The organism is Fimbriimonadia bacterium, assembly GCA_039961735.1.
In the GTDB taxonomy this organism is placed as follows: Bacteria; Armatimonadota; Fimbriimonadia; order Fimbriimonadales; family JABRVX01; genus JABRVX01.
The window spans coordinates 1-57671 of record JABRVX010000040.1 but is presented as its reverse complement, the minus strand read 5'-3'; the positions used below and the strand labels follow the sequence as shown (position 1 = coordinate 57671).

43 protein-coding genes and 2 tRNA genes (1 of these 45 running past the window's edge) are annotated in these 57671 nt (G+C 62.7%); 18 read left to right on the top strand and 27 right to left on the bottom strand.

Going from position 1 to position 57671, the window contains the following annotated elements; genetic code table 11:
• Window positions 1–2284, bottom strand: the 5' portion of a protein-coding gene (locus HRF45_09860) for a leucine--tRNA ligase (GenBank protein MEP0766827.1). 320 nt of this gene lie to the left of the window's left edge; only the first 2284 of its 2604 coding nucleotides appear in the window; its start codon is at window positions 2282–2284; the stop codon falls past the left edge of the window.
• Window positions 2285–2411: 127 nt separating this feature from the next.
• Between HRF45_09860 and HRF45_09855 the strand changes: the two genes are divergently transcribed.
• On the top strand, window positions 2412–4901 hold the full coding sequence (locus HRF45_09855) for a DPP IV N-terminal domain-containing protein (GenBank protein MEP0766826.1): 2490 nt from the start codon (window positions 2412–2414) through the stop codon (window positions 4899–4901).
• A gap of 1 nt (window position 4902) precedes the next feature.
• Window positions 4903–5385, top strand: coding sequence for a methylated-DNA--[protein]-cysteine S-methyltransferase (locus tag HRF45_09850; protein MEP0766825.1), 483 nt, complete (start codon window positions 4903–4905; stop codon window positions 5383–5385).
• 159 nt (window positions 5386–5544) lie between these two features.
• Here HRF45_09850 and HRF45_09845 read toward each other — a convergent pair whose 3' ends face one another.
• The 3 genes from HRF45_09845 to HRF45_09835 form a co-directional block, all read right to left on the bottom strand.
• On the bottom strand, window positions 5545–8016 hold the full coding sequence (locus HRF45_09845; GenBank protein MEP0766824.1) for a glycoside hydrolase family 95 protein: 2472 nt from the start codon (window positions 8014–8016) through the stop codon (window positions 5545–5547).
• Window positions 8017–8201: 185 nt separating this feature from the next.
• Window positions 8202–8276: transfer RNA gene (locus tag HRF45_09840), tRNA-Val, on the bottom strand.
• 17 nt (window positions 8277–8293) lie between these two features.
• Window positions 8294–8378, bottom strand: a tRNA-Leu gene (locus HRF45_09835).
• A 419-nt stretch (window positions 8379–8797) separates the two neighbouring features.
• On the opposite strand from HRF45_09835, the gene HRF45_09830 reads away from it, so the two are divergent.
• Both HRF45_09830 and HRF45_09825 read left to right on the top strand, forming a co-directional pair.
• Window positions 8798–9247 (top strand): hypothetical protein, encoded by a 450-nt coding sequence (locus HRF45_09830; GenBank protein ID MEP0766823.1) that lies wholly within the window; start codon window positions 8798–8800, stop codon window positions 9245–9247.
• Window positions 9248–9406: 159 nt separating this feature from the next.
• Window positions 9407–10819, top strand: coding sequence for a sialate O-acetylesterase (locus HRF45_09825; GenBank protein MEP0766822.1), 1413 nt, complete (start codon window positions 9407–9409; stop codon window positions 10817–10819).
• A gap of 84 nt (window positions 10820–10903) precedes the next feature.
• Here the strand turns inward: HRF45_09825 and HRF45_09820 are convergent, their stop codons facing one another.
• The 4 genes from HRF45_09820 to HRF45_09805 are packed head-to-tail and all read right to left on the bottom strand — an operon-like array spanning window position 10904 to window position 13779.
• On the bottom strand, window positions 10904–11722 hold the full coding sequence (locus HRF45_09820) for a metallophosphoesterase (GenBank protein MEP0766821.1): 819 nt from the start codon (window positions 11720–11722) through the stop codon (window positions 10904–10906).
• On the bottom strand, window positions 11719–12438 hold the full coding sequence (locus tag HRF45_09815) for a class I SAM-dependent methyltransferase (protein MEP0766820.1): 720 nt from the start codon (window positions 12436–12438) through the stop codon (window positions 11719–11721). The genes HRF45_09820 and HRF45_09815 overlap by 4 nt, the downstream gene beginning before the upstream one ends.
• On the bottom strand, window positions 12428–13177 hold the full coding sequence (locus HRF45_09810) for a glycosyltransferase family 2 protein (protein MEP0766819.1): 750 nt from the start codon (window positions 13175–13177) through the stop codon (window positions 12428–12430). The genes HRF45_09815 and HRF45_09810 overlap by 11 nt, the downstream gene beginning before the upstream one ends.
• Before the next feature lie 47 nt (window positions 13178–13224).
• Entirely contained in the window at window positions 13225–13779 is a 555-nt protein-coding gene (locus HRF45_09805) for a DUF4339 domain-containing protein (GenBank protein MEP0766818.1), read from the bottom strand.
• 152 nt (window positions 13780–13931) lie between these two features.
• On the opposite strand from HRF45_09805, the gene HRF45_09800 reads away from it, so the two are divergent.
• Both HRF45_09800 and HRF45_09795 read left to right on the top strand, forming a co-directional pair.
• Window positions 13932–15383, top strand: a complete 1452-nt coding sequence (locus HRF45_09800; protein ID MEP0766817.1) for a DUF4367 domain-containing protein — start codon at window positions 13932–13934, stop codon at window positions 15381–15383.
• A gap of 305 nt (window positions 15384–15688) precedes the next feature.
• A complete protein-coding gene (locus tag HRF45_09795) occupies window positions 15689–15895 on the top strand; it encodes a hypothetical protein (protein ID MEP0766816.1) in 207 nt (68 codons plus the stop codon).
• A 66-nt stretch (window positions 15896–15961) separates the two neighbouring features.
• Here the strand turns inward: HRF45_09795 and HRF45_09790 are convergent, their stop codons facing one another.
• The 4 genes from HRF45_09790 to HRF45_09775 form a co-directional block, all read right to left on the bottom strand.
• Window positions 15962–16405, bottom strand: a complete 444-nt coding sequence (locus HRF45_09790; GenBank protein MEP0766815.1) for a response regulator — start codon at window positions 16403–16405, stop codon at window positions 15962–15964.
• Window positions 16398–18146: a GAF domain-containing protein gene (locus tag HRF45_09785; protein ID MEP0766814.1), complete on the bottom strand. Its 1749-nt coding sequence runs from the start codon at window positions 18144–18146 to the stop codon at window positions 16398–16400. Before HRF45_09785 ends, HRF45_09790 begins: the two co-directional genes overlap by 8 nt.
• A 105-nt stretch (window positions 18147–18251) precedes the next feature.
• Complete coding sequence (locus tag HRF45_09780) at window positions 18252–19313, bottom strand: hypothetical protein (protein ID MEP0766813.1); 1062 nt, start codon at window positions 19311–19313, stop codon at window positions 18252–18254.
• A gap of 530 nt (window positions 19314–19843) precedes the next feature.
• Window positions 19844–20110, bottom strand: coding sequence for a hypothetical protein (locus HRF45_09775; protein MEP0766812.1), 267 nt, complete (start codon window positions 20108–20110; stop codon window positions 19844–19846).
• 314 nt (window positions 20111–20424) lie between these two features.
• Between HRF45_09775 and HRF45_09770 the strand changes: the two genes are divergently transcribed.
• From HRF45_09770 to HRF45_09760, 3 genes are read left to right on the top strand one after another with little or no spacing between them, the layout of a single operon-like run.
• Window positions 20425–21456, top strand: a complete 1032-nt coding sequence (locus tag HRF45_09770; GenBank protein MEP0766811.1) for an ABC transporter permease — start codon at window positions 20425–20427, stop codon at window positions 21454–21456.
• Between the two features lie 9 nt (window positions 21457–21465).
• Complete coding sequence (locus tag HRF45_09765) at window positions 21466–22491, top strand: substrate-binding domain-containing protein (GenBank protein ID MEP0766810.1); 1026 nt, start codon at window positions 21466–21468, stop codon at window positions 22489–22491.
• On the top strand, window positions 22484–23998 hold the full coding sequence (locus tag HRF45_09760) for a sugar ABC transporter ATP-binding protein (protein MEP0766809.1): 1515 nt from the start codon (window positions 22484–22486) through the stop codon (window positions 23996–23998). The genes HRF45_09765 and HRF45_09760 overlap by 8 nt, the downstream gene beginning before the upstream one ends.
• A 4-nt stretch (window positions 23999–24002) precedes the next feature.
• Here HRF45_09760 and HRF45_09755 read toward each other — a convergent pair whose 3' ends face one another.
• Entirely contained in the window at window positions 24003–25685 is a 1683-nt protein-coding gene (locus tag HRF45_09755) for a hypothetical protein (protein MEP0766808.1), read from the bottom strand.
• Window positions 25686–25731: 46 nt separating this feature from the next.
• Between HRF45_09755 and HRF45_09750 the strand changes: the two genes are divergently transcribed.
• Complete coding sequence (locus HRF45_09750; protein MEP0766807.1) at window positions 25732–27522, top strand: TIGR03960 family B12-binding radical SAM protein; 1791 nt, start codon at window positions 25732–25734, stop codon at window positions 27520–27522.
• A 13-nt stretch (window positions 27523–27535) separates the two neighbouring features.
• Here HRF45_09750 and carA read toward each other — a convergent pair whose 3' ends face one another.
• The 4 genes from carA to pyrR are packed head-to-tail and all read right to left on the bottom strand — an operon-like array spanning window position 27536 to window position 31406.
• Window positions 27536–28639 carry a glutamine-hydrolyzing carbamoyl-phosphate synthase small subunit gene (gene carA / locus HRF45_09745; GenBank protein MEP0766806.1) on the bottom strand — a complete coding sequence of 368 codons (1104 nt, stop codon included), beginning with the start codon at window positions 28637–28639 and terminating at the stop codon, window positions 27536–27538.
• 3 nt (window positions 28640–28642) lie between these two features.
• Window positions 28643–29959 carry a dihydroorotase gene (locus HRF45_09740; protein ID MEP0766805.1) on the bottom strand — a complete coding sequence of 439 codons (1317 nt, stop codon included), beginning with the start codon at window positions 29957–29959 and terminating at the stop codon, window positions 28643–28645.
• Window positions 29956–30867: an aspartate carbamoyltransferase catalytic subunit gene (locus tag HRF45_09735; GenBank protein ID MEP0766804.1), complete on the bottom strand. Its 912-nt coding sequence runs from the start codon at window positions 30865–30867 to the stop codon at window positions 29956–29958. The genes HRF45_09740 and HRF45_09735 overlap by 4 nt, the downstream gene beginning before the upstream one ends.
• Window positions 30864–31406 (bottom strand): bifunctional pyr operon transcriptional regulator/uracil phosphoribosyltransferase PyrR, encoded by a 543-nt coding sequence (gene pyrR, locus HRF45_09730; GenBank protein MEP0766803.1) that lies wholly within the window; start codon window positions 31404–31406, stop codon window positions 30864–30866. The genes HRF45_09735 and pyrR overlap by 4 nt, the downstream gene beginning before the upstream one ends.
• A 142-nt stretch (window positions 31407–31548) precedes the next feature.
• Here pyrR and HRF45_09725 point away from each other — a divergent pair, with 142 nt between their 5' ends.
• Window positions 31549–32484 carry an aldo/keto reductase gene (locus HRF45_09725; GenBank protein MEP0766802.1) on the top strand — a complete coding sequence of 312 codons (936 nt, stop codon included), beginning with the start codon at window positions 31549–31551 and terminating at the stop codon, window positions 32482–32484.
• Here the strand turns inward: HRF45_09725 and HRF45_09720 are convergent, their stop codons facing one another.
• The 3 genes from HRF45_09720 to HRF45_09710 all read right to left on the bottom strand — a co-directional run bounded on the left by HRF45_09720 (window position 32485) and on the right by HRF45_09710 (window position 39313).
• Window positions 32485–34362, bottom strand: coding sequence for an alginate lyase family protein (locus tag HRF45_09720; GenBank protein MEP0766801.1), 1878 nt, complete (start codon window positions 34360–34362; stop codon window positions 32485–32487). It lies immediately after the preceding gene.
• The gene (locus tag HRF45_09715) at window positions 34359–36629 is read right to left on the bottom strand and encodes a glycosyltransferase family 4 protein (protein MEP0766800.1); all 2271 of its coding nucleotides are present in this window, start codon (window positions 36627–36629) and stop codon (window positions 34359–34361) included. Before HRF45_09715 ends, HRF45_09720 begins: the two co-directional genes overlap by 4 nt.
• A 578-nt stretch (window positions 36630–37207) precedes the next feature.
• Window positions 37208–39313, bottom strand: coding sequence for a S8 family serine peptidase (locus tag HRF45_09710; protein ID MEP0766799.1), 2106 nt, complete (start codon window positions 39311–39313; stop codon window positions 37208–37210).
• Between the two features lie 200 nt (window positions 39314–39513).
• On the opposite strand from HRF45_09710, the gene HRF45_09705 reads away from it, so the two are divergent.
• From HRF45_09705 to HRF45_09685, 5 genes are all read left to right on the top strand, one after another.
• A complete protein-coding gene (locus tag HRF45_09705) occupies window positions 39514–41358 on the top strand; it encodes a hypothetical protein (GenBank protein ID MEP0766798.1) in 1845 nt (614 codons plus the stop codon).
• Entirely contained in the window at window positions 41355–42482 is a 1128-nt protein-coding gene (locus HRF45_09700) for an SLBB domain-containing protein (protein ID MEP0766797.1), read from the top strand. The genes HRF45_09705 and HRF45_09700 overlap by 4 nt, the downstream gene beginning before the upstream one ends.
• A complete protein-coding gene (locus HRF45_09695) occupies window positions 42479–43723 on the top strand; it encodes a glycosyltransferase family 4 protein (protein ID MEP0766796.1) in 1245 nt (414 codons plus the stop codon). The genes HRF45_09700 and HRF45_09695 overlap by 4 nt, the downstream gene beginning before the upstream one ends.
• A complete protein-coding gene (locus HRF45_09690) occupies window positions 43720–45078 on the top strand; it encodes a polysaccharide biosynthesis C-terminal domain-containing protein (protein MEP0766795.1) in 1359 nt (452 codons plus the stop codon). The genes HRF45_09695 and HRF45_09690 overlap by 4 nt, the downstream gene beginning before the upstream one ends.
• Window positions 45079–45288: 210 nt before the next feature.
• Window positions 45289–46716, top strand: a complete 1428-nt coding sequence (locus tag HRF45_09685; GenBank protein MEP0766794.1) for an O-antigen ligase family protein — start codon at window positions 45289–45291, stop codon at window positions 46714–46716.
• On the opposite strand, the gene HRF45_09680 is transcribed toward HRF45_09685, so the two are convergent.
• The gene (locus tag HRF45_09680) at window positions 46688–47389 is read right to left on the bottom strand and encodes a metal-dependent hydrolase (protein ID MEP0766793.1); all 702 of its coding nucleotides are present in this window, start codon (window positions 47387–47389) and stop codon (window positions 46688–46690) included. The genes HRF45_09685 and HRF45_09680 overlap by 29 nt on opposite strands.
• 67 nt (window positions 47390–47456) lie before the next feature.
• Entirely contained in the window at window positions 47457–48209 is a 753-nt protein-coding gene (locus HRF45_09675) for a GGDEF domain-containing protein (GenBank protein ID MEP0766792.1), read from the bottom strand.
• A 144-nt stretch (window positions 48210–48353) separates the two neighbouring features.
• On the opposite strand from HRF45_09675, the gene HRF45_09670 reads away from it, so the two are divergent.
• Complete coding sequence (locus HRF45_09670; protein MEP0766791.1) at window positions 48354–48899, top strand: hypothetical protein; 546 nt, start codon at window positions 48354–48356, stop codon at window positions 48897–48899.
• 2 nt (window positions 48900–48901) lie between these two features.
• Complete coding sequence (locus HRF45_09665; GenBank protein MEP0766790.1) at window positions 48902–50254, top strand: FAD-binding protein; 1353 nt, start codon at window positions 48902–48904, stop codon at window positions 50252–50254.
• Here HRF45_09665 and HRF45_09660 read toward each other — a convergent pair.
• From HRF45_09660 to smc, 5 genes are all read right to left on the bottom strand, one after another.
• The gene (locus tag HRF45_09660; GenBank protein ID MEP0766789.1) at window positions 50251–51027 is read right to left on the bottom strand and encodes a TatD family hydrolase; all 777 of its coding nucleotides are present in this window, start codon (window positions 51025–51027) and stop codon (window positions 50251–50253) included. The genes HRF45_09665 and HRF45_09660 overlap by 4 nt on opposite strands.
• 3 nt (window positions 51028–51030) lie before the next feature.
• Window positions 51031–51510 carry a MogA/MoaB family molybdenum cofactor biosynthesis protein gene (locus HRF45_09655; protein ID MEP0766788.1) on the bottom strand — a complete coding sequence of 160 codons (480 nt, stop codon included), beginning with the start codon at window positions 51508–51510 and terminating at the stop codon, window positions 51031–51033.
• A gap of 11 nt (window positions 51511–51521) precedes the next feature.
• Window positions 51522–51944, bottom strand: coding sequence for a cyclic pyranopterin monophosphate synthase MoaC (moaC, locus tag HRF45_09650; GenBank protein MEP0766787.1), 423 nt, complete (start codon window positions 51942–51944; stop codon window positions 51522–51524).
• Between the two features lie 74 nt (window positions 51945–52018).
• Entirely contained in the window at window positions 52019–53989 is a 1971-nt protein-coding gene (locus tag HRF45_09645) for a hydantoinase/oxoprolinase family protein (protein ID MEP0766786.1), read from the bottom strand.
• Window positions 53986–57435 carry a chromosome segregation protein SMC gene (smc, locus tag HRF45_09640; GenBank protein ID MEP0766785.1) on the bottom strand — a complete coding sequence of 1150 codons (3450 nt, stop codon included), beginning with the start codon at window positions 57433–57435 and terminating at the stop codon, window positions 53986–53988. The genes HRF45_09645 and smc overlap by 4 nt, the downstream gene beginning before the upstream one ends.
• Window positions 57436–57671 lie beyond the last annotated feature (236 nt).

Sequence of the window (57671 nt, the reverse complement as noted above, 5' to 3'; positions counted from 1 at the left end):
CCACCGCCTCGCTGAGCGCAACTCGGTGCTGTCTCTCTGGGGTGCCCACCTGAACGAAGTCTGCGATGGCGTTCAGCCACTCCATCATCGCCGCGACTGCCGTGTTGAACCGAAAGTCCCGGATATCGTCGCACACGCGCTTGATGGTAGTGTGTGTCTTCCGTCGCAACTCTCTGGAGCGATCGTCGAACTCGTCTCCCAGCAGATCACGCCACTCACGGATGAAGAGCGGGCGAGCCTGCCAGAACAGCCGCCAGACCCGGCCGAGGAACCTGTTAGCACCGACGATCCCTTCGGTGGACCACTGCACGTTCATGTCGAACGGGGCGACGAACAGCTCGTAGACACGCAAGGCGTCTGCGCCGTACTCGTCTACGACTTCCTCCGGAGTCACCACGTTGCCTTTCGACTTAGACATCTTCTCCCACTTCCAGATCACCTGATCGGAGGGAAGCCTCTCGGCCTCGGGGCGCGAGATCAAGATGCCTTCTTCGCCCACTCGCAGGCGCTCGCCCTCGCGCGGACGGCGATAAGGGGTCTGCGCGAGAACCATGCCTTGATTGACGAGTCGCTCGAAAGGCTCCTGGAACGGCACCAGACCTGCGTCGTAGAACACCTTGGTCCAGAATCGCGCATACAGCAGGTGCATGACGGCGTGTTCGGCGCCACCCACGTAACAATCCACGGGGAGCCAGTAAGCTACCTTTTCGGGGTCCCACGCTCTTTCCTGATTGTGTGGATCCGCGAACCGCAGGAAATACCAACTGGAGCAGGCGAAACCACCCATGGTGTCCGTTTCCCTCTTCGCACCCCTTCCGCATCGAGGACAGGACGTGTCCACGAACTCCGGAATCGCTGCCAGTGGGGACTCGCCAGTTCCCGAGGGCTCGTAGTTCTCGACATCGGGTAGTAGCACGGGCAGCTGCTCGTCTGGCACGGCCACCTCGCCGCAAGAAGTGCAGTGAACGATGGGGATAGGCGCACCCCAATAACGCTGGCGAGAGATCAACCAGTCCCGAAGGCGATAGTTCACCTTTCGCTCGCCCAAACCGCGCGACTCGAACCACTCTGCCAATCGCTCCTTGCCTTCGTCCGATGGTAGCCCGGTGAAGTCCCCGGAGTTCACCATCACTCCATCGGCAGGCTCGGCCTCTGTGATAGGATCATTCGGGTTCTTGCCCGGCGGGCAGATGACACGTCGTATCTCCAGCCCATACTTTCGTGCGAAGTCGAAATCCCTTTCGTCATGTCCCGGCACCGCCATGATCGCACCCGTGCCGTAGCCCATTAGCACGTAGTCCGCCACCCAGATGGGAACGTGCTCCCCATTGACGGGGTTGATTGCATAGGCGCCGGTGAACACTCCGGTGCGTTCGCGCTCCGCTGCCATGCGGTCCATCTCGCTTACATGCTGTGCCTGTCGCACGTACTCCTCGACCGCCGCCCGACACTCGGGCGCTGTCACCTCGGCAACCAATGGGTGCTCCGGTGCAAACACACAGAAGGTAACACCGAAGATCGTGTCAATGCGTGTGGTAAAGGCGCGGAACGACTTACCCGTGCCTGCCACCTCCATCTGGAACTCCACGCCCTCGCTGCGCCCGATCCAGTTGCGTTGCATCATCTTGATGCCTTCTGGCCAATCGAGGTCGTCGAGGTCATATAGCAGGCGGTCCGCGTAGTCGGTTATCTTGAAGAACCACTGCGGTAACTGCTTCTTCTCTGCAGGCGAGCCACAGCGCCAGCACAAGCCGCCTTGGACCTCTTCGTTCGCTAACACCGTGCGGCAGGAGGGGCACCAGTTTGCCGGAGCGAACGAGCGATACGCGAGGCCGCGTCGAAAGAGCACGTTGAAGCACCACTGCGTCCACCTGTAATAGCTCGGGTCGCTGGAATTGATTTCGCGCGACCAGTCGTAGCCGATGCCGATCAGCTTCATCTGCCGCTTGTAGGTGGCGATGTACTGCGGAACGGTCTTTTTCGGGTGGCTCCGCTTCTGAATGGCTTCGTTTTCGGCAGGTAGGCCGAAGGCATCCCAACCCATGGGGTGCAGTACGTTGTGGCCTGCCATTCGCATCAGACGGCAGTACACGTCGGTCGGGATGTAGTTCCGACAGTGCCCCACAGAGATTCCCGCCCCGCTGGGGTAGGGAAAGAAGTCGAGACCGTATGCCTTCGGCTTGCCAGGATCTTCCGTGGTTCGGAAGATATCGGCATCTTCCCACCGGGACTGCCACTTCGGTTCGATGCTCTTCGGGTCGTATCGTTCGTCTGCTTCGGCCATTCCGTCTCCTCGGGCTCGATTGCCCCTTAAGTATGATGCCCCGCTGCTCGGACGGGCTAGAGGCGTCCTACGACGCTCGTGCCGTATCCAGGAGAAGGCATGGCTGGCCACGAATCACCGAAGAGCCATGACGGTATCGAGAATTTCTGCTGGGCTACTGCTTCTCGCTCTCGCTTACCTTCCCGTGTCGGGGCAGGATGCCATGCGCGAGGCCTACGAGCGGGCCGAGCGGTTCGCCTCGCCCGAGATGGGCAGGCTGGTTCGCGGGGCCTCCGTGCAGCCGCACTGGCTCGGCGACGGGCCGCGCTTCTGGTATCTCAACCAGTTCGGCGACGAGCGCGAGTTCATATTGGTGGACCCGGAGAAGGGCGAACGCAAGCCCGCCTTCGACCACGCGCGGCTGGCTGCGGCTCTGAGCGAAGCCACGGGCACCAAGCACGACCCGAAGAGGCTCCCCTTCTCCTCCATCATTCTGGAGCGCTACGCCGAGGAATACGGCACCGAGGTGACGTTCCGGGCAGGTTCGCAGTGGTGGAAGTGCCACCTCGGTTCCTATGCGTGCAGGGCCGTAGAGGCGCCTCGCAGCACGCCCGCGCGGGAGCAGCCACCGCGTCGAGGCGCGCTCCAGCCGAGGCGACCCGACGTGTCCCCGGACGGGAAGATGCGGGTGGAGGTGCGCGAGCACAACCTCTATCTGCGCGAGCTGCCCGACGGCCCGGAGACACCGCTGACCACCGACGGCGTGGCCGAGAACCGCTACGGAGAGGTTCGCTGGTCACCAGACTCGAGATACGTGGTAGCGCTTCGCACCCAACCTGGAGAGATCCTGCCCATGTACGCTGTCGAGTCCACACCGCCCGACTCGTTCCGCCCCAAGCTGCGCCAATACGGCTACGCGCTGCCGGGCGACAAGCTGGACGTGCACGAGATGTGGGTGTTCGACGCGCAAACAAAGAAAGGCGTGAGGGTGGACACCGACCCGATCGATTCAGGTGGCATGCCGGTGCTGCGATGGAAGGCTGACGGGAAGCGCTTCACCTACGAGCAGCCGTATCGGGCATTCCGCCGCGAGCGCGTGGTAGAAGTGGATGCGAGCACGGGCAAAGCACGTGCCATCATAGACGAGACCACCAATACCTTCGTATACCCACCGGTACGATTTATCCACTACCTGGACGCCACCAACGAGATTCTGTGGACGTCACAGAGGGACGGGTGGAACCACATCTACTTGTTCGATGCCGAGACCGGTGAGGTGAAGTCGCGCGTCACATCCGGCGAGTGGGTAGTCCGGCGAATCGATAAGGTGGACGAACAGTCAAGGCAGATCCTGTTCGCGGCGAGTGGACGAGAGCCGAACCGGGACCCTTATCTTCTTCACTACTACCGTGTGAACTTCGACGGTACGGGGCTGCTATGCCTGACGCCGGGAAACGGCGATCACACCATACGCTTTTCTCCCGACGGCAAGTACTACATAGATACCTACTCCCGCGTAGACATGCCCCCCATCACGGAGCTGCGCCGAACCTCCGATGGATCCCTGGTGTGCGTGCTGGAGAAAGCGGACGCCTCGGCATTGCTTGCCACCGGATGGCAGATGCCGGAACCGTTCGTAGCGAAGGGACGCGACGGCAAGACCGACATCTGGGGCGTCATATTTCGGCCATCCAACTTCGACCCGACACGCAAATACCCGGTGATCGAGGACATCTATGCGGGACCGCAGAGCTCGTTCGTGCCGAAATCCTTCAGCGCCCAACGTGGGATGCAAGGGTTGGCGGAGCTGGGGTTCATCGTGGTGAAGATTGATGGCATGGGTACGGCGAACCGCTCCAAGGCCTTTCACGACGTAGCCTACAAGAACTTGGGTGACAGCGGCTTCCCGGATCGCATCCTTTGGATGAAGGCGGCCGCTGAGAAGTACCCCTACATGGACCTGACACGTGTCGGTATCTATGGGTCGTCCGCCGGAGGCTATAACGCCGCGCGGGCCCTGATTGCACACCCCGAGTTCTATAAGGTGGCCGTGGCCATGTCCGGCAATCACGATCATAGGACCGACAAGGTGTGGTGGAACGAGCTCTGGATGGGGTACCCGGTCGGTCCGCACTACGCGGAGCAGTCCAACGTGGATCAGGCGGCGAAGCTGCAGGGCAAGCTGTTGTTAGTGCACGGAGAGCTGGACGATAACGTCAACCCTTCGGCTGCCACCATGCGATTCGCGGATGCACTGATCAAGGCGAACAAGGACTTCGACATGCTGATCGTGCCAGGTGCGGGCCATGGCTTCGGACCCTACGTGACACGTCGCATGTGGGACTATTTCACGCGACACCTGTTAGGTGTGGAGCCGCCACACGAGTATGTGATGAAAGGCCCGGCCGACAGCTCGTGCGACATCGTGATACGCAACCTGCTGGACAAACCGGTCACGGTGTATTGGGTGGAGGGCTCGGGGTCGCTGCGAAAGTACCACGACCTCGCGCCCGGGCAAGAGGTGCGTCAACACTCCTACGTGGGGCACGAGTGGGAGGCCCACGTGAACGGTCGCGCCGTCTCCTGGTATACGGTGTCTGCGAGCACGCCCGAGTGGGACATCGCGCCCGGAGGCTAGGGTGGTGTATGCGAGGAAGGTCGCGTTTCCGGTAGGACCGCTGTTGCTGCTATCGAACCGTGACGAACTGACGGGGGTGTACTTCGAAGATCACAGGCGCGGTCCCGTAGCTGCAGCCGAATGGGTGTTCGGATCGGACGTACCGATTCTCCGTCGAGCGGAGGAGCAGCTACGCGCATACTTTGACGGGGTGTTGCGGGAGTTCGATCTGCCGCTCTGCTTAGAAGGTACGGAGTTCCAGCGCGAGGTGTGGCATGAGCTGCTGGATGTCCCCTACGGGACTACCACCACCTACGGTGCGCTGGCGAGGTGCCTGGGCCGGCCGGATGCCGTGCGGGCGGTGGCGGGGGCCATCGCGAGGAATCCCATCTCCATCATCATACCATGCCATAGGGTGGTGGGAACGCGCGGCTGCCTTACCGGGTACGCAGGCGGCACCGACCGTAAGCGGTACCTTCTCGATTTCGAGTTACGTTGCTCCTAGCGCGGCAGCTAGGAGCACACGCGACGGATTGGGCCTTCCGTCGCCCAACACGCCCGCTTTCGAGGGGCCGCTCGTATCACAGCGGCGGGATGACGGTAAGGAAGGCGGGTACCCGCAAGCGGCTAGTAGTCCTCCGGAACGAGTCCGCTAGCCGGAAACCTACTTCGCACGGAGGAGGTACGTCTCACCGGCAATCGTATCGAACTGAATCACGCCTGGCTCGGGCTTGCGGGCGAGGACAGCTTGGCCGTCGCGCGTTACCACTACTTGCTGCCCTACCCTCACGTTCGCCACCCCACCTCTCGACGAGCGGATGGTGGCTTCCACCAGCTTCCCGTCCGCCCAGCGTGCGGACACCTCGAAGCCACCGCGCGCCCGCAGCCCGGAGAACGACCCGGTAGACCAAGCAGAGGGCAGGGCGGGTAGCAAGTGAATCTCTCCGAGGTGGCTTTGAAGCAGCATCTCGGCTATTCCCGCGGTAGCTCCGAGGTTGCCATCAATCTGGAAGGGCGGGTGGCAGCAGAATAGGTTGGGATAGGTGCCTCCGCGTGGGGGCGTGACAAGGGAGTCCTCGGACAGCGTGAGTGCTTTTCGGATCAGCGTATAAGCGTGCTCGCCATCGAGGAGCCTGGCCCACAGATTAATCTTCCATGCCATGGACCAGCCTGGCCCTTCGTCACCCCTCATATTCAGTGATTGCCTCGCGGCGTTCGCGAGATCCGGTGTCTTGTGGGGAGAGATGGTCACTCCTGGGCATACGCCCCACATGTGCGAGACGTGCCGGTGTTTGTCGTTCGGGTCGTCCAGGTCCTCGAGCCACTCCTGCAACTGACCGTGTTTGCCGATCTGCATAGGTGGTAGCTTCGCTCGCGCGGCCAGGAGCTTGTCTCGGAACTCGGCATCGGTCTCGAGAATGGTCGCTGCCTGGGCACACTGTGCGAGGAACTCGCTCAGGATCTGGGTGTCCACCGCCGGGCCTGCACAGATGCCCACGGGCTTCACGTAGGTACCATCGGGGTTCCACTTCCAGGCCTTGTCGCCCCCCGGACCGTTCTCCGGCGAGCTACTGGGGCACGTAACGAGCCACCCATACTTCGGATGCTCTATCAACGTGTCCAGGAAGAACTGCGCCGCCCCTTTCATGACCGGATACACCGTGGCCAGGAAGGCCTCGTCGCCCGAGAACTGGTAGCGCTCCCATAGGTGTGTGCAAAGCCATGCCGCCCCAGTGTGCCACGCGGCCCAGTACGCTCCGTGGATCGGTGCCGTCGCACGCCACAGGTCGGTGTTATGCCCCAGGACCCAGCCCGAAGCACCCCAGTTGCGCTTAGCGGTCTCCGCCCCCGCGATCGATAGGTCGCGGATCAGGTCGAATAGCGGCTCATGACACTCTGACAGGTTACATACCTCGGCCGGCCAATAGTTCATCTCGGCGTTGATGTTCGTGGTGTACTTGCAGCCCCACGCCGGGTTCATGTCCTCGTTCCACAAACCCTGCAGGTTGGCCGGCTGATCGCCGGGCCGAGACGACGAGATGAGTAGGTAACGGCCGAACTGGAAGTAGAGCGCCGGCAGTGCGGGGTCACGACCTTCGGCAAACGCGGCGAACCTCTCGTTGGTAGGCAGCGCCGAGTGGGTCGTTTCGCCCAGATCGAGTGTGACACGGCGAAAGAGCGTCCGGTGCGCGGCCACATGTTCCTCGCGGATGCGGTCATAGGAGCGAGAACCGGCCTCGGCCAGCGTGTCACGGTTCTTTGTCGAGGGGTCGCTCCCCCACTCCCGGAAAGTGCCGAAGTTGGTGGCGGCGGTAACCAGTAGCGTCACCGAATCGGCATTTCGCACTCGCAGCGTGTCGTGTTCCGATGTACGGACGAGCGACATGCCGCCACCATCGCTCTTGCTCACCAAGCGAGCTTCATAGACGACGCCCCCTGCCTCCGCGTACGATGCCGTTTTGCCGGACAAGATAATCGTGTCAGGCTTCTCGCTACTTATACGAAACTCAGCGTCGGTTGCATACTTCGTGTTGGTGCGACCGCGCAACGTTGCATCCACGGACACGGCACCAGGCTTGTCCGCTGTTATGCGCACTACCAGCACCTGATCCACCGGCGAGCAGAGGTACTCACGGCGGTAGCTGGTTTCCCCGACTCGATAGGTGACGGTGGCGATAGCAGTGTCTAGATCCAGCTCACGGCGGTAGTCGGTTACGGTGTCGTGCCCCGGAAACCATAGTTCGAGATCGCCGAGAGGCTGGTAGGATGCCATCTCCCAGGTTTTCGACATCATCTCCTTTTCGAAGAGTTCTTCGGCCTCGCGGCCCTTGCCCTCGAACACCAAGCGCCGGATCTCGGGAAGCGTGGCTGCGCCCTTGCCGGCTCCATGAGGGTCGTAGGGGCCCCCGGTCCAGACCGTATCCTCGTTCAAGCGAACCAACTCGTGCGCCGTGCGACCGTACACCATGCCGCCCAGCCGTCCGTTGCCGATGGGCAGGGCTTCGGTGAAGACCGCGGCGGGCGTGCGGTACCAGAGCAGGGTGGAAGCGGGATGCGGCTCGTCTCCCTGCGTGATGTGGCCGATGGTCGAGGCCATGGCAATCAATCCCCCTGTGGCGAGGAATGTACAGAGCATGTGTGCGGCTCCGATGCGGGCGATGCGAATGGTTTCTCCATTCGCCCGTGGCTTCCTTCTGGCGGCGCCGTTGCGGCTACGGGGGCGCAGCTACCGGTGGCGCGAGAGACCGTGGTTTTCTGGTTGTGGCGTCGCGCCGGTTCCCGAAGCATGCATTGACCGGCCAAATTTCGTCCGAGGGAAGATGGTGGGCGATACTGGATTCGAACCAGTGACTTCTTCGATGTGAACGAAGCGCTCTACCACTGAGCTAATCGCCCGACCTAGAAAGCCCGAATGGTGCGCGAGGGGGGACTCGAACCCCCACGAGTCTCCTCACATGCACCTCAAGCATGCGCGTCTACCAGTTCCGCCACCCGCGCGGGCAATCACGAAGTGTATCCGAAAAGCCATCTGGTGTCAAGCGCCGGGGACGGCAAACCATTCGCCGTTCGGAGGCCGGGCTGCTGGCGATGCGGATGTGCAGGCACCCGCATTCGTGGTTCCGGCGTCCTCGCCGGTCCGAGCCCATCGCCGAGACGGCGAAGCCACGTTCGCGCAGCCGACCCCGACGCCCCGGCCCAGAGCAACTCCATGGAGAGTCAGCCAAGAGACACCGCAGAACGGGCGCGTCGGGTGAACCAGAGCGCTCCTCGACCGTATACAGGAGGGTAGGGTGAAACCCGGCGCCGTGCCCCACAGGTGCGCGGCAGCGCGATCCGTCGGTCGGGCGAGTGTTCGACCGCCATCGTATTCCCCCGTTTCTGGGGGCGCGGCGCCACGAAGAAGCGGAGGAGTGAAGATGACCCGAAGACTGATCGTTGCCGCCGCGGTCCTGGCCATGGCCTTGGCCGTGACCGCCCCCGGCCTCGCCCAGGCTAAGAAAGCACCCGGCCCGAAGCCGCCGGACGGAATGGCCCAGCGGAAGTTCGACGCGGACACGTGGTTGCAGATGCTTACCAAGCATCTCGACCTCACCGCGAAGCAGCAGACCGCCATCAAGCCAATCCTCGCCAAGAGCATCGCCGACATGAAGAAGGTCGGGGCGAACACCAACCTTCAGCCGGATGCCAAGCGCACGCAGATGCAGAACATCCGCCAGAACACCAACGCCGCCATTCGCAAGCATCTCACTGCAGAACAGCAGAAGAAGTTCGATCAGATGGGTATGCGACTCAGGGAGCGCGCCGGAGGTGTGGGGAAGGCCCCAGGCAACAAGCCATCCGGTAAGCCGACCGGCAAGGGGGCCTAAGCCTGCAGCCGTGACCTCCAGGCCGGCCTCGTAACGTTTCTCACCACGCTGTCCTGTCCTTCGACGCCGCAGCACGTGCTGCGGCGTCGCGTTCTTTGGCAGGCCCCCGCAGGTAGGGTAGCATCGGGCCAACCGATGACGGAAGGACCGGTGCCTGCAATGTCGCCTTCTCGGCCACTCTCGTTCTGTGCTGCGGTGCTCGCGCTCGCCGCCTCTGCTCCCGCTGACGTTCGACTGCCCAAGCTGTTCACGGACGGAATGGTGTTGCAACGGGATGCCCAGTTCCCCGTGTGGGGATGGGCCGACAAGGGCGAAAGAGTCGTTGTCGAGATAGGAAGCTCGAGGCGTACGACCACAGCGGACTCAGCGGGGCGCTGGGTTCTCACCATGCCACCCCTTGCGGCGTCCACGAAACCTCTGACATTGGTCGTGCAGGGTAGAAACCGCGTCGAGGTGGGCGACGTGCTCATCGGCGAGGTGTGGGTGTGCTCGGGCCAGTCGAACATGGAGTGGCCGGTGTCGGCTTCGGAGAACGCCGAGAAGGAAGTTGCCGAAGCAAACGACCCGCGAATCCGCATGTTCACGGTGGTCCGTGCCAGCTCACCCATCCCCGCTACCGACTGCGATGGGCGATGGCAAGCTGCTGGCCCCGAGACTGTCGGCCGGTTCTCCGCAGTCGGCTACTTCTTCGCGCGGGAGCTACGCAGAGCGCTCGGGGTGCCGGTCGGGATGATTAACGCGTCGTGGGGCGGCACGCCTGCAGAAGCATGGACTCCACTGCGCGAAATCGAGCGCGGCTCGGAGTTAGGGCCCCTGCTCGCTCGACTGGACGACAGTGGAGTTCATCCCGCGGCCAAGCCGAGTTACCTCTTCAACGGCATGATAGCCCCGCTGATCCCCTATCGCATTCGAGGAGTCATCTGGTATCAGGGCGAGTCGAACGTAGGCCGCGCGTGGCAGTACCGCACTCTGTTCCCTACCATGGTCCAAGGCTGGCGAAAAGCTTGGGGTCGCGGGGATTTCCCGTTCTACTACGTGCAGATAGCGCCCTATCGCTACAATGCGCCGGAGGCATGCGCGGAGCTTCGAGAGGCCCAGGCCCATGCGCTGCGCTTACGCAACACCGGTATGGTTGTCACCATGGACATCGGTGACGTGAACGACATCCACCCACGCAACAAGCAGGAGGTGGGGCGCCGGCTCGCATTGTGGGCCCTAGCGAAAGACTACGGCAAGAACGTCACATTCAGCGGACCGCTGTTCGAGAAGATGACAGTAGTAGGCCATGAAGCACGTATCAGTTTTCGCTATGCTGAGAAGGGACTCGCCACGTCGGACGGAAAGGCGCCTAGCGACTTTCAGATTGCTGGAGCCGACCGCAAGTTCGTGCCTGCGCACGCACGTATTGATGGTAGCCAGGTGGTGGTGTGGGCCGACGGTATCGAGCACCCTGTGGCAGTGCGCTATGCATGGAGCGACTTAGCGAATCCCAATCTGGTCAATGGCAATGGCCTGCCCGCCTCGCCGTTTCGCACCGACGACTGGCCCGCAGTCACGCGAGACGCCAAATAGGAGCCCGCAGTGTCCACGGCGCTTGGTGGCTGCGTCATGGGGGTTGGCGGTATGACGTAGCTCCCAACCGTCGGAGGCATAGGGTCAAGCTCTACGCAGCGTGATTGTCTGTACCTCGGGAGGGCAGAGGAAGCGGAAGTGGATGAATCCGGTGCCGACACCGCGCGACACGTACACGTGCGGCGCACGCGGATAGCCCAGCGCGCGGCGCACCTGGTCAGGGTAGAAGTGCCCCTCCGACCAACGCCACTCGAAGAGGCTGTGCGCCAGCAGCCCACCGACACCGGGAACGCGAACCTGCCCGCCGTGGGTGTGTCCGCACAGCACGAGGTCCACCTCGCCCACTATCGGATCCATCAACACCTGCGGCGCGTGGGCCAACAGCAACCGAAACCCGCTCGGGCAGTCTCTCAGGGCTGCCGAAAGGTCCGCCCGCCCCGTGTGTGGGTCGTCTACTCCTAACAAGGCGATCGCATCGCCCGACCGTATGAGCTGCAACCACTCGTTGCCTAGCATTCGCAAGCCGGCCGCTTCCATCTCCGGCACCGCCCGGGCGGTGTCCACCCACCGCTTGTGCTCCGCGTTGCCAAGCACGCCGAAGGCGCCGTACGTCACGTTAGCGGCCTGCACCAGCCGCGCGATGTTGTCGACCGCAGCGTTGGTGTTCACGATGTCGCCGCCGAAGAGCAGCAGGTCTGCCGGTTCTGCCAGGATGCGCGCGATCCGCGACTCCATGCTCGTCCAGCGGTTGCAGTGCAAGTCGGTGACGAGGTGGATGCGTGCGCCGTCCCAACCCTCGGGAATCCCACGGAGCCGAATGGAAAACCTCCGATGGAAAAGCATCGCGGGCTCTACCAAGCTGGCGTAGCCGAGCAGCCCGGCGAGAATGAACGTCCCGATCACTTTCGCGCCACCAACACGAGACTCACTCCCCACGGCAGATCGGTGCGGCGAAGGAGTCGGTTCTCCCAACGCATTAGCGCAAGCAGCACCCGGTTCGGCCAGTCGCCGAGCCACCACAGCCCCGTCCGCGACTTCCTACCCAGTATACGGCCTACCAGCCGAGCGATGGCGACGAGGGGAAAGAGGAAGAAGACAGCGTACGAGAGCCGCACGATCTCCAACCCCGACCGCTCCACGAGCGATCTGAGCCGGGCACGCCGGTACCGACGGAAATGATGAAGTGCGACGTCGTGCCCGCTCCATAGCAGGGGGTAGGCGGGTGTGCTGAGCACCAGTGTTCCGTTAGGCGACAGCACGCGCGCAATCTCTTTCAGAGCGTCTTCGTCATCCGACACGTGCTCTAGGACGTCCAGAGCGACCACGCACTCGACCGAGCCCGTGCGGAAAGGCAGGCGCTGCAGGTCCCCGAGCGCAAGAGCGCTCAGTCCCCTCTGCCTGCAGAAAGTCAGTGCCCGCTCGCTCAGGTCACAGGCGAAAACCGTACCGTGCGCCGAGAGATCACGCGCAGTAGCACCCGCCCCGCAGCCCACGTCCAGGATGCGTGCGTGTCGCGGCACGTGCATCCGCACGAACCCCACGCCGAGCTCGCGGCGAGCCACGAACCACCAGTAGCGGTCTTCCATGCGGAAGAGCCGCTCGTACTCTTCAGCGTTCATTGGGCTGAACGACGTAGCGGGCCGAGCCACGAGTGCGAAGCTTCAACAAGTCCCACGTCATCCGCATGCCGTCACGCAGCAGGTTGACTTTGGAGCCGGCCTGGTGCCTCCACACGATCGGCACCTCGGCGATCTCGTACTTCAGCAGTCTGGCTACGTACAGCGCCTCGATATCGAAGGAGAAACCATCGTAGGTGCAGCGCGAGAACACGTCCTTCGCTGCCTCGTGCGTGAACAACTTGAAACCGCATTGCGTGTCGTGAATGCCGGGCACACCCAGAAGCTGCACGAAGCGGTTGAAGGCCCGCCCCAGCCACTCGCGATAGAAGGGTTGGCGCACCTCCAGCCGGCTTTCTCGCAAGGGGCGAGACCCAATCGCGACGTCGGCTCCGTTCGCCATGGCTGCCTCCAGCTTCTCCAGCTCTTCGATGGGGGTTGCCAGGTCAGCGTCGGAGAGCAGCATCCGGTCCCCCTCGCAACTCAGCATGCCGTGACGCACGGCGTAGCCCTTGCCGCGGTTCGGGGTATAGGCCAGCAGGTCGAAACGGGGGTGGCTTTCTGCGAACGTCTGGACGATGTGCTCGGTACCGTCCGTGCTCCCGTCGCTCACCACGGTCACGCGATAGGATGCCCCGCGTCCGTCCAGGTACTCCGCCACGCGGCGCAGCGTGCCCTCGATGCGCGCCTCCTCGTTGTACGCGGGGATGATCACGGCCAGGCTGGGTCTGGGGCAGCTCAAACCAAGTTCACCTCGCGACCCAGTGTACTCCACAGGTCCGCGTCTGGTCAGTCCCGGAGCGGGACGCCGCGAGCGTCGTTGTCCACGGTGTTGAACGCCAGCATCATGAGGCCGTCGATGAACGACCACAGGTGCCCCGGCACGCAGAACGGCAGGCACGTGCACGGGATGTAGTAGTACAAGGGAACGCTCACGACGGTGACCACGAGTTGGAGGAAGCCGATGAGAAAGTAACCGAGGTACAGCCGCCCCGCACCGGGCAGGAACATGTTCAGCACCCCGGCGGCCACGCGGCTCCTGCCCGTGGGCACCGAATACTCGACCGGTTCGTACGAGCCCGCCCTAACGTTCTGCGCGTCCGGGGCCGCCGGCGACGGGAACGGAGCCTGAGCCGACGTGCCGGGCGGAGGAGAAGGAGGTGTGAAGTGCGAGAACATCGCTGCCACCTCCGGGATGCTTCCGGCAGGCAACCACTCGGCCATCCCCGGCTTCCACATGAGCGTCTGGCGAGTGATGATGTTCCCCTCTACCAGGTTTCTTACCTGAATCTCGCCTATCGGCCCGATCTGGCCCTGACCGCTGATGTAGTACCACGAAGCCACCGCAACCACCCGACCTTAGAATCGTCAACAATAATACAGGGAGACCGCGCCTCGGATTGTTCGGCGCGTAGGGAATCCCGCGGGAACCCCAACCGTATTCGAGTCGTGACCGGTCACAATAGCGTTAACCGTCAACGGAGGTCGCCACGGTAATGTTTCGTACAACGTACCTCTTATTCCTGCTCGGCACGGCGGTCGTCGCCTCCCAGGCCCAAACGAACTGGCAGAACCCCAAGACGATGCGTCTGGTGGTCACCGAAAAGGGCGATCTGGTGACCGAGAAGCAGATCACCGTCTACCGCAAGGGCGCGCAGATGCGTATCGAGGGCACCTTCCCAGTCGGCGGCGCACTGGCCAAGACTCCGCACGTCCGTCTCATATCCGGCGAAGGCTCGTTCCTGTACGTCCCGAGTCTGAATGCTGCGCTTGCCGAACCTGGCGTGTCGGCGTCCGATCGAATCGAGGTCGCCTTCCCGGCGAACGTGAAGAAGGCGCTGTTCTCTGCCCCCGCATCCCTGCTTCAGAAGGAGCTTCAGCGACCGGCCAAGTTCGAAGGCGAAGATACGGTCGTTGGCCGAAAGTGTTACGTTCTCACTACCACCGACCCTCGGAGTAACGTTCACCAGGAGAAGCAGTGGATTGACCAAACGTACGGCCTCGTCCTTCGATACCACCGCATCGAAGCGGGCAAGGTCGTCTACTCGCGAGAAGTAACAGAGGCCACCTTCAACGAGCCGATGGAAGACACGCTGTTCGGTCTGCCGGAAGGGACTACGTTGGTCCAGGGCGGCGTGTCGGCCACGGCGCTCGAGAGGGTTCGAAGCCTAGGCGACAGCACGCAGTACGAAGCAGAACTCGCAGCCGTGATGGAGAAGTTCAGCAAGACGCTGAACCTGGGTTGGGTCGCGACGGTCACCCCGCCCGAGAAGTTCCGCCACGCATCCACCGTTCACCGCACGATGCGTTCTGTTGGAGGCAACGAGCCCCAGGTCATCCGGCCTTTCTCGGGTAGCACGCAGGGAGGTCCCCCACCACCCGGTATGCAGCGCATCTGGGTGGACCCGGAGGGCAACCGCGTTTCCGTGAGCATCGTGGACGACGGAGCAGGCATGGATTCGCCGCCCGGAGTGCCTCGCGACCGCGCCGTGATCGTTCAGGCCCGAGTGACCACCGCTGGTGGAGAGCCGGATATCCAGGTGATGGAAGGCCCGCCGCCGCCCGACCGAGAGCGTTTGGAGGCGAACCTGACGCCGGAATTGCGACAGCGACTTCAGGAGTTGCGCGAAGCCCGGCGCGCGGCCCAGCAGCCGAACGAGGGCATGTTCGTCAGCGAGTTTATAGACCCCGACAGCGGGAAGACTCTCGTCTTCGTCCAGTCCAAGGACAACGACCCGACTGCGACGCTCGCTGCTCGCGGACCGCTGGGCAACTCCGAGAAGGTGACCGTGGCGGGGGTCGAGGGGACGCTGTTCACCGGAGGCAAGCCTGGCGGGCGCGTCTCGGTGGTCTGGAAGCAGAACAACACCTGGTTCGGGTTGTCCAGCGTGGGGCTATCCAAGGACGAGTTGCTGCAGATTGCAGGCACGGTGAAGCGCTTCCGCTAGACTCCCGGAGCGTCGGTACCTTCCTCTCATTGCCCCGCCTTCTGCGAGTGGCGAGGGATGTCTGGTAATTAGTTACAGAGACGATGCCATTCCCGACCCTGGGCTCCGGGAATCCGTGTGATGTCACGTGGCTCCACCACACGCCGACGGGTCGGGGCATGGAAATCGCTCATCCTCGGCCGATCCCCCAAACCTACCAGCCCCAACCTGGGAAAAGGGCATAGCCCGAGTGAGCCCCCGTCGTGGCAAGAGCTTCTCGGCGGTTCGATGGGACCGTAATCACTGGCGTTGAAGGTGGGCTCTAGATGCAGGTAATCAAGGCGAAAACCTACATCGGCTACCGGTGTGAGATCATCTCCTCCGACCGAACCGGGGCAGAAATCCGAACCGAAGCCGAGATCCTCGATGTAATCTACATTCCCCTCTACGGTTCGTGCCTGATCACGGACAGCGGCGAGATCATGCTGGATAAGGTCCGGCTAATCCAGCCTCTGGAAGTCGCCGCGGCGTAGGACCGTACGGAAAGCTTTCGGCGCCGGGCGGGCAACCTCTCGAGGTCTGGTCCGCCCGGCGCTCCCTCACTCTTTCTTGAGCGACTCCGCCACGCTCTCCCACTTGCGAACGGTGCGCAGCGATTGCCTGCGTCGGTCCATTGCTTGCTCGACCTTGATGGCCAGCAGCTCGTAGACATCCACCCCGGGGGAATTCTTCTCCACGTAGTCGAAGGCTCCGCGTCTCATGCACTCCACGGCGTTCGCCACGTTGCCATAGGCTGTCAGCACGATCACCTCTGCGAATAGGTCGCGTGCGACGGCAGCGTTCAGCACGTCAATCCCCGAATCCGGCTTCTCCATGGACATGTCGGTGATAATGACGTCATACGGCGGGTCGGCTTCCCGAATCATCAGAATTCCCTGCGCCGCCGAGCTCGCGTCGAACACCTTGACCCCGGAGCGCTCCAGCCGGCGCCGAACCGCCTTGCGTACATCGGGCTCATCGTCGATTACCAGTGCTCTACACATCCTTGGCCTTCCTCTCGGGCGTCTTGCCCACCGGCAGCAGTATGACGAATCGGGCTCCCGTGCCGGGCACTCCATCCTCGTAAAGGCGACCGCCGTGAGCGTCCACGATACCTTTTGCGATGGACAGTCCCAGACCCATCCCTTTGACCCGCGAGGTGCGGAAGGGGTCGAATATGGACAGCTTCATATCCGCGGGGACGCCTGGCCCCTCGTCCTCAAAGACTAGCTTCACATATGGGCGGCCCGGCGTGGACATGCGCGCGGACCGGAAGTCTTGCTCCTCGGCCAGTGCGGTGCTCACGCGGAAGGTGCCACTCTCCTGAAAGTGCAGCGCATTCTCGATGATTTCCGACACCACTCTACGCATTTTGCCCGCATCGCACTGAACCGGCGGCAGATCTTCCTGCAGCGATACCTTCAGTTCGATTGCCGTTCGCTTCGGGAACATCTCGGCCAGCGTTGACCTCACCAGCTCGTTGATATCCGTGGTGTCTAGGGCGAGGTGGGTGGCTTTCACGAAGTCCCGGAATTCGGAAAGGATCTCCTCGAGTCGGTCTAAGTTGGCGCTGAGGCTATTTACGAGATCCCGGATCGCCCCCATATCGGGGTTCGGCTGTTCGATCACGTATCGGAGTTCGTTCAGGTCACCCTGAATCGCAAACGCTCGGTTCCCGATCATGTGCGCACTGCGAGCGGACATCTCGCCCCAAGCCGCCATTCGCTCCGATTGAACGAGGCGACGTACGGCTCGGATACTTCCCAGGCCAGAGCCCAACAGGGCGGCTAGCGCTGCCAGCACCCGCTCGTTGTTTGCAGTGAAGCTGTTGTCAATCCACGGGCTGCCCCTGCGCCGTCGCAGCACCCGCATCACCCCGACCATCCTATCCCTTCCGGGAATTGGCACTGCGAGAAAGGCGCTGATCTCCTCTGCAGGCATTTCCAGGTACTTCCCTCGCCAGTCCGGATGCTCCGTCGGATTGGCCAGCCGGATGGCTGTGCCGGTTTCCGCGACCTTGCCGGTCAGTCCCTCGCCATCGGTGTACATCGCCGTCCCGACCTGACCCTCTAGGTCGCCGCGCGTCGCCCGCAGCACATAGGCCCGCGCCTCCGAACTCCAAACGAAGATGGAACACGCCTCGAACGCCAGCATCTCCGCAGCGATCCGGAGCACTTCGTGCAGCAGCGTCTCCTCGTCGGGGTCCGAGGCGAGCACGTGGCCCATGCTGATAAACGCCTCCTGTCTGCCCCGTTCGACGCCAAGTTGGAGTGCCAATTCGCACAGGGCGGCCAGTGGCTTCAGCAGCGCGATGTGCTGATCGCTGAAGGCGTTTCCCTTGTCGCTCTCGACGTTCAGCACACCGCGGAGCCGATCGTGATTGTCCACAATGGGCAGCGCCAGTTCACTGCGGGTGGAAGACACGAAGCTGCGGTAGTGCGCATCCGCGGTCACATCCCCGCTGTTGTAGGGCTGGCGGGATGCCGCCACATACGCCGTGATGCCCAATCCCCTATCGTCTCCGACGCCGATCTCGACGCTTCGCTTGCTTTCGTCCCAATCGGCTCCCGCACCGCCTTCGATGCGGAGGACGCCAGCGAAGTAGTCCACCACGGCCACCAGAGCGTTGTCTGCGTCGGTCAGCGCGATGGCTGCCTCACTGATCCTGTCCAAGAAGGACCTGATCTCAGGGGAGCCGTCGAGCTCGGTGATTAGTGAGGCGTACTTCTCCGTAGTTTCGTACATGTGTGGGCGGGATTATACCGAGGCGGCGCACATGCCGAGGCGCGGGCTCCCTCCTCGAGGCAGCCCGCGCACCGCAGGAACGGGAGCGGCCGCTCCCATCCGGCCTCAGCGATCGCCAAAGAGGCCGAAGTTCAGACACAGGAGGTTCAAGTCGTAGATGTCAACCGAGCCGGAGCCGTCCATGTCGGATCGCCACAGGACCGTATCCCAGTCGAACATCAACTGGTTGATGTCCCGCAGGTCAATTTGGTTGTCGCCGTTCGCGTCCCCGTTGATGGGATGTGTCGGATTCAGGTCGGTTGTGCCGTCCAGGCGGATAGGCCCGTGGTTGATCTGCAGCCAGTGGCTCGGCTTGGTCATGATGCTATACGTGCCGATGTTGTGGCTCACTACGCTGTAGCGGCCTTGGGCGTCCAGCGTGGTTGTTAGCGTCTCGACCACCGTATCGCCCTCTTTCAGGACTACCTTGAATCCCTTGTTCTTCGGCGAACCGTAGTACTGACCTAGTTCGACCTGTCCTCGGATGGTAGCTGCGATAGTCGCCTCGACGTTGGGTGTCTGTGCCGCGTTCCCGCACTGGTCGAATGCCACGATGCGGATGCGATGCGTGCTACCTGCAGCGATTCCGACGGTGCTCCAGACGTACTCGACGTTCGGGCCATAGCCCTTCTTGACGCGCACGCCGTCAATGTACAGCCACCACTCCCCGGGTCCCATGTAATTGTCGAAGACCTCGCCTTCGATCCACACGTCTCCGCTAACCACCTCGCCCTGTGTGGGCTGAAGGAGTCGTACGGTGGGGGGGACGGTGTCCACACGGAGGAACAACGAGGCGCTTGCCTCGTTGCCCTGCTCGTCCCCTGCCCAGAGGAAGAGAGTGTGTTCGCCATCGTCCAGCCCCAACGCTTTGGGGTCGAAGCCTATGGTGATATACGGCGGCAGCGAGCCATACCACCGCTCATCGTAGATGTAGTGGCCGACTTCGTCCCGCACCGTGATGCGCAATGGCGGCGGGCCCGTGACCTTGAACGTCACATCTTGGAACCAGCGCACGCAGGCACCGTTGGCAGGGTGCACGAACTGGGCGGTGTAGACGGGGTTGTCCGCGAAGGACAGCACGGCCATCAGGAGCAGTGACGCAAAAGCTGCAGATTGGAATCGGTTCACGGTCTTCCTCCCTTGGGTACACGACCCGCCCACGCCGCCATCCTTCGTCGTGAGCGCTCTCCGTCGTCGCCCGTCCGCTGCGTCGATTCGCGCGGAGCCGGTGCAGCGGTTGGGCGACCTGGGAGGAGAAATCCATATCACGGAGCCAGACTCACCGGCATGTCTTCGGTATTCCGATGTGCGAATTGCGGGAGTTGTAGGAACTCCCCTCGGTCCCCGGTGAAGCGACCGGCATCCACCTAAAGTGCTAGGTCGATCGAGCACTGGGAGACACGGACAGGCCTGTCATCCCTAGAGAAAGGATATCTTGTCATCGGACACTACGTCACGCCGCATCCGCAGCAGCTGCAGGTTGTAGCCGTTCACAAACCCGCGAGATGTCCGTATCGTTCGAACATCTGGGTTCGAAAGATCGCTCGCCGCATCTTCCAAAGCCACCTTCGCTAGCACACGACATCCCTGAGAAACACACAAGGAAGCCGCCCCTGCGAGTGGTGAGGAATAAGAAGAGAACGGGGCGAGGGTGGTGGCTAGGGCTCAATTCCGGCGCGGGCGGGGTGCCAGACGGCGGGCGAGTATGCGATGGCGTTGGCATAGGTATCGAAGGTGAGGATGGGTCTCGGATTGTCATAATCTCCCGGCATCGTCACGTGCACTTTGCCGCCCAAACCGCAGAGCCTCCAGTCGGGCGAGAACGCCGGTCTGCGCACCGCCGACGTATGGTAAACGGTCGGTTTGGCTCGACCAGTGGACCATGCCCGGCCGATAGTGACAGATTGCGCCGTCCGTGGCTGCAACGACGAACGGGGGCTCCTCGGTCCCGGAGACGATGTCGCAGATGGGCGGGTAGTCCACAGAACCCACGCCTGAACCACTGAGGGCCTGAGCCTGTCGTGGCTGCCGCGCACGCAAGCCCGGCCAGGCATATCAGTACCCGCATCTTAGTCGCCTTCACCTGCTGCCGCGAGGGTGGGCGCGGCGGCCACATACCTACGATAGGTAGACGGGCAACCGCGGAGTGGGTTACCGACCGGGGTGTGCCCTTACACCGCGCTAACAGACCACCCGATCTGGGCAGGAGGCGGGGCAAGAACGCGGAATCGGAGCCTGGATGCGTCGCAACCTCTTGGCTCTCGTCGGCTCTCAGCAGTTCGGGCTGCTCGTGGTGATCCTGGCGCTCGGAGTGGTGCTCACGCTGTTCGCGGGTACCCACACCAACCGCGTGACCGGGGCGGAGGTGAACAACTTCCTGAATGCCGCGACTCTGATGCAGGTTGCCACCTTTGCCAGCTTCTTTGCGATCATGGCGGTGGGGGTGACCATGGTGATCATCACCGCCGGGATCGATCTGTCCGTCGGTTCCACCTATGCGCTCGCCGGAGTGCTTTCGGCGATGGTGCTCAGGGACCTAGAGCTGACGGGCGGAGCAGCGATCGGCGTCGGGGTCTTAGTGTGCTGCGGGCTCGGCACGCTGTGTGGGCTCCTGAACGGCATCATGATTACCTGGCTCGGCGTGCACCCTTTCATCATCACCTTGGGAACCATGTGGGTGTATCGCGGAATCGCGTTCGTCACTAGCCGGGCGGAAAGCATCCTCGTCCCCAGCTCGCTGACAGACCTGGCGAAGGCGAACCTCGGGCTCGGCAAACAGCTCTATCCCGTGCCGATGTTAGTGATGCTAGCGGTGGCGGTATGCGGCTGGCTGTACCTCACCAAGACGGTCAGCGGCCGACGTGTGTTCGCGGTGGGTGGAAATGTGGAGGCAGCTCGATACTCCGGGGTACGTATCAAGCGGGTACTGATCGCAGTGTATACGATCTCCGGGCTCACGGCAGGCATCGCGGCGTTCATCGCGGCTGGATACTTCGGGGCGGCATCTAGTGCCGACGCGACGGGCTACGAGCTGTATGTGATTGCATCTGCGGTGGTGGGCGGGGCGAGTCTTGCGGGAGGCAAAGGGAGCGCGATCAGCGCTATGTTAGGCGCCCTTCTGATCGCGCTCATGCAGCAATCCATCCGCACGCTGCATTTCGACCAGAAGTACGAGTGGATTATCATCGGCTGCGCGATTATCATCGCGGTCGTGCTTGATCGCGTGAGCGCGCGGCTCGGTTCGAAGCGACTGCTTAAGGCGAAGACTTAGGAGGTAACGATGACAATGAAGGAACGACTGCACATAGCAGTGCTAGCAACGCTCGGTGGTATCGTGCTGCTTGCCGCCGGATGCAGCAAGCAAGAACCGAAGACTGGAGAAAAGCCTAAGTCGCTCAAGATAGTGATGATCGCGAAGAGCTCGACGAACCCAGTCTTCATCTCGGCACGCACCGGTGCGGAGGATGCGGCAAGACGACTTTCGCAGGAGACGGGTGTGAACATCGAGATTGACTGGCGCACACCTCCTACAGAGGATGGGCAGATTCAGGCCCAACGTGTGCAACAGGCTGTCAACGAGGGTGCCGACGTGATCCTCATCTCCTGTTCCGATGCTGGCAAGGTAACAGGTGCCATCAATGACGCTGTGGACGCGGGTATTCCCGTCATGACCTTCGACAGCGATGCACCGGACTCGAAGCGCTTCGCTTTCTACGGTGTGGATGATGTCGAAACCGGCACCAAGGTGATGGCGGAGCTGGCCGTGCAGACGAACGGGAAGGCGAACGTGGCGATCCTCGCTGGCAATCAGAATGCTCCTAACCTGCAGAAGCGCGTACAGGGGGCCATGCAGGAAGCTGCCAAGCACCCTGGTCTTAAGATCATCGGGACCTTTCATCACGCAGAAACTCCCCAGGATGCCGCCGCCGAGGTGCTGCGCGTGATGCAAGCCAACCCCGAGATCACGGCCTGGGCGATGATCGGCGGGTGGCCGCTCTTCACGAAGACGCTGCTAACCGACCTGGATCCTTCGAAGGTGAAGGTGGTAGCAGTGGACTGCCTGCCTGCGCAGCTTCCGTACATAGAAAAGGGCATCGCCCCGGTCCTCCTTGCCCAACCCACCTATCTATGGGGCAAGGTGTCCGTAGAGATGATCGTGGACAAGCTGATTCACAAGAAGGACATTCCGCCGATCAACAAGATGGAGCTGGTCCGCGTGTCCAAGGAGAACCTGTCGGAATGGGCCAGACAACTGAAGGAATGGGGCTTCTCGGACGTGGATCCGAAGTACCTAGCGGGTGACTAGCCGTCCTTCGGAGGAGGTAGTGCTCGAGGCTCGGGGGATCACCAAGCGGTTTCCCGGCGTGTTAGCACTGGACGATGTCGGCCTGCAAGTGCGGCGTGCCTCTTGTCATGCGTTAGTTGGCGAAAATGGCGCAGGCAAGAGCACACTGGGTAAGGTCCTGGCGGGACTGCTGATGCAGGATGCGGGGCAGGTCCTGCTGGATGGCAGGCCGGTGCATTTCACCGGGCCGCTGGATGCTATTCGGGCAGGGATCGGCATCGTACACCAAGAGTTGTCGTTTTGCGAGAATCTATCGGTGGCCGAGAACCTGTGTCTGGACGATCCGCCGGCGCGTGGGCCTTTCGTGGATCGCAGAGAGATGGAGCGACGCGCCAGAGCATGGCTACGGCGCATCCACTTGGATGTAGACCCGTGGTGCTTGGTTGGTGACCTGCCCATCAGCAAGCAGCAGTTGGCACAGGTAGCGGGTGCCGTGGGGCGCGGCGCGAAGGTGTTGATCTTCGACGAGCCTACTAGCAGCCTCTCGCTATACGAGACGCAGGTGCTATTCGAGCAGATCCGCGAACTGCTGTCGCAGGGGGTGTCATGCATCTATGTGTCACACCGTATGGAGGAGGTGTTCGAACTGTGTGATACGGTGACGGTCCTGCGGGACGGACAAGTGGTAGGCACCTGTCCTGCCGTGGACCTAACACGTGATGATCTGATACGGATGATGATCGGCCGCGTGGTGGAAAGCAGGCCGACGAACAGCAGGGTGTCGTTGGGACCGGAGCTGTTGCGAGTGAAGGGCCTGACCAGCCCGCGCAGGTTCTTCGACATCAATCTCACCGTGCACGGCGGGGAGATCGTCGGGCTGGCAGGCCTGGTAGGTTCCGGGCGGACCGAGGTGGCACTGGCTATCTTCGGGCTCGACCCGCTCGTCCAGGGCGAAGTGGCCGTGGCGGGCCAAGCAATCGAGCAGCGCAGCCCGACCACGATGATGCGGCTGGGGGTCGGCCTGGTGCCCGAAGACCGCAAACGGCACGGGCTCGTGCTAGGTATGTCTGCCAAGGATAACATCTCGCTTCCTGTACTGGACTCCCTTTCGCGCGGCGGTTGGGTGAACGCGCGTGCGGAGCGGGAGCTGGCGACAAGGTTCTTCACGGCAATGAGCGTGAAGGCACCATCTTTGGACGCGGTCGCAGCGGGGCTTTCTGGCGGCAATCAGCAGAAGCTGGTGATGGCCAAGTGGCTGGCGGCGCAGTGCCAGGTACTGCTTCTCGACGAGCCCACTCGCGGGGTGGACGTCGGGGCGAAGGCGGAGATCCACTCGCTGGTGCGGGCGATGGCAGACGACGGCCGAGGGGTCTTGGTCATCTCCAGCGAGTTGCCGGAGTTGCTGAACTTGTGCGACCGCATTCTGGTTCTGCGCAACGGGCGAATCGTCGGCGAGGTGCAGGCCGAACAGGCCACCGAAGAGGGCCTGATGAGACTGATGACCGGTGTCGAGACGATGTCGGCTTGACTCTCTACTCGCCGGTCTTCGCGAACGACAGCAGGACGATGCTGAGGTCGAGCAGGTCCACCGTGTCGTCCTCGTTCAGGTCAACCGGATCGCCGTTGCCCGCAGAGGCGAAGCGCAGCAGCACCGCGCTCAGATCGTTCAGGTCCACCACGTTGTCCAAGTTCGCATCCCCATTCGGCAGCGAAAGGGCGAACGAGCCCGTCTCGCACACGGGAATGCCCCGAGCCACGCGGCTTACGAAATGCGGGGAGCGCACGCGAATGTCGAAGAGGCCGGTCTGCGGCGGTTCGGCGTAGAAGGAGCCATCGGCATACAGGTACACGTCCTGCGTGAACAGCACGTCGCCCGTTCCCGGCTCCAAGAACTCGAACACCACATCGCGCGGCTGTGGGTCGGCGAGACCATCGAGGTCGATGGTTCCGGTGAGGGTGGTCGGGAGGCTGGGCGATGTCAGCCACACGGTGAGGGTGCCTTCCGGCTCTTCTGCCCTCCACAACACCTGGCCCCTTCGGTTCATCGCCATGAGGAAGCTGAAGCGGCTCGTGCCCCCGTAGGCCGCTTTGGTCACGTTGACTGTTCCGCGAAAGACGTTGCGGCGGCCCGAGGTGCCTTCGCCCGTGCCGGCCCAGACAGGAACTCCGCCATCGGTGATCCCGAGGGCCACCACGTCGCCGCCGCTCCCCAGGATCGGCCCGCTGTAGTTGGTGGAGTTGAGATAGAGCACAGGAGCGCTTCCGGTCGCCTGGAACGACTGCCCGATCCAAAGGGCCGAGGCCGTTGGGCTCATCCCAATGGGAGTAGCCGAGCGGTCCTCCCCGTTGCCTAGAAGCGGCATGCTGAGATTGGTGCCGTCCAGGAACACGTCGAGCCCGCCGAAGGTCGCAGTGCCCCAGCCCGACCACAGCAGCTTTCCAAAGGCGTTGACCGCCTTAGGATAGGCCTCGCGCGGGTCCGTGCCGAGCGCTGCGCGGCTGACGTTGGTAGTGTTGACAAAGGAGTCGGTGTTCCCGTCGGTGAGGCTGCCGTATCCGAACCAGGCGGTCTTTCCGCCGGAGGTGGCCACCGGAGCCGCGAAGCGCGAAGAGCCGAGTACAGCTGCGCTCAGGTTCGTGGAGTTGAAGAAGACATCGCGCTGCCCACCCGTTGCCGGACCGCTTCCCGACCAGGCGATGTTGCCGGCATCGTCTACCAGCGCGGTGCCGATCGAGGTCGAGCCCCCACCGAGGATAGCATCGCTGTAGGCGGTGGTCCCGACGTACACCCTCTTACCGTCATACCAAACCGGTTGCCCGCTTGCGGGCATAAACCCCGCTCCTCTAGCGTTGCTCGTAAGGCTTCCGACCTCGGCACTGAGATCGGTCACATCCAGGTACGCGTGCCTGTAGGGCCCCACCGAGTCGCGCTGCAGGCCCCAGAGCAAGGTTCCCGTCGGGTCTAGTGCGTATAGCTCGCAGGTTCGCCCGCCGATAAGCAGGTGGGGGGCGAAGGGTCGGCCTGCGATCCACGGATCGTAATACTGCCCGTCGGCTGGGACCGCCAGGAATGCCGCGTGGCCCTTCTCGTTCAGGATTCCCTGAGACGCCGCACCCAAGCCGACCGCCAGCCTCTGGTGAAACAGCGATTGAGCCGAAAGGCCGCAGGCGAGGCAAAGAACCGCTACGGCGGCGAGTGACCGGGACGAACTCATGTCTACATGATACAATACCGGATGCTTAGTCAAGCTAGGAATCTCCATGTCCCGTAAGCTGATCGAGAAACTGCAAAGATTGCTCCAAGACGAGCGGGGCACGATCCTGCGTCCCCACGGCGCGCGTCTGCGGGTGGCGCTCGCCTTTCCCAACACCTACTACCTGGGCATGTCTAACCTCGGTTTTCAGGTGGTGTACCGGCTTTTCAACGAGATGCCTGGCGTGGCGTGCGAGCGCGTGTTTCTTCCAGACCCCGAGGACCGCGAGGAGTACCGTCGTACGGCAACACCGCTTCTCACTGTAGAGACACAGCGGGCGGTCCGTGAGTTCGACATTCTCGGCTTTTCGGTCAGCTACGAGCCCGATTACCCGAACATCCTGCAAATCCTGGACCTGGCGGGGCTTCCGTTGAGGGCCGCCGACCGGGACGAACGCCACCCGCTCGTCTTGTTAGGCGGGCCGGTGACGGTGCTGAACCCCGAGCCGATTGCCGAATTCGTGGACGCCATGCTGGTTGGAGAGGCGGAGGAGAGCCTGGCTCAGCTGACCGATGCGGTGGTGGGAGCAGGTGGCGACAGGCAGGCCACGCTCGAGGCGTTGGCAAGCATCCCCGGCATTTACGTACCTTCGTTCTACGACGTTCACTATCACTCGGATGGGACGGTAGCAGGCTTCGAGGCGAAGCGACCCGAGGTGCCCCTGCCCGTCCGACGCGTGTGGGTGAACGACCTCGAACGACTGAACACGTCGAGCGTGATTACCACCCCTAACACCGAGTTCTCCAATATGCGGCTGACGGAGATTATGCGTGGATGCGGTCGGCACTGTCGGTTCTGCGTGGTAGGCTATGCCTTTCTTCCTCCACGGTTCAAGAGCGGCGCCACCGTGCAGGAGACCTACGCGAACACGGTGGTAGGTGAGCGAGTGGGTCTCGTTGGTGCCAGCGTGTATGATCACCCGGACGCGGAGGGGGTAACCACCGACCTCGTGTCTCGCTCCATCCCATACAATGTTAGCTCCTTGCGGGCTGATACGATCACACCCAAGCTAGTCGAGAACATGGCTGCGGGTGGGCAGAAGTCCATCACAATCGCCCCGGAGGCCGGCTCCGAGCGGCTGCGGGAGTTCATCAACAAGCGACTGACTGCAGACCAGATTCGCGACGCGGTGGCGACTGCGTTGCGTTACGGCGTACGTCGCGTGAAGCTGTATTACATGGTGGGGCTCCCGACCGAGACCATCGAGGACGTGGAGGGGATATGCGAGACAGCGGAGATGATACGATCCGAGTTCCGACCGGACCGCATCTCGCTTTCCATCAGTTGTCATGTGCCCAAGCCCGGCGCGCCCTTTATGTGGGCGGCACAGGACCCTCTCAAACTGCTCGAAACGAAGGTTCGACACGTGCGCTCGCGTCTTCGCAAGTACCCGGACGTACGTGTGTTAGGCGAGAGTCCGCGGATGGCGGTATTGGAGGCCACGCTGGCACGCGGCGATAGGCGGGTGTCATCGTTGGTATACGAGTTGTATCTGGCAGAGGGCTCCACGAGAGAGGCCTTCCGGCGCTCGGGAGTGGACCCTGTGTTCTATGCGCAGCGGCCTAGGGAGTTCGACGAGGTCTTTCCGTGGGACATTATAGATCTAGGGTTCCCCAAGTCGTACCTGTGGAAGGAATGGCAGCGCGCGCTGCGAGGGCAACAGGACCCACCGTGCGATGTCAGTGTGTGTTCGCGCTGCGGCATATGTCCCGACATTCGGGAGCAATTGGATCCAAGGCCGTGGGTGGGACTGCGAGACTACCTACGCACACGCCGCGAAGTAGGCTCCCGCCGGTAGGTGCCTGGCCCGTTCACCTATCCAGACTGGCCAGGAAGTCGGGGATGTAGTGTCTGCTGTCCCAAGGACCGGGAGCCGCCTCGGGGTGGTACTGGATGGCGGTCAGGCGAAGTTCATCGTGCCGAAAGCCCTCGACGGACTCGTCCGTAACGTGTATCTGTGTCAGCTCTGCTCCGCTCCCTGCAAGACTGTCTGCCAGTACCGCGTAGCCGTGGTTCTGGCTGGTGATTCGCACCGTGCCATCCGCCAACTGCCGCACTGGGTGGTTGCTTCCGTGATGGCCGAACTTGAGCTTCGCCGTTCGCCCGCCGAGCGCCAATGCGAGAATCTGGTGACCAAGGCAGATGCCGAGGATCGGCTTTCTACCCAACAACTCCGTCACGGTGCCGACGATGGATGTTAGCAACTCTGGATCGCCGGGGCCGGGGGAGAGCACCACGCCGTCTGCTGGTAGCGCCAGGATCTCTTGCGCCGATGCGGATGCTGGCAGTACGAGAGATCGGCACCCTGCCGCGGCAAGCCGGCGCAGGATGTTGTACTTGATGCCGCAGTCGAGCACTACCACCTGGTAGCGGTAACCTTCTTCATAGGAGCTGAAAGGCTCTTTGCCGTAACGTCCCCAACAGTATGGCTCGTGTGTGGATACCTCTTCGACGAATGTTTGCGTTCCGTAGTCCGGCTCCGCACGCAGGCGAGCAAGAGCCTCGTCCCCGGTTTCGTCGGTGGTAATCGTGGCTTTCATCGCTCCCTGGTCGCGAATCAGCCGGGTGACCGCACGAGTATCCACCCCCTCGATGCACACTAGGCCGTGTTGAGCCAGGAACTCTGGCAGCGTCTGCCTGCTTCTCCAGTTAGAAGGTTCGTGGCAGGCCTGGAGAACGACGATGCCTCTCGGGCGAACGCCCTCACTCTCGAAGTCATCCGCGTTGATACCGTAGTTACCTATCAGCGGATACGTGAAAACGACGATCTGCCCGGCATAACTGGGGTCGGTCAGGACCTCCTGATAACCCGTCATGCCGGTTACGAAGACGATCTCCCCCGTGGTGCGTCCGCGCGCACCTATGGGCTCGCCAACGAAGCGGTCTCCGCTTTCGAGAACTAACAGGCTGTGCACAACTCATTGCGTCGAGACGCGCGCGTCCATGACGCCGTCTCGGTAGACCTCGTCGCCCCAGATGGTCATCACGGCTTTTCCGCGAAGTTGCCATCCGTGGAAGGGCGAGTTTCGGCTCTTGGAGAACGTCTTGCGCACGTCGAACGTCCACTCTAGGTCAGGATCGATCACCGTGATCTGTGCGGCGGGGAGCTCTCCGGGGATCAGCGTTCCGCCACCCAGCGCAAAGGCCTCGGCGGGTGCCGTACTCATCGCGCGTATCGTCTGCAGCGGGGAGAGTACCCCAGTATGTGTCAGATGTGTTAGTATCAGCCCCACTGCGCTCTCCAGCCCCACGATGCCGAAAGGCGCTTCGGAGAATGGTAGCTGCTTTTCATGCAGCGAGTGGGGGGCGTGATCGGTGGCGATGCAGTCTATGGTGCCGTCGGCCAGCGCTTCTCGGAGCGCGTCCACGTCCTTCTGCGTACGCAGCGGTGGGTTCATCTTGCAGTTAGTGTCGAATCCGTCGGTCGCATTGTCGGTGAGGATGAGGTGATGCGGGGTCACCTCGGCGGTCACCGGCGCGCCCAGCGACTTGGCCTTCCGGATGGTCTCGACGGCGCCCCAAGTGCTGACGTGGCACACGTGTAATCGGCAACCGGTGGAGATGCTGAGCACGCAGTTGCGCGCGACCTGGATGTCTTCCGCCGTGCGTGGCATACCCTTCAGACCTAACACGGCGCTCATCGCGCCTTCGTTCATTGCCCCGCCGCGTGTGAGGCTCAGATCTTCGCAGTGAGTGGCTATTGGGAGGTCGAGCATCTTGCAGTACTGCATCGCCTGATGCATCATCTCTGCATCCTGAATGGGAAACGCGTCATCGCTCACCGCAACAATGCCGGCCTCCTTCATGGATGCGATCTCGGCTAGGTGGTCACTGCCCATTCCTCGCGCCACCGCTCCGATGGGAGCAACGAAGATGCCGCCGCTCTCGGAAGAAGCCGCGCGCGTCACTACGTACTCGATGATGGCCCGCTTGTCAAGAGGGGGGTCCGTGTTCGGCATGCAGCAGATGGTAGTGAAACCGCCCGCTGCCGCAGCCTGCGTACCGGTGCTAATCGTCTCCTTGTACTCGAATCCCGGCTCGCGAAGGTGAACATGCAGGTCAATGAGACCGGGACACACCCACAGACCCGTGCAGTCAATGATGGTATCACCCGGCTCCAGCTTCTCCTGCCCGTTCATCTCGACGATCTGGTCGTTCTCGATCAGTAGATCGCCGATTACGTCGAGGTTCTGGGACGGATCGAGCACCCTACCACCCTTGAGCAGCGTCTTCATGCGTCTCCTCGCAGCTTATCGAACTCGTTCGCTAGCACCGCCATCCGCACGTAGATCCCATTTTCTACCTGGTTGTGTATCGCCGAGAAGGTGCTGTCCGCAGCGAAGTCGTCCAGCTCCACGCCGCGGTTGATAGGGCCCGGGTGCATGACCAGCACGTCATCCTTTGCCAATTTCAGCGACTCGCGGTTGATCTGAAAGTGCTGGGTGTACTCGGCCAGGCTTCCCAGGTCATAACCGTTCATCCGCTCGCGTTGCAGGCGCAGGGCCATCACCACATCCGCGTCCGACAGTCCGGCGGCCAGGTTGTCACAGGGCTCCACAGGAAGCAAGCTGCAGTCCTTCGGCAGCAACGTCAGAGGACCGACGAAACGCACCTTCGCACCCATCTTCGTCAGACACCAAGCGTTGGACCGAGCCACCCGACTGTGAACGATGTCACCTACGATGGCGACCGTGAGCCCTGCGACGGTACCCTTCCGGCTGATGATGGTAAGCAGGTCGGCGAGTGCCTGCGTCGGATGTTCGTGGCAGCCGTCCCCTGCATTTACCACTCCCCCATCGAAGACTTCGGCAGCCTTGTGTGGTGCCCCAGGGCTAGGATGGCGGATCACCAAGCAGTCCACACCCGCGTAGTCCAGAGTCACTACGGTGTCCAGAATGGACTCACCCTTCTGGATGGAGCTGGTCGCGGGAGCCACGAAGGACCCACTTAGGCCCAGTTTGCGAGCCGCACTCTCGAAAGAGGCACGCGTGCGAGTGCTGGCTTCGAAGAAAAGGAGACACACGGTGCCGGAAACCTGAGGCACCGGCTCCCCGGACGTACAGGCGTTGCGATACTTGATAGCCTCCCGAATGTAGGTCTCGATCTCACTCCTCTCGAGGCTGCGGATGTCCAACAGGCTCATCGTCGCTGCTCCCGTTTCTCCACGATCACACGGTCCTGGCCATCGAGCTCCGTAAGTTCGACGCGGACGAAATCATCCGGTTCGGTCGCGATGGCACGGCCGATGTAGTCGGGGCTGATGGGCAGCTCGCGGTGTGCCCGGTCTATCAGCGCTACGAGCTGGATACAAGCGGGCCTGCCCTGCTTGACCAACGTGTCCATCGCAGCCCGAACCGTGCGGCCCGTGTGCATCACCTCGTCCACCAGGATCACCCTCTTGTCGGTGATGCTGAAAGGAATGTCCGTGTTGTCCGGAGGGGTCTCACCCTTCTCCACGTCGTCGCGATAGGGCCTTGGGTCCACGGTTCCCACCGGGACGGCCCCGCCCTCGATGCGGGCTAGCTCGAAGGCCAGGCGCTTGGCGACCGGCGCCCCCCGGCGGAGTATGCCAATAACCACCAAATCTTGGGAACCGCGATTGCGCTCCAGCACCTCGTGAGCGATGCGGACAATCGTTCGCCGGATGTCGTCGGCGTCCATCAAGAGGTCTTCCGTACTCAAGGCGTACTCCCTGGCTCCGTTCACGCGTCCAGAGCGATATGAAGTCGGGACGCGGGGGCAAACCGCTGCGAGTATACGGGACAAGCGGAAGGCGAGTCAATCGAACCTGTGCCTCACAGCGGGTATGCTTGCGGGGGGTCTGATGAGTACGACGAGACGGGAGTTCTTGCGTAAGGCCGCCGCTGCGGGACTGAGCGTGGTGGCAGCTCGGCTCGGCTGGGCGGGCGAAGCGCAGGCGGCCGGCCGGGATCTGCAGAAGCGAGACGCCGGGAAGATGGGCTGGAAGGCCTCCATACTGGCCTTTGGCATGGCCGAGGTTCCGCCGAACGACCTGGACCTGTGCGAGAAGATGCTGCGCCGCGCATTAGACCTGGGCGTGAATTACATAGACACGGCGCCCAGCTACCAGCGCGGAGCGGGAGAGCGGGCCGTCGCTCGGGTTGCCGAGCGGCGCAAGGAGTTCTTCCTGGCGACGAAGACACTGGGCCGAACCAAGGAGGCTGCCGCCAAGGACATCACCGAGTCCTTGGAACGCATGAAGGTCTCGATGATTGACCTTTTGCACCTACACGCCATCAACGACATACGTACGCTGGACACCGTGCTGGCAAAGGGTGGGCCGATCGAGGCGTTGGAGGAGGCGAAGCGAGCGGAAAAGATCCGCTACATCGGGATCACTGGGCACACGCAACCCGAGGTGATCCTCGAGGCTCTCAAGCGCTACCCATTCGATGCCATCCTGGTGCCGGTGTCTGCAGCGGACTACCATCTGAACGACTTTGCGCTCGAGACCATTCCCTATGCTAACACGAAGGGCGTATCGGTGGCAGGCATGAAGAGCCTGAAAGGGTGGCAGAACGCCGGCAAGAAGGTGGTGTCCTCCCAAGAGATGCTTCACTACGCATTCTCACTACCGATCGCGACCCTAACGTGCGGTATGACCACGATGGAACAGGTGGAGGAGAACGTGCGAGCTGCGCGTGCATTCCGACCGCTTACCACGGCCGACATGGATCGCATTCGCGCGGCATGCAAGGAATGGGGCACCTCGCAGCATCTTTGGTGGAAGCGGACGTAGCTAATCGAAGTCGAAGTGTGTAACGAGCTGTTCTGCGCGCGATGGCAGCCGGACGAGGATGCTGGTAGTAGGTGTTTTCCTGCCTAGACCGGGAGAATACCACCCTGGGGTCGGCTTGTCGTCGGCAGGGTTGCCGCGGACTAGCGATAGGTCCGCAGGTGCGAAGTGCAGGCTCATGCGCGCGACCCGCTTGCCATCCTGCGCAAGCACCAGTTCCCTCTCTCCGTTACGGCTGACCTCCACGTCCGGGTGACAATGCCAAGCGGCCTCTGCGCTTCGGAAACCTCCCATGATACGGTCGGTCACGACGAGGCGTCTGCCCTCCAAACGTACCGATCGCTCGTGAGTGGCGTCGTAGAAGGGGGTGGTCCTGCCTGGGACATGGTAAGTGTGTGCGGAGCCAGCGGTGGCGCGGACCTCATAGCGACGGCCCCACAGGAACGGGCCCAGCATCTCTGCCTGCGACCGACCGTCTATGCACACGGTGTTATGTGCCCGAGTCGAGCGGAAGTAGTCGCGCCACGCGGGCTCGTCGTGATACGTATATGCCCCTGGGTCCACGAGCAAGGGTCTCCCATCCAGCGATACGGCGACGGAGAGTGCATCCGCATGGCCGTGAGCCGCAAGACTGCCGAACCCGAGTGGACCGTGATCGAACAACACATGGATCTCCGGCGAGCGTGTTCGAAAGACGGTGTAGCCGCCTTCCGGGAATACTAACACTGCATCCTCTGGGTGACCAGCTATGGGGCGTCGTGCGAGCCGTATTCCCAGCTCGGTTGCCAGCGCTGAACCGATCACTCCGAAACGAGGCCAGCCGCCGGGCAACTGACGCAGTACCGTGCCGTCGTCTTCGTCACCTACTTGAGGCACGAATCCGGAGCAAGTAGCTATGGCGTCCACGAACCGCGCGGATGCATCGAGCCGAGCGATCACTTCTGGCGACAGAGGTATTCCAGCGAGTGCCATGTGAAGGTAGAACTCCCAGATGAAAGGTACGTAGTGGAACGACTGCTCCTTGCTGACACCATCCGGCCAGAATTGGTTCAGGCACTCGTGCTCCGCCATCGCGCGGGCCCAAACGAGCCACTGGTCTGCACTATCCCACGCCGGCCAACACCGCGCGAAAACGGCTAAGGCCGCGACCTCGCCGATTAGGTGGTTGTTACCCGAGGAGCCGTACGAGTAGTTGTTGCAGACGTAGTCGGCGTGCTGTGCCATGCAACCCACGATCTTTTTCATGGGCGAGCGCGCGAGAAGCCCTCTGCCCTCCGGACTGGCTGCAACCATGCGTAGGCACCACGTCCACACTACGAGCCGTACCGCCAGTTCCAAGGCGCTCGTCCAGTGGATGCCCCTGTCTGCGGGGTTGCGATCCACCCAATCCTCCATCCACGCCAGCAGCTTCCCGGCGTACGCCAGGTCGCCTGTAGCGTGGTAGCCGTATGCCAACGCCGAGAACATGCTATGCCGGTTGATCTCCCACACCCACTTGGGGCCACCGGCAAGGTCCGTGCGGTGGAAGTCCATCTTCTCGCCAATCGGCCACTCTGCACCCGTGGCGTAGTTCTTGTGCCAGTTGGGTGGGTCATCGAGAACGACCTGCTTGCCGAACAGGTCGAGCCGCAGAGCTGCATCTAGCGACACGGGTTCCAACGCAGGTGGCGGCCCCTGCAGCAACGAGATCACACCGTCTGGCACCTCACCCCAGGACGCGAGTGGATTTTCTCCTCGGAAGTACGTATCGAACGCTTGCTCTGCAGATAGCTTAGAGCGAAGTGGTGGCACTAGGTGATCGCGTAGTCTCCGCCGCAGACGCATGATGATCTCAGCGGCGGACATTGCACGCAGGCGTCGCAGAGTCCAGCCCAGATTCACTGGTTCAGCACCCTGCGGTACACCTCGGCCATCTGCTCGGCGACGGCATGGGCCATATAGTGTGAGAGTACCTTTCGCCGGTTTTCCTCACCCATCCACCGATACTTCTCCGGGTTTTGCGCGATGGCCAGAATGCACTCGGTGAAGCCATCCACATCGCCCGGCTTCAGGACGAAACCGTTCACACCGTCTTCGATCAGGTCCAGAATGCCACCTACGTCGGTGGTAATCACCACCAGTCCTGCTGCCATCGCCTCGAGAAGCACTACCGGCATGCCTTCCTTGTAGGTGGGAAGGACGAAGCAGTCGGCGTCGGCATAAGCGCGCAGCAGGTCGGCTCCTTGGAGGCTGCCCGGCATCTCCACGAAGTCGTCCAGTCCCAGCTTGCCGCGCTCGGCCACCATGGCGGCCCACTCCCCCACGAAGCGCCCTGGGCCTACCAAGCGAAATCGGATGTCCGGACGCACCTCGAGTACCCGCTTTGCAGTTTGCAACAGATCGGGTACTCCCTTGTCTCGACAAATGGCGCCCACGAAGAGCACCGTCCACGGCCGATCCGAGTTGGCACTACGATAACTCGCCACGTCGCCGAACATGTCGTCCAGTGGATTGTTGACCACATCTATCGGTCGCTTCACGCCTCGTTCTTCGAAGAAGTGCTTCCACGAATCCGTCAGGGTCACGAGGCGCTCGGAGCGGTTGAAAATCCAGATCATCAGCTTGCGCCATATCGGCCCTGCACGGTCATACACCTCCGGCAGGTAGCCGTCGTGGCTGTGCAACACCACCTTGCGCCGACAGAGGCAACCGAATAGGGTCAGACCCGCGTCGCGGACGAACGGCAGACGCAGCGAGACCATCGGGATGTGCACGATGTGCGGCATGTGGCGTAGCACGAGATAAATGTATCTTAGGGAATAGAAGGACGCCCACAGCACGTTAAGTAGTGTTAAGCGACTCACGTGCTCCTTCGTCTGCCGACGCGAGGTGTCGCAGTGGATGACGTTGAAGTCGAATCGAAGGTCCGAGTCGAGCAGACACCGCGTCACCGACTCGACGCCTCCAACAGGGGGTGGAACCGGGCCAACCAGCAAGACGCGTGGCCGTTTGCCCAGCGCGCGCCGCTGCGGTGGCAGGTCCATGGCAAGCTGAATGGCATCGCCGACCCTGGCTGCGATCGAATCGGGATGATAGTTCCTCGCTCGCTCACGGTTGCATATCCCCATTTGGTAGCGCTTCACCGAGTCGTTGCAGAGTTCGACGACACGATCCGCAATCTGTGCGGCGTTCCCGGGCTCCACGAAATACCCGTTCTCGCCGTCTGTCACGTAATCTCTGACTGCGCCGACCGGGGTGGTGACCACCGGAGCGCCGAAAGCCCCCGCCTCGATCAGCACCGCGGGGAAGCCTTCGTGATAGGAGGGCAGTAGTAGCAGGTCGCCTCGGGAATAGGCTGCGAGCAAGTCGTCCCCCTGTAGCGGACCGGTGAACTCGATGTAGTCCTGCAGACCACGGCGGTCCACCTCCGCCATCACCTGCTCCCACTCGCCTGCGAACTCGTCCGGACCTACCATCAGCAATCTGCTGTTTGGAGCACGTTCTCGGATGGACTCTGCCGCAGCCAGGATGTCGAACGCACCCTTGCGACGCCCCACCTGACCAACGAATAGCACGGTGACCGGCTGGCCATCCTTCCCGCTCGGGCCGTTGGGTGAGCGTGCCACCTTTTCTCCTCGGTCGAAAACCATATGGTAGCTGGTCGGCGGCACGATACGCACAGCCGAGCGGACGCCTACCGAGCGGAACAGTTTCTCCCACATCGTCCCGAGCGCGCACACCACGTCGCATCGGTTCAGCGTTCGAACAATCACCTTCTGGAACGGTCGGCTGACAGTGGCATACAGGCGGTCGAAGTCTCCCCCGTGCACGTGGCCGACTAGCAGACGGCGATGCCGATTGACGATGACCGCGAACACCGCATCGCGAAGAAAGCCCGCGTGGGTCGAGGACACGGGCATGTAGACTACGTCGGGCTTGTGCGTACGGATGTCCGCACGAAGCTGCCGGAAGTGACGCAGCGCCCAGACGATGTTCCCGACGTCGAACTTGCCTTGTGTTTGCTTCGGCCGCGCCTTGCTCGTATTGCAGTGCACCAGGTCGAAGCGCTCGCGCAAGGGAGATTCGAGCAGCGTGGAGATTTGCGTCTCCACGCCACCAACAGGCGGCGGGACGGGTCCGACGACGAGAACCTTGGGCTTCTCAGGCATAGCGCAACGACCCCACATTATTGCACTTCGGGGCATTCTCGCGTGTAGACGAGAACTGGCGGCGACGGCGTGACCACCTTCGAGAGGCGCGATGCTGCGACCCGGTCTGCGGCAGCGGTGATGGCGCTGCGCCGTGACCAGCCTGGCTGCACCACCCTCTTCTCCGACCACTCCGAGATCTCGGCGGGGCGCTTTCCTGCGCGACTTTCTCAGACGAGAACGACGGTCCGGGAAAGCAGCCTCGCCTGCGCCGCATACCGGCGAGCATCTCGACACCCTGCCCAGCGAGAGATCGTGTCGTGAGCGGGTGTGTTGCAGGGTACCGGATCAGCCCGTCATGCTGAGCCCGTCGAAGCATGCAGCCCTGGCCGCGTACTAACCTACTAGATCCATAAGCACGCTGCACACGATCTCATGCTTCGACGGGCTCAGCATGACAGAACGCGGAGTCGCATGCAGACTGGCGCTAGCACCAGCTGTTCGTCGAGTGCAGGCTCTCTCGGGACCGTATGGGCGTGGCGATCCGTCCACCGCAAACGGTGGAGGAATCGCGAAGAGCGGACCGATGGTGATTTACCCTACCACCGCCAGAATAGAGCCAGGGAGTAGGTTTGCGAGGATGTTTTGACCTTCGAACCCGTTACCCGGAACGTCCACTGCCCAGGCTTCGGGTTCGCGAAGTACAGCGTCTCCATGTTATCTCGTCGTAGACGGCTGAAGTACCTGGTGCCGTCGGGCGCGTCCACTCTGAGGTCCAGGTCGTTAACTAACTGAAAGCTGGAGGTGCTAGGGCCCGGTGGATCGGTCCATACCAGTACTACCCTCATCTCCGGCTTGCCTCCTGGCACGTTCACCACGTAATCGGCATATCGTGCGTGTCGAATGGTGTCGTTCACCGCTAACACCTGTAGTGCCGGGCCAGTGGCGGCGGCGACATCCATGCGTCCGAAGCCTTCCACGTTGTTCGGCGGCGGTGGTATCTCGCGTTGGGTGCCGGTGCCATACTGCCCAGGTGAGAGGTCACGCGTGCTGGCCATCAGAATCGCCTTCAGCAGAGCGGATGGCGGATCCGTGATACCGAGGTTCTCGCGCAGGTGTTGCCGAACCACCGCAGCGGCACCCGCAACGAGCGGAGTCGCCATGCTGGTGCCGCTCGATATAGCATAGTAGTCGTTGAGCACCTTGTGATACCCGTAAGGTGCCAAGCTCGAGCGAGTGGAGATGATGGCTGTGCCGGGTGCTACCAGGTCGGGTTTGATGCGACCGTCCCGCGTAGGTCCACGGCTGCTGAACGCGGCGATACCGCTCGGGTGGTTGGCAATCGAATCGCCAGCTATGGGTCCTGCCATGTAACCGAATCGCGAGTAGTTCCAGTTGAGTCGGCTGGCCGATGTACGCCCTGTCTCGTTATTCTCGCTAGCGCCTACGGCGAGCACGTTCTTGGCCAGTGCGGGGGAGCCGATAGAGCCGAGGTCTATGACACCATTGCCATCTATGTCTGTCCCGGCGTTGCCCGCTGCGAATACCATGAGGAAATCCGGATAGGCAGCGGCGAAGCTATCTGCAAGCCTGGCCCAGTAGTCGTAGACGCCCGCAGCGTTAGACCCCCAGCTATTGCTGCACACGCGCGCGCCATCCGCGTATGCCGTGGCCATGATAGTGTTGAAGCCATACAGCCCGACGAGAGACCCGGTGTCGTCCGCCACTGCATGAAAGCTGAGTTGCGCCTCGGGCGCCATGCCGGCGTACGTGCCGGCATACTGGTGAGCGTTCGGGTCCGAGCCAGAGGCAAGACCGCTGCCGAGCACCGAGCCTGCCGTGTGGGTGCCGTGCCCGTCGAGGTCGGCCCAGCTACCGTTGCCCCACCCCCAGCCGTTCACGATTCTTCCAGCAAAGTCCGGGTGTAATGTGAGCGGGTCTCCTGTATCGAGACCTGTGTCTACCACCGCGACCACTTCTCCCTCCCCGAACAGGTAGGTCTCGGTGGCATATCGCACGCCGCCAGGATCGGCGCCGCACAGGATACGTGCGATGCTGTTCGTGGTCTGCGGAAGTTCGGCTTCAGTCACCCACTTGACGCCCGGAGCACACACGAGGTCGGCCACGACGGAGGCAGGCAACTCCAGCAGCCACGTAGGGCCGGTCAGCGTTTCGGTCTCGGCCAAGAACCTGCCACCGAACTGCAGCAGGCGCTCCCGAACTGCATCCAAGTCGGCATCCGAGAACATCTCGACCCCGATGCGGAGGCGCGCGCCTATCGCCAAGGGGCTCCTCGCGACCGGCGCCGAAAGCTTCTGCGCGAGGTCGGGGCTTACCCGAAGCGCAGGCACGTAAGGTGTCACGTGCCACACGCCGGGCAACGACCTCACGCGCGGGAGAGCGGATGCCGGTATGTGGGCCAAGTAGGAGTTGTGCGGAACGTACTCGTCCAGCCGCGCGCCAACCGACTCCAGCCGGGAGCGCATGGCGTCCGTCGGCACGGAGAGGAGTTGAATTAGGTAGTACCCATCGGGTGCCTGCCTAGCGGCCGGCCATTTGGTCAGCAGTCCTTCCGAGACTGCCCGCAGGTCGGCTCGCCCGCCGATGCCCGCATTCTCCAAACCCGTGGGCCAGCCGAGCGGCAGTGCACAGCCGCTCACGACAGCGCCCGTCAACAACGCAGCGAGAATCCCCCGAATGCTCATCGCCTTGCCTCCTCGAAGTGGCGCGGGCGCGAACCGGAGCTGCGGGTGGGCCGCTTCCGGAACCTCGACTCATACGCCCCTCTACCAAAGACTCTCGGCTAAAGAACCCCCCTCGGAGTGCCAACCATTGAAGCAGATTGTTAAGTTTTCCCACGCAATCGCGTGGAGGCGTGGCGGCACGTGTAATCAGGGAGGACAGGTTGCGTTTCCCGCAGGACTACATCTACCTACTCCGCAAGCACCGCCGATTGGCACTCGGGGTCTTCCTGACAGTGCTGGCGGTGACCGTTGCGCTCATCTTGTTCGTGCCACCGCGGTACACGGCTACTTCCACTCTGCTGATCCCTCCTACGTCCGGCCTCGGGGTCGCTGGGGCGGTGGTTTCTGAGATCACGGGGCTGAGTTCGGGCCCCTCGCCGGAGACCCAACTCGAGGTGATTGCCGCGCGACCCAACCTGGAGAAAGTCATCGAACGCCTCAACCTGGATTGGCGACCGGAAGACCTGCGGAAGCGAGTTTCGCTGATGCACCCCAAACTGACCGATGTGGTGAAGGTGAGTGCGGAGGGCGACACGGCGCAACAGGCCGCAGACATCGTGAACGCACTTGTGGATGCCTACCGTGAGGACCAAGCTCTGCGACACGACGCAGAGTCCGACACTGCGGCGGGCGATGTGAAGCGCAGACTGGACGAGGTCGAGAAGCGCCTGGAGGACAAGGAATCTGAGCTGACTACATGGCTACAGGAAAATCGCTTGGCCGTCCCGGAGCTCGAGATGCAGGGCGCGGTGACGCGGCTAGACCAAGCGCTGCAGGCCGAGCAGAGCATGCGCCTGGAGGCCACCCGACTCGCCAGCGAGGGCCACGCACTTCGAGAGAAGATTGCCGCGTTAAGCCCGCAGGTTCAGGGACGAGAGGTGTTCCGGACCTCGGCGGTGGTGGATAGCCTTCGCTCCAAGCTGAACGATCTGCACGCTCGGCGCGCTGCCACACTGTACGAGTACAAGCCGAACCAGCCAGAGGTGAAGGTTCTCGAGACGGAGATCGCTGCGGCGGAGGCGTCCCTGAGGGAGGCCTTGGCCGGGGCGGTGAACGGCGACCTGTTCCGCGCCGAGTATGAGGAGCAGGCTAATCCAGTGAGGCAGAAGGCGCTGGAAATGCTGGTGGCCAACGAAGCAACCGCGGCATCCGTGGGTGCGAAGCTACGCGGGCTGCGCGAGCAGGTAAGGAGAATGCGCTCCGAAGTGTCAGCGATCCCGGGGCTCTCCCATCGCCTTGCGGAGTTGACGCGCGAACGAGAGGCTCTCACCAAGGTCTGGGGGGGGCTAGCCGCGCGGTACGAGGAGCTGAAGGTTCAGCAATATGCCGGCGCGATCCGACCCCAAGTGATCGAGGCCGCCACGCCGCCGACCCGGAAGTCCCGACCCAGGCCCGTGCTGTGGTCCACGGTCGGCCTGCTGATGGCCTGCGTTCTCTCGTTGACCGCCTGCGTGTTGACGGAGGGGATGGACCGCCGGGTGAAGACCGCGCGCGATGCCAGAGACCTGCTGCAGCTTCCTTGTCTCGGGCTTTACGAGGTTCCGCTCTCTGCGAGCGCAGCCGACATGCTTTGGAGTCGACTGGTGCTCCATGGGGCGGGGTCTTCCTGGCGGCACCTTGCGCTTCTCGTGTTGGGTGACGTGCGCGGCCTAGGGCGTGTCCTTGCCGAAGCCGCGCTTCGATCTGGCGCGCAACCGATGCTGGTGGGCGACGGCACGGCAGGTTCGGGCGAGATTTCGGGTTGCCGCTTGGCTGAGCCGGGCATAGAGGAGCGCGTACTCGAGTGGACAGAACACGGCGGCGTGGTCCTTGCAGAGTTCCCGATGTGGACCGCCGGACCATCGGTTCGATTGGCGGACCGGGTATTGCTGGTGGTGGAGCAAGGCTCGTCTGCCGACCAGATCGAGGAGGAGATGCTGGAGGCTCTGCGTGTATCGCGGGCGACGGTGCTGGGAGTGGTGCTGGTTGCCCGGGCTGAAGAAATGCTGGGGGAGGCTGCGGCATGAGGTTGGCAGTGATGCTAGTGTTAGGTCTGAGCTGCCTGGCTAACGCGCAGGTCGAAGAAGGCACATATGCTCTCGGCGCCTACGACGAGATCTCGGTGGCGGTCGCGCGGCACGAGGAGTATGCGGGGAGATTCGTAGTGCCCGAGTCGGGGTCGATCAACTTCCCGTTGTTGGGAGAGTTGAACGTGCTGGGCAAGAGCATCTCGGAAGTGCAGCGTGAGTTGACGGAGCGGGCATCCGAGCGCCTGAACAATCCCAGCGTATACGTAACACTGGTAGCCGCGCGGCCCAAGCGAGTGAGCGTTATCGGCTTGGTGGAGACTCCTGGCGTGCTGAACCTGCTGCCAGGGTGGCGGGTCAGCGAGGCTATCGCGGCAGCCGGAGGGCTGACGGTGCCCGCGGAGCAGGCGGTTTGCAGGTTGTTCCGGGTCGGAGCAGAGGACGTGGCGTTGGACCTGGCCGAAGTATTACGAGAGGGAGCGGATGATGCCAATATGCTCCTACGTGAGGGCGACACCATCAGCGTGATGGCGAAGAAGACCCTTCGCGTGTACGTGACAGGGGCGGTCAAAACACCCGGGCTGGTGGAGATTGACGAGGGGATGACCACGGTGCAAGCGCTGGCCCGCGCGGGCGGCCACCTGGAGAACGCATCGCTGAGCCGGGCATACATCACGCGTGGTGGCGGCGAGAAGTACCAAGTGAACCTGTACAAGGTATTAGTGGAAGGAGACGTGGACAAGGACGTCGCGCTCCAGCAGAACGACGTCCTCACCATTCCACCCATTGCATCCAAGGTAGCAGTATTCGGCGAAGTCGGCTCGCCGGGGTGGTATCCGTTGCCGGAAGAGCGGGAATCCAGGCTGTCCGACGCGCTCGCACAGGCGGGCGGCGTACTTAAGTCTGGCATCAACTCCAACATTGCAATACTGCGTGCAAGCGATCCGACTGCTCCGAAGCGTGTGGTGGACTTCCACCGCTACCTGAAGACCGGCGACGAGACGGCGAATCCAATCGTGCAAGACGGTGATATCGTGGTAGTGTCAGCGAACCGACGCAGCGACTGGGACAAGGTGCTGAACGCAGTACTCACCCTCAGCCTGGTAAGGTTGTTCTCGCAGTGAAGATCTGGATTCTAACTCAGACTCTGATACGCAAGCCGGGGGGGGTGGCAACACACGCGCGACTGCTGCACCAGGGCCTTCAGTTCAATGGTGTCGATTCTTCCCTCATCTCACTCGATCTGGTTCCTCGGACTCTGCTGCGACTGGTAGTAAGTGTGCCACTCCGTATCGTGAATACTGTACGGAGCGGCTCGGGTGTGGAATGGGCGGTGGGCATGCAGTCGCGGCTGCTGACCGGCCTGATGCAAAAGCGTATCGCGCAGGAAGGTAAGCCGGATGTATTCGCCTGTCAGGACATGGCATCTGTGTTCGCAGCCCGTGCTGTGCAGCGTCGCCTGGCAAGTGACACCGAAGTGGTGTTGACCGTTCACTCCGCATACGGGTATGAGAAGGTGGCTCAGGGTTGGGCAATACCCTCCACAGCGGGCGAGCGTCGCATCTTAGACATGGAACGCAAGGGACTGCTCGCAGCCGACCTGATTGTGGCAGTTTCAGAGTCGATGCGCGCGCACGTCTACGGTCTCATCGGGGGGTCGGTGCGACGTACTGTGGTGTTGCCAAACGCGGTGGATGTAGAACGCTTTTCACCCGCCGCCAGTGCACGGCAGAGAGATCGTTGTAGGCGTTACTTCCGGCTGTCGGAGGACGTGCCCGTTCTGCTGATTGCCGGAAACCTTCTCGAGGTAAAGGGCGTCCCCTATGCGGTCGAAGCAGCCGCTATCCTACGCGACCGAGGACACGAGTTCCGCATGGTAATCGCCGGAGACGGACCGGCACGAGGCCAAGTGGAGGGCCTGATCGCGCGACATCGTCTGGACGGACATGTGTGGCTGATAGGAGTCGTCAGTCACGACCGAATGCCGGCACTCTTACGGGCGGCAGACGTGTTAGTGATGCCGTCGATTCCTACGTATCGTGCGGAGGAGTCCTTCGGGCTGAGTGCGGTGGAGGCGATGGCGACCGGCATCCCGGTGGTGGCTTCGCGAACCGGCGGACTGGGGGATGTGGTTCGCGACGGGCAGACCGGCTTGGTGGTGCCTCCCGCGAATGCCGAGGAGCTGGCCGACGCGCTATCCCTACTGTTAGTGGATGCCGAGTATCGTGAGTCGCTCGGTGCGGCGGCACGCGACTATGCGGTATCGCACCACGACCATGTGGCGCACGCACAGCAGTACGCTTCGCTGGCAAAGAGCACCTTAGCTCCGCAGACCGGGGCCGCCGTCGTCAGGTTGGCGAGTTGAGTCCCTTCCGCTGGTCCGGCATCGTGCGCGTGGCGGGTGCGCTGACGATTCTCGTCGCATTCGGGCGTCTGCTCGGGTTCGTGAGAGAGATGATCACGGCGAGGCAGTTCGGCGTGGGTCCCGAGCTGGATGCGTACCTCCTCGCTAACACACTGCCTGGAATCGTGGTGACGGCGCTGCCGGAAGCACTTGCCGTCGCATTCGTTCCGTTTCTCACGACATCGCTGGCAAGGGGCGGCTCGCTGCGTGAGGGGGCTTGGCGGCTGGGGCTTCCTCTGTTCGGCGTGTCGGTCGTGGTGGCCTGCGTGATGTTCGCCTTCGCTGGGCCCATCATGGCAGCTTTGTCCCAATCATCGGATCGGCCTGCGCTATTGGGCAGCGTAGGAATGCTGCAAGTGTTGTCGCTCTCGGTACCCCTCGCAGCTCTCGTCGGCATCGGCGCGGCCGCGTGCAACGCTTCCGGACGATTTCACCTGCCGGCACTTCACGGCACCGTGTTCAACGTGGTAGTGCTTTCGTGTCTGTTCCTGCGCCCGTTCAAGGTGTCATCACTCGCCTACGGAGTGCTAGGCGGTCTCGCACTACAGGCGGTGCTGCAGTTATGGGTGGCGTCTCGGCCACGACCAGCCGAATCGCGCGGAGAGACGAAGGTGGGTGCGGCATACCGCGCCCTTGCTCCGGTGCTCTTCTACACCGCGCTGATCCAAGTGAACACCGCGATGAACCGTGCGCTTGCGAGCGGGGTGGGCGTAGGAGCCATCTCGGCACTCAACTACGCGACGGTGCTCATCAACCTACCGGCAAGTCTGTTCGCTGCGTCGTTCGCTACGGTGTTGCTTCAACGGTTCTCCTTAATGAAAGCGAACGGGCAGCAAGAAGCTGCGGCGGGTGGGCTGATACGAGCGGCTATGGGCACGGTACTACTTACGCTGCCCATCGCACTACTAACCGCGGTGCTCGCAGGTCCCTTGGTACACGGCGTTTTCGCACATGGGCGCTTTACCGCCGAAGCTGCGACTCGCTGCGCGGAGGCACTGATGTGGTTGAGCCCGACGGTTGTCGCGGTGTCCCTGATCCACCTAGCCGTTCGATATCTCAACTCGCAGGGCCGTGCCGGCGAACTGTGGCTACTCGCTCTGTGGAGCGTCGGCATCAACCTCGGTATCAAGCTGGTGCTGGTCCGTTTCTTCGGATTGAACGGAATCGCTGCCGGAACGAGCGTCGCTACTCTGGTGACAGCGGCGTGGATGCTGTGGGCCGCGGAGCCAAAGCATGTGCGGAGACATGTTGCTTGTCTTATACGAAGGCCGACAGCCGAAGATGCGATACGTGAGAAGGCGGTGCTAGTTGAGTAGTACACTCCTCGGCGCCTGCGGATTGGACCCTGTGTGTGGGTGTCGGGCTGCCGTGTCGGTAGCACACGCTCGACCTACACCCCGACCCATCATGCTGAGCCCAGTCGAAGCATGCGATCGGTCGTTGCGCTGTGCCAAGTTCAGAGGAAGCAACGGTGGCTGGTGATGTCATGCTTCGACAGGCTCGGCATGACGTGATGAGGCGGAGCTGTGAGTACTAAGGTTCTGCGCCTACCATCGTGGGAGCCCGTGCAGTGGGCTGCGCTTTTCTGGATAGCGGTCGCGGCGACCGCGATGCCCTGTGTCGCCTTTCTGAAACCGCTCGAGGTACTCGCTACGGTTGTGCTGCTGTGCGCCCTGGTCGCCACATTCCTCGCACCTAACCTGAGAGCTCCTGCCGCCATCTTTGGCATCGTGTTCTACCCGCGCACCGTCGAGTACGATCCGGTGTGGTCGCTCGTACTGAGTATGCGCGAGCCCTCGCCAGACGTTCGCATTCCGGCTCTCGTCTCGCCACTAGATGCCGCACTATTACTGTTGGCGCTCTCCGTCCTATTGCCTGCGTGGTACCGAAGAAGCCGGATAGGAAGCTACGGTTCGGGGTGGGGACTCGCCTTCCTAGGTGTGTTGTTGTGCGCAGCGGTACTCGGTGGTGGTAAGTTCGGCCCACCCTATGACGCCGAGTTCCTCGCCGGCATGAACTTACTACGCATCGCATGTGTGTGGGTGGTACTGACTTCGGCGTGCGAACAGAATCCTCGGCTGCCAGGGCTCACCTTTCTGGTCTGTGGCCTGGCAGTGTGCGCGTCGGGAGTCTGGAATTACCTATCGGCGAGCACTTCGGGATCTGCAGCCGACGTATGGTATGCCAGAGGCCAGGCATTCAACATGAATGCGAACAGCTTCTCGGCGACGATGGTGATGGTGGGACTGCTCGGACTTACCTTAGCCTCCATAGCCAATCGAAAGTGGGAGCGGTGGATAGGTCTCGCGGCCTTCGCGATCGGTGCCGTGGGCGTGGCAGTAGCCTTGTCTCGCGCGGGCATCCTGCTATTCGCCCTCATGGTGACTGCACTGCTACTAACACACCGTCGCAAGTGGCTACTCTCCTGGCTCGTCATCGTCGGGATCGTCGTGGTTTACGTGCTGAGCGTGCCAGAGGTAAACGGACGGGTTGCACTGCTACAGAGCGGTGGGGAAGTGCTGGAAGACCATGCGCGCGCGCTCATCTACCCGCAGGCGCTTGCGATGCTTCAGGACAACTGGTTGTTAGGGGTAGGGCCCTACCGCTTCTTCGACGCATCCATTCCATACCTGCCCGTCGGCATCTTCCAGTTCGCCGCACACGCCCACTCGTTACCACTGCAGATACTGGTAGACACAGGTGTATTCGGTGCGCTGTTCGCCGGGCTGTTCGCGCTATCGCTGGTGCGAAGGGCGTGGCGCACCATCCACACGGAGCACTCTCATCGAGCCTGGCGCATCGCGGGCTTCTGGGCGGCCGCTGCCGGCCTGTTGCTGCAGCTCACCGACTCGCTGTACCTCGACTATCGCTTCTGTGCTCTTTGGCTGGTGCCCATCGCGATGTCAGTCGCCAGCGTGCGTTCGTCTACAGTGATAGCGACTGACCCGGCTTGAGCTCTACGCACTCGATGCCGGTGCCTGCCAGGTGTTCGCGCAACTGAGCCGGGGTGCCGGTCAGTAGCGAGAAGGTCCCCCAGTGGATAGGTACCACCCTCTTCACCCCTAGCAGTTTGGCTGCATAGGCGGCTTCTCGTGCGTTCATCGTAAAGTGGTCACCGATGGGCAGAAATGCCAGCTCTGGTGAGTGGAACTTGCCGATCAGCTCCATGTCGCCGAACAGTGCCGTGTCGCCGGCATGGTAAAAGCGATAACCCTCGGCATCAACCACGAAGCCCATAGGTTCTCCCGCGTACGCCACCGTGCCGTCCGGCATCGTGAGCGTGGAGCTGTGGAATGCGTGCGTGCCGGTGACGCGAATGCCACTGATATCCACACCACCACCCTTGTTGATGCCCACCATGTTCTCGACACCCATGTTGCCCAACAGCGTCGTAAGGTCGTAGATGGCAACTACGACCGGACGGAACTTCTTCGCAATCGTCAGCACGTCGCCAGTGTGGTCACCATGAGCGTGCGTTAGCAGCAGAAGGTCGCACGCCGCGATATCGTTCACAGACTGCGTCGCCACGGGGTTGCCGCTCAGCCAAGGGTCTATCAGGATGGTCTTGCCCGAGGCGGTCTGCACCGACACGCCAGCGTGTCCGAGGAAGGTGAAGTGGATTGCCATGGTCTTCTCCTCAACGTCTCTCGGCCTGGAAGTAGCCGTGCCTACGAGTCTACCGGAGAAGGAAGGGTCAGGCGGCTTCGGTGGGTTCGGTATTCGGCGCATCGCTAGGCACTTCCACAGTGGCGCGAACGTCTCGGCGCTGTGGTTTGGCGAAGTACATGTCGCTGTCCGCACGTTCGTACAGGCCCTCGAAGCCGTCCATGGTACAGGCGACGCCCACGGTTACCCGGAACTCAGGGACGCCGGGGCGGCCGGTAAGCATTTTCAATTCGCTCTTGAACCGCTCCATGGCGGCTCGACCGGTTTCACTGCTGGTGTTGGGCAAGATGGCCGCAAACTCGTCACCGCCGATGCGGGCCACCACGTCAGAGCCTCTGAGCGTGTCGCTGAGACACTTCGCGACGGTCCTCAGCGCCTTGTCACCCTCGCTGTGCCCCATCGAGTCGTTGATGCGCTTCAGTCCGTCAACGTCTACCAGCGCGAGGCAGAGATGCGAATGGCTGCGCTTCGCCTGGCGCACGAGACGCCGATACGCCCGCTCGAAACCGCGGCGGTTCGGGACCCCGGTCAGCGGGTCGCTGTAGGCCAGTTCCTCGAGCCGCGCCTTGGCCTGAGCCAGACGGTCCACAGATGCTTGGAGCTTACGCCTGTCGTGCGCCTCGCTAAGGCGCAGGAAGAGCGCAACAGCGAAACCGGTCAGCACACACAGCACTGCAGTTTGCGCCTCGATGGGGACGTGGGGCAGAATCGAAGCGACCCGGCCGTGCAATAGCCCGGCCAGGAATGCCATCAAGGTCAGGAACAACGTTAGCCGAATCATAGGTACTTGCGTTCTACTCCCCATTGAGTTTCGGCAAATCTGAAGTCGAATCTCAGGGTTCCGGGGTTGCCGCGGCACAAGGAGGTCCTTGCGATGTCCAATGGAGCAAGAGCAGGATGCGTTGGAGGAGGCTGCAAGCGATGCATGGCTTGCACTTGCCTCGCCGTGCTACTCGCTGCGGTCGTGTTCCTCGGCATCTTCATCGCAACGGGCTTCACGCCGGGAGACATCTGGGTCTCGGTGTTCAAGCCGAAGCGCCCGTTCGCAACCACGGGCTGCATGGAGAACCTCCACAAGCTGAGTCGCGCGATGTCCCTCTACCTAGAGAGCGCGGATGCCTTCCCCCCCAAGGACGTATGGATGGACGAGCTGTTCCGTTACGCCAAGGCGGACGACATGCTGGAGGAGGAGGCCTGGAAGTTGTTTCAGTGCCCAGAACTGGGGCTCGGCGAGGGTGTGTACGGGTATGCGATGAACGCATCTCTCTCCGAGCAGCTCCGGCCGTTGAAACAGAACGTCGAAGAGTGGAAGGCCGCCGGACAGACGCCGATGCTCTTCGACTCCACAGATACGTCCAAGAACGCGCACGGTGACCCCAAGAGGCTGCTGCCCAAGCCCGGACGCCACGAAGGCAAAAACCACATCGTGTACGCGGACGGCCACGCGGCGGCGCTGGCACCCGAACCGTGAACTTGGCCCGAGAGCTAGCGCGCATCGTCGGGCGCGACGGCGTGATCCACGCGAAGGCCGAGGTAGCGACCTACGAGTGCGACGCCTACACGCTGGCTAAGGGCACAGCTGCAGCCGTTGTGCTTCCCGATAGCACAGAGCAGGTGTCGGACCTATGCCGCTTCGCCCATCGTCACGCGCTGCCCATCGTGCCTCGGGGTGCCGGGACCGGACTGGTGGGCGGCGCCACGCCCGTTCGCGGCGGCATCGTGCTGTCGTTGGCACGGATGACGCGAATCCTGGAAGTGGACGTCGAGAACCGGCGCGTGTCGGCGGAAGCGGGTGTCACGAACCTCGCGATCAACCGGGCGGTGGAACCGCACGGCCTGTTCTTCGGGCCCGACCCCTCGTCGCAGGCAGTGGCAACGCTGGGAGGCAACATCGCTGCCAACGCCGGCGGCCCGCACACCCTGCGCTATGGGACCACCGCCCAGCACATCCTGGGGCTGACCGTGGTACTCGCTGACGGCGAGGTCGTACGGCTAACGGATCGCGAAGCCGCGGAATTGATCGGCCTCTTCGCTGGGAGCGAGGGCACGCTAGGCACCATTACCGAAGCCTGCGTTCGCGTACTCCCGATGCCTGCTGCCACGGCCACGCTGTGGGCGGTGTTGCCGGACCTGGACGCCGCGTGCGACGCGGTGTGCCGCCTGATGGGGCACTCGCTGCCTCCTAGCGCACTGGAGATGCTGGACCAACCGGTTCTGAAGGCTGCCAAATCGGCTTTTGGCTTCGATGCGGGGGAGGATGCGCAGGTAGCGCTCCTCGTGGAGTTCGAGGGAGCAGAGGTGCCGGTTCGGGACGCGGTGCAGGCAGCAGAGGGGATGCTGCGCACCGCAGGCGCCAGCCGCATCAGCTCCGCCGCGAGCCCCGAAGAGCGCGCCTACTTGTGGCAGGTTCGCAAGAAGGCCGTAGCGGCGTTCGGGCATCTCGCTCCGAGCCACGCGTCGCATGACGGGGCGGTGCCTCGGTCCAAGCTCGCGACCATGCTCCGAAGGGCGAACGCGATTGCCGAGCGCCACGGACTTCAGCACGCCAACGTGTTTCATGCGGGCGACGGCAACCTCCATCCGATCCTGCTGTTCGACGAGTCGGCCCCTGGGCAGGCAGATGCGGTCGCTCGGGCCGGTCGGGAGGTGCTTGCAGAGTGTATTCGCGTCGGCGGGAGTATCTCGGGAGAGCACGGCATCGGAGTGGAGAAGCGAGCGATGATGCGAGAGATGTACTCGGATGCTACGCTGGCCGTGATGCGCCGGCTGAAGGAGGTGCTGGACCGCACCGCGATTCTCAATCCGGGTAAGGTCCTGCCCGACTAGCCGGCCACACGGATCCCGAAGAGCGCCTCTGCGTTGCGGGTAGTCTGCCTAGCTACCTGTTCCGCCGTCTCCCCGCGTGCCGATGCTACGGCGGCGGCGATCAGAGGCAGATAGGCCGGCTCGTTGCGCTTCCCGCGGTGCGGCTCGGGGGGGAGGTACGGGCAGTCGGTCTCGAGCAACATGCGATCGGCCGGGCACATGCACACGATCTCCCGGGTCAGTTGCGCGTTCTTATACGTGACAGGACCATCGAAACCGAGGTGCAGACCTAGGGCGAGCGCGCGCTCTGCGTGCTGCATAGTCCCCGAGAAGCAATGCAGGACTCCGCGCATGGCCGTCCCACGAGTCTCAAGGGCTCCGAGCAGTTCGTCATACGCGTTGCGGCAGTGGAACACGAGAGGTAGGCCGGTCTCGTCGGCTTGGCACAGGTGCCACTCGAGCGCCGACATCTGATCTTCTAGGGATGTGCGATCGCGGTACAGGTCGAGGCCCGTTTCGCCGATCGCTACCACGCGTGGGTGGCGTATCCACTCGAAGAAGCACTCATGCTGGGTTTCGTCGAAGCTGGACGCGCTGTTCGGATGCATTCCCACTACTGCGAGCACGTCATGGTGCTCCTCGGCTATCCGGAGCGCGAGAGGAGTGTGTTCCTCGTCAATTCCTACCACCACGAATGCAGCCACGCCGGCGTTTCTTGCGCGACATAGCACATCATCGAGGTCGGGATAGCTCTCCGGCGTGTTCAGGTGGCAGTGGGTGTCTACTAGAACCACACGCTACTGCTCCGGATGATCCGTGCGGCCTCGCAACAGCGCAACGGCGTGCGGCAGGATGTCGAGAAGCGCTTCCATGCTCTCATTGATGGCCTTTGGTGATCCGGGCAGGTTGATCACGAGTGAGTTGCCTACTGTACCTGCGACACCGCGTGAGAGGCACGCGTATTGGTTGTTCTTCATCCCGACGGCACGGAGCATCTCGGCTATTCCGGGCACTTCCCTTTCAATGACGGACTTCGTTGCTTCAGGCGTCACGTCGCGCGGGCCCAATCCAGTACCACCCGTGGTTATCACCACGTCACAGGAGCCGCACATACTGAGGATGGCGCGACTTATCATCGTCTGCGTATCGCCAACGACTTGCTGTTGCGCGACGAAGCCGCCAGCCATTTCGACCCAGCGTGCAAGCTCCACTCCGGAGAGATCTACTCCTTTTCCTGCCGCTCGCGAGTCGCTCACGGTTAGCAAGGCAAACGTGATATCGTGAATATTTACAACCGCCAATCGGTCTGACCTCCGGTTTTTTCGATGAGTGTAATCTCGGTGATTCGAATACCGGGACCGGCAGACTTGCACATATCATAAACAGTAAGAGCAGCAACTGCTACCGCGGTCAACGCTTCCATTTCCACTCCGGTCTTGCCGGGCGCCGCCGCTCTAGCTTCTATCACGACTCCATCATTGGCGATCTCGAGGTCAACTGATAGATGATCGAGAGGGAGGTTGTGGCACAAAGGCAGTAGATCGGCCGTCCGTTTCGCTGCCATGATGCCCGCTGTCTGCGCAACGCCCAGAACGTCGCCCTTGGGAAGCCTTCCTTCTCGCAGTGCGGTCAGAGTCTGTGGGGGCAAAAAAACCGACCCCCTGGCGACGGCATGTCGCGAGGTAACCGCTTTGTGTCCCACATCCACCATGTGCGCCCCCAGCGGGCGCTTCTCCGCACCTGCCATCTTCGGTGTTCTGACACAAACGCGCAGGCTTACGCAAGCTACGGGGGTCCGTTAGTTAAGTCGCGGGTTACGACGAGCGTTCCCGAGGCGTGCACCCCGGCGCGCCAGCCCTTTGGCAGGTACAGCGTGGAGTCGCCTTGGGCGATTACCACTGGGCCTCTTGCCGTCGCCGGCATCGCATCGCGTCGGACAACGGGCAGTCGCTCGCCGAGTGAGGTGCGCTTCGGCACAGAAACGGACAAGCGCGGAGTGCCGAAGCTCGGGGGAGCAGTACTGGGAAGTTCCACTCGCGCGCGCAGGGCGGTCCACTCCACGGGAGCGCTGGGGTCGGACACTCCGTATCGCCTGCGGTGCAGGCGGTGAAAAGCGGCGATGCAGGACAAGGGTCTGGCAGGATCTAGGGGCAGTGTAAGTTCCCATGACTGTCCCTCGTACCGCAGGTCGGCGGAGAGTGCAACGCGAGGCGCTGCGCGGCCGGACCGCTCGGAAAGGACGGGCGCAGATGCCTCCTCAACCAGGTCCTCGCAGAGGTCGCTCAACTCTGCGGGTTGCACCTCGCCCCGCAGCATCACGGACCGCACCGCCTCGCGCATCACCGGCGCGAAGAGCAGCCCGAAAGCGGACAGCAGCCCAGGCTGCGGAGGTACGAGCACCCGCTGGATGCCGATTGCGTCGGCCAGCGCGCAGGCGTGCAACCCCCCACATCCTCCGAATGCCACTAGCGACAGGCTGTCCGGCTCGTAGCCCCGCGCAACCGAGACCGTTCGAATGGCACGGGCCATGTGTGCGTTTGCGAGATCGACGACTGCGTGGCAGGTGTCCTCAGCGCTCAGACCGAGCTGCTTCCCCAGGCATTCGGCTGCGGCGAGCGATCTGCCGGGGTCTAGCGGCATCTCGCCACCTGCGAAGGCCTCGGGGACGAGCCTTCCAAGCACGATGTTCGCGTCAGTGACAGTGAGGTCTGTCCCACGCCCATACGCCGCCGGACCTGGATCGGCGCCTGCGCTCTGCGGACCGACCCTCAGTGCCCCGGCGTTATCCACCCAAGCGAGCGATCCCCCTCCAGCGCCAACCGTGTGGATGTCCATCATCGGGACGCGAATGGGCATACCGCCAATCTCGCCGCCAGGCCGGGCCACCGGGCCGCCGGCCAGCATAGCCACGTCCGTGGATGTACCACCCATATCGAAGCTGACGGCGTGCGAAATGCCTGCCTGTCGAGCCACCTCCCACGCGGCCACCGCTCCCGCGGCGGGCCCCGACAGCAGCGTCGTCACCGGCCTCTCGATCGCTTCGCTAACCGACAGAGCACCTCCGCTGGAGTGCATGATGCGAACGCGCTGGGCACCGAGACCCTGCGCATCGGATTCGAGTCGCCGGAGATAGGCCGCCATGGTCGGGCCGACATATGCGTTGATGGCGGTGGTGGACGCCCGCTCGTACTCCCGAAACTCGGGGGCGATTCGGTGGGATAACGAGACGAAGCGGCGCGTGAGCGCTGAACCGACGAACCGCTCGTGTTCGGGATAGATGTAGCTGTAAAGAAAACATACTGCGACTGCTTGCACCGCGTGCTTCCGTAGCCGTCTGCTGAGCCGGCCCAAGTCGCTACGAGTGGGTCTAGCGAGCTCCTTGCCATCGTAAGTCATGCGCTCGGGAAGCTCGAAGCACAGATCGCGGGGCACGACCGTGGGTGTGGGCTGAGGCTCTAGGTCGTACAGGCTCCGCCGCGTCTGCCTGCCGATGGTCAGAAGGTCTCGGAAACCTTGGGTCGTGACGAAAGCGGTTCGCGCTCCTTTGCGCTCGAGTACTGCGTTGGTTGCGACGGTAGTCCCGTGCAGCAGAACGAACGGCGGGGGGCTGAGGCTGCGAATCGCGTTGAGGACCGATGCGTCCGGGTTGACGGGCGTGGAAGCCACCTTGCAAGTGACGAGTTCGCCATTCAGCAGCGCAACTACGTCGGTGAACGTGCCGCCCACGTCCACTCCGATGCGGTCCGAGCGGATCAAACCGAGGCGGACACCACGGCGCGCGCGCCGCGGCCGAACGGAACGACGGTGCTGACTCCCGGCTCCTGCATCGTCACGCCGTACCAGACCTGAGCGGCTTCGATGGTGACGGCGTTGTGCGTGACGACCAGGAACTGCATCTCTTCTGCGAACTCGCGCAGCATCTCGCAGAACCGCTCGACGTTTCGTCCGTCGAGGGGGGCGTCCACCTCGTCCAGGATGCACAACGGGCTTGGGCGCACGCGCAAGAGTGAGAAGAGCAAGGCAATGGCAGTAAGCGCCCGCTCACCGCCGGAGAGAAGCTCCATCTTCTGGCGGCGCTTCCCCGGGAGCTGCACTTCGATGTCCACCCCACTAGACATCACGTCGTCCGGGTTGGTCAGCTTGAGTTGTCCGATTCCTCCAGCGAAGAGTCGAGCGAACACCGCTTCGAACTCTCGACTGACTGCCTCGAAGGTCTCGAGGAATCGGCTCTTCGTGGCGGCTTCGATCTCCTGCATCGCAGCAAGGATGCGATCGCGTGACTCGTGCAGGTCGTCTCTTTGGGTGACCAGGGAATCCCTGCGTTCCTTCAGGGCCTCGAGCGCTTCGACCGCACCGAGGTTCACATCGCCGAGCCGCCGAAGCTCTCGGCGCAGCGCAGCGGCCTCCGATATCGCGCCTTCTGGCAGCCGGAAGTCACGCAGCATCTCCTCCGCTTCCTCTTCGCTGATCTCGTGCTCTTCTGCGAGGGACTTTAGCGCGTTGGACCGACGAATCTCTGCCTTTGCTCGCTCCAGCTCCAAGTCGTGGTTACGATTGAGCATCGCCTCACGGTCCAACCGCAGCGACTTCACGGTTTCTGTGGCCTGGAAGCTCTCCTCGAGCAGTTCTGCGCGGGCTACTCGGGCTGCCTCGTACGCGCTGTCCGCTTCCTGCTTTGCCGCTTCGGCAGCTCTGCGCAGAGCCTCCAGCTCGAGTCTCTCGGCCTCAGCTTGCTCGATCTGGCGGGTCAGCTCCTGCTGTTTGGCTAGTCCCTCCTCACGAGCCACTTCCGACTCGGCCAAACGGGTCTTGAGGCGGGCCACCTCTGACTCCGTCTCTCGCACGCGTTCGGCCAGCACCTCGCGGTCGCGGTCCGAGCGCCGAGCATCGGCCTCCAACGACGCAATTTGTGCTCGCAGGTCAGAGATCTCCACCTCCAGTTTCTCCACTGCGTGCGGGTCAACAGGCTCGATGTCTTGCTGCAGTCGTTGAGACTGCTCGTGGATCTGCGCCTCCAGGCGCTCTACGCGCTCGGAGAGGAAGCGCAGCTCTCCTTGCGCTTCCTGCACCTTGGCTCCCGACTGCTCCGCAGCCTCGCGAGCCTCCTCCAACCTGCGGTTGGCTTCCGAGCGCTTGGAAAGGGCGATCCCAAGACTCTGCTCGACTTCGCGGACTCGTATCTGCAGGGCCTCGACCTTGACCTTGTCTGCCTCCGCCTGCTCAGCGATCTCGCGCAGTTCCGCTTCGATTACCACCCTGCCGAGGAAGTCACCCGCTTCGGCAAGGCCTTCTCGATAAATAACTTCTCCGCTGAGTGTGACGATGCGTCGCCAGTCTCCATGGAGGTTCGTTAGGTCTCGAGCTGAGGAACGATCCCGAGCCACGACGATCCCATGCAACAGGCGCCGAACCACGCCGCGGCAGGGTTCCTCGGCCTCCACGAAGTCTTCTGCCAGACCCAGCGCGCCCGCAGCGGCGGCCTCCGCACGCAATGCCTCCTGATGGCCGGCCTCTGCTCTTGTAGGATAGGCAACCATTCCGCGCCCGCGGTCGAGTGTTGCAAGTGCGTCCAGAAGACGGTCGGCACTCTCGGGGGACTGGGAAAGGAGCGCGGCGGCAGATGGGCCGAGAGCGGCATCCAGGGCCTTGCGGTACTCGGACCCCACCCGGATCTTCGCCGCGAGTCTGGGTGCGCCTTCCGCCAAGCCCTGTTCCAGTAGAATCCCGCACGCATCGCCGGGGATTGCGCTGTGCAGCGCCTGTAAGGTGGCGCGTCGGGCGGCATGCTCTCTCTCGGCCGACGCCACTTCGGCAAGGAGTTGTTGCCGCTGCTCCGTCAGTTGTTCAGCTTCCTGCGCCGCGGCCTCTGCCTCTACTTGTGCATGGCTCAGTGCGTTCGAGGCCTGCTCGTAGGCTTGTTGAAGCTCGGAAGAGAGGGCAGACAGGTTGTTTTGCCGTCGTCGAAGCTCGGTTGCCTCGTCACGAAGCCTGCAGATCTGGAGCACGCCCTGCTTTCGCTCCGCCTCCAGGCGGTTGTACTCCATCTCGGCACGACGCACCGCCGCTAGCTCTTCGAGCCTGGCTGCAAGCTCGGCATTCAGCCTCTCGAGGAGCTCAGCGTCCAGACTGGGAGCGTGGGCGGCCAACTCCTGTTTCGCGCGCTCCAAGCGTTCCTCTGCACGCGCTAGCTCCTCGGTGAGCCTTTGGGCTTCGGAGGCAGCGGCAACGGCGTGTTCCTCGTGTGAGGTCAAAAGTGCGCGCAGGGAATCGAGGCGCTGGGTTGCAAGCGCCAACTTGCTATCCGCGCGCTCGGCCTCGGTGTGAGCAGCCTGTTGAAGGCCGCGCACGCGATCCAGCTCCTTCTCGGCGTCCACGACGGAGTCGGCGATGACCCGCGCTCGCTGCTCGCCCTCCAGGATTGCGGTATCCACCCGATCCAGTTCGAGGGCGAGGTCGCCGAGATCGGCTTCCAGTCTCTTGGTGCTTTCCGCCAGCCTATGGACATCGCGCAGCAGCAGGCCGACCTCGAGCTGGCGGAGCCGGTCCCGCGCCTCGCGGTATGCGATAGCATCGGCAGCCTGGCTTTCCATCGGCTTGATCTGCCGCTCGATCTCGTTCAGCAGATCCTGAGCACGCTGAAGGTGGTAGGACGCCTGCTCTAGGCGCTTTACCGTGTCCTCACGCCGCGCACGGAACCTCTGGACGCCCGCCGCCTCGTCGAGTAGCGCCCGGCGTACCTCGGGATGCGCACTGAGAACGGCATCCACTTCTCGCTGGCTTACGATGGCGTAGCCGGTGCGGCCAAGGCCGGTATCGGCAAACAGGTCCACGATGTCCTTCTGCCTGCACGACTTGCCGTTGATCAGGTACTCACCTTGACCGTCCTGAGTCACCCGTCGGGTCACGGCAACTTCTGCGGCCGGGAAGGGCAGTGCGCCGTCTTCGTTATCGAAGAGCAACTGAACTTCGGCGTATCCCAGGCCCTTGCGGCGCGCCGATCCGGCGAAGATCACGTCGGCTGCGGATTCGGCTCTCAGATTGCGTGGATTGTGCTCGCCGAGGCCCCACAGGATGGCGTCAACGATGTTGCTCTTTCCGCAGCCGTTCGGTCCGACGATAGCGAGCAGCTTCGGGTCGAACTCGAGTTCGGTGCGGTCGGCAAACGATTTGAATCCGTAGAGCTTGAGCTTGCGTAGGTACAAGGGGGCCTTCCGTAGACGGTCAAAGCATACCACGGGTTGTGGCTTCTGTCAACCGATCGTCAACATTTGGCTGGCTGGAGACCTGCCGACCGGGACATCAGGCCGTTAAACGTTCCGGGGGACCGCCGAAGCGGTCCCCCGGAGTTATTCGCCTCTAACTGTTCTGGATTAGTTCCAGAGCGCGGCGTTGACCATCTCGATCAGCAAGCAGCCGATCGGCTCCTCATCGCTGTCGA

Coding starts and splice junctions, on each gene's coding strand:
- HRF45_09830 (MEP0766823.1), top strand. CDS start 8,798: ATGACCCGAAGACTGATCGTTGCCGCCGCGGTCCTGGCCATGGCCTTG.
- HRF45_09755 (MEP0766808.1), bottom strand. CDS start 25,685: ATGAGTTCGTCCCGGTCACTCGCCGCCGTAGCGGTTCTTTGCCTCGCC.
- HRF45_09670 (MEP0766791.1), top strand. CDS start 48,354: ATGGCTTGCACTTGCCTCGCCGTGCTACTCGCTGCGGTCGTGTTCCTC.
- HRF45_09765 (MEP0766810.1), top strand. CDS start 21,466: ATGACAATGAAGGAACGACTGCACATAGCAGTGCTAGCAACGCTCGGT.
- HRF45_09675 (MEP0766792.1), bottom strand. CDS start 48,209: ATGATTCGGCTAACGTTGTTCCTGACCTTGATGGCATTCCTGGCCGGG.
- HRF45_09800 (MEP0766817.1), top strand. CDS start 13,932: ATGTTTCGTACAACGTACCTCTTATTCCTGCTCGGCACGGCGGTCGTC.
- HRF45_09725 (MEP0766802.1), top strand. CDS start 31,549: ATGAGTACGACGAGACGGGAGTTCTTGCGTAAGGCCGCCGCTGCGGGA.
- HRF45_09845 (MEP0766824.1), bottom strand. CDS start 8,016: ATGCTCTGTACATTCCTCGCCACAGGGGGATTGATTGCCATGGCCTCG.
- HRF45_09770 (MEP0766811.1), top strand. CDS start 20,425: ATGCGTCGCAACCTCTTGGCTCTCGTCGGCTCTCAGCAGTTCGGGCTG.
- HRF45_09825 (MEP0766822.1), top strand. CDS start 9,407: ATGTCGCCTTCTCGGCCACTCTCGTTCTGTGCTGCGGTGCTCGCGCTC.
- moaC (MEP0766787.1), bottom strand. CDS start 51,944: ATGGTGGATGTGGGACACAAAGCGGTTACCTCGCGACATGCCGTCGCC.
- HRF45_09680 (MEP0766793.1), bottom strand. CDS start 47,389: ATGGCAATCCACTTCACCTTCCTCGGACACGCTGGCGTGTCGGTGCAG.
- HRF45_09735 (MEP0766804.1), bottom strand. CDS start 30,867: ATGAGCCTGTTGGACATCCGCAGCCTCGAGAGGAGTGAGATCGAGACC.
- HRF45_09750 (MEP0766807.1), top strand. CDS start 25,732: ATGTCCCGTAAGCTGATCGAGAAACTGCAAAGATTGCTCCAAGACGAG.
- HRF45_09795 (MEP0766816.1), top strand. CDS start 15,689: ATGCAGGTAATCAAGGCGAAAACCTACATCGGCTACCGGTGTGAGATC.
- HRF45_09855 (MEP0766826.1), top strand. CDS start 2,412: ATGACGGTATCGAGAATTTCTGCTGGGCTACTGCTTCTCGCTCTCGCT.
- HRF45_09710 (MEP0766799.1), bottom strand. CDS start 39,313: ATGAGCATTCGGGGGATTCTCGCTGCGTTGTTGACGGGCGCTGTCGTG.
- HRF45_09715 (MEP0766800.1), bottom strand. CDS start 36,629: ATGCCTGAGAAGCCCAAGGTTCTCGTCGTCGGACCCGTCCCGCCGCCT.
- HRF45_09790 (MEP0766815.1), bottom strand. CDS start 16,405: ATGTGTAGAGCACTGGTAATCGACGATGAGCCCGATGTACGCAAGGCG.
- HRF45_09700 (MEP0766797.1), top strand. CDS start 41,355: ATGAGGTTGGCAGTGATGCTAGTGTTAGGTCTGAGCTGCCTGGCTAAC.
- HRF45_09815 (MEP0766820.1), bottom strand. CDS start 12,438: ATGAACGCTGAAGAGTACGAGCGGCTCTTCCGCATGGAAGACCGCTAC.
- HRF45_09740 (MEP0766805.1), bottom strand. CDS start 29,959: ATGAAGACGCTGCTCAAGGGTGGTAGGGTGCTCGATCCGTCCCAGAAC.
- HRF45_09785 (MEP0766814.1), bottom strand. CDS start 18,146: ATGTACGAAACTACGGAGAAGTACGCCTCACTAATCACCGAGCTCGAC.